This is a genomic window from Janthinobacterium sp. CG_23.3 (assembly GCF_046115965.1).
Lineage (GTDB): Bacteria > Pseudomonadota > Gammaproteobacteria > Burkholderiales > Burkholderiaceae_D > Janthinobacterium.
Genome location: NZ_JBJXIB010000012.1, coordinates 1 through 57,671, shown reverse-complemented (window position 1 = coordinate 57,671; position 57,671 = coordinate 1). Strand labels below are relative to the sequence as shown.

Genomic DNA, 57,671 nt, shown 5'->3' with positions numbered 1-57,671 from the left:
TGGCAAAAGGCCAATTGACCTCTTTCATCGACAGCAATATTTAAGTATCATTGGCGGCGTTGCGCCCGCAACGCCGCCTGACTGGCCGGGAACCGGGCCCACCAAGTTCGCCCCCTAATTGACCAACACCACGCAGCTCCCTCCCCTACCTTTACTTCCCGTCTCGGGACACTCAACACACTATGCACTTATCTGAACTAAAGGCCCTACACGTATCCGCCCTCCTGGAGATGGCGATCGGTCTTGATATCGACAACGCGGCCCGCCTGCGCAAACAGGAACTGATGTTTGCCATTTTGAAGAAGCGCGCGAAATCAGGAGAACAGATTTTCGGCGACGGCGCCCTGGAAGTGCTGCCGGACGGCTTCGGCTTCCTGCGCTCGCCCGACGCCAGCTACATGGCCTCGACCGACGACATCTACATTTCGCCGTCGCAGATCCGCCGCTTCAACCTGCACACCGGCGACTCGATCGAGGGCGAAGTGCGCACCCCGAAAGACGGCGAACGCTATTTCGCGCTGGTCAAGGTCGACAAGGTCAACGGCGAATCGCCGGAAATGTCGAAGCACCGCATCCTGTTTGAAAACTTGACGCCGCTGCACCCGAACGAGCCGCTGCGCCTGGAACGCGAAATGAACGGCCAGGAAAACATCACCGGCCGCATCATCGACTTGATCGCGCCGATCGGCAAGGGCCAGCGCGGCCTGCTGGTGGCCTCGCCGAAGTCCGGCAAGTCGGTGATCCTGCAACACATCGCCCACGCCATCACCGCCAACCACCCCGACATCACGCTGATCGTGCTGCTGATCGACGAGCGCCCGGAGGAAGTGACGGAGATGCAGCGTTCGGTGCGCGGCGAAGTGGTCGCCTCGACCTTCGACGAGCCGGCCACGCGCCACGTGCAGGTGGCCGAGATGGTGCTGGAAAAAGCCAAGCGCCTGGTTGAAATGAAAAAGGACGTGGTCATCCTGCTGGACTCGATCACCCGCCTGGCGCGCGCCTACAACACCGTGATCCCGGCGTCGGGCAAGGTCTTGACCGGCGGCGTCGACGCCAACGCGCTGCAGCGCCCGAAACGCTTCTTCGGCGCCGCCCGCAACATCGAGGAGGGCGGCTCGCTGACCATCATCGCCACCGCGCTGATCGAAACCGGCTCGCGCATGGACGACGTGATTTTCGAGGAATTCAAGGGTACCGGCAACATGGAGGTGCACCTGGAGCGCCGCCTGGCCGAAAAACGCGTCTACCCGGCGATCAACCTGAACAAATCGGGCACCCGCCGCGAAGAGTTGCTGATCAAGCCGGACCAGCTGCAAAAGATCTGGATCCTGCGCAAATTGCTGTACTCGATGGACGAGATCGAAGCGATGGAATTCATCCTCGACAAGATGAAGGCGACCAAGAACAACGCCGAATTCTTCGACATGATGCGCCGCGGCGGCTAAGCAACACCGGCCGGCACACCGGGGACAGACCACGATTTCCCGGCAAGATTGCCGGAAAATCGTGGTCTGTCCCCGTTTTTACATTTGCCAGCACGGCGGCGGCGCTGTATAATCTGCGGTTGCATTATTTAACCCCCGGCAAGTGATCGGCAATCGGGTCAAGAAGTACGGCGACCGACGAAGTGCTGTTTGGCTACCAAACTATTAGAGGTACACATGAAAGTCGATACACATCCAAATTACCGCGAAGTTGTCTTCCACGACCTGTCGTGCGATTTCAAATTCGTCACCCGTTCGACCATCCAGACCCGCGAAATGATCACCCACGAAGGTAAAGAATACCCTCTGGTGAAAATCGAGGTGTCGGCTGAATCGCACCCGTTCTTTACCGGCAAGCACAAGATCGTCGACACCGCTGGCCGCGTCGAGAAGTTCCGTCAGAAATTCGGTACCGTGGGTTCGAAAACCCAAGTCGCAGCAGGCTAAGTCTTTGCCGCTTTGCGCAAAAAAAGGCAGCTGCGGCTGCCTTTTTTCGTTGATACTCCGTCTACCCCTTTTTTTGCGCGCCCCTGAACGATGAAGCCAGTCCGCCTTCCCGCCGCCGCCACCCTCGCGCTGCCACGTTGGGCCTTGTTCGCGCTCGGCTTGCTCTACATCCTGCCCGGCCTGATTGGACGCGAACCGTGGAAAAACGACGACGCCGCCAGCTTCGGCGTCATGTGGACGATGGCCCAGGGCGGCCTGCAGGACTGGTTGTGGCCCAACATCGCCGGCTTGCCGGCGCCCGAGGAAGGCCCGCTGACGTTCTGGCTGGGCGCGCTGTGTATCAAACTGTTCGGCTGGCTGGTCGGCGACGTCTTCGGCGCCCGCCTGGCCACCATCGGCATCTTCGGCGGCGGCGTGCTGTCGCTGTGGTACACCGCCTTCAACCTGGGCCGGCGCCCCGACGCCCAGCCGCTGCGCCTGGCCTTCGGCGGCCAGCCCGAGCCGGACGACTTCGGCCGCACCCTGGCCGACGCCGCCGTGCTGATCTACCTGGGCTGCCTGGGCCTGCTCAACCACAGCCACCAGAACACCGCCGAAACGCTGCAAGTGACGCTGCTGGCCTACCTGCTGTACCGGGCCGTGCGCTACGTCGAACTGCCGTCGCTGCGCAACGCCGCCCTGGTCGGCCTGGCGCTGGGCGGCCTGACGCTGGCGCGCGGCTGGGTCACGCCGCTGGCGCTGACGGCGGCGCTGTTCCTGTGCACCCGCTTCCTGCGCCTGCCGGCCTTGCGCGTGCTGCGCGACCTGGCCGCGGCGCTGGCGGTGGCGCTGCTGGTCACCCTGCTCTGGCTGCTGCCGGCCGAGCTGCTGCAACCGTTCGGCGGCTCGCCGCTGGCGCCGTGGCTGGCCTGGAACCAGGCCCAGCTCGGCGCGCCCGGCCTGGCCGGACTGCAATTTTTCTGCCGCGTCGGCATGTGGTTTTTCTGGCCGGCGTGGCCGTTCGCCGCCTGGGCCGTCTACGCCTGGCGCCGCCAGCACCACGTGCTGCACGTGGTGGTACCGGTCAGCTTCGTCAGCATGCTGGCGCTGTTGGCCTTGTGCCACCCGAACCCGGACCAAAGCCAGTTGCTGCCGCTGCTGCCGCCGCTGGCGGTGATGGCCGCGTTCGGCCTGCTGACCATGAAGCGCGGCGCCATCAACGCCATCGACTGGTTCTCGGTGATGGTGCTGACCACCTGCGCCGCCGTGTTCTGGCTGTTCTGGTTCGCCAAGCTAACCGGCTGGCCGGCGCAACTGTCGAAGAACGTCCTCAAGCTGGTGCCCGGCTTCACGCCGGAACTGGAGTTGGTGGCCTTCTTCGTGGCCGCCAGCGCCACCGCCGGCTGGATCGCGCTGGTGCACTGGCGCATCTCGCGCCAGCCCGCCGTGCTGTGGCGCGCCGTGGTGCTGTCGTCCGGCGGCCTGATCCTGCTGTGGGTGCTGATCATGACGCTGTTCCTGCCCGAGCTGAACTACAGCAAGAGCTACGCCAGCGTCGCCCGCCAGATCGCGCAAAAGCTGCCGCCGGCGCCCAACTGCATCGACACCAACGTCGGCCCGGCGCAGCGCGCCTCGTTCGCCTACTATGCGCACCTGCCGTTCGCCGGCATGCAAGGCGGCCATTGCGACGTGCTGCTGCTACAGGACAGCACCAAGCTGCGCGACGACAAGGAAATCGCGCCCCAGTTCCGCGGCAAGCAATGGGTCAAGGTGTGGGAGGGCCGTCGCCCGTCCGACAACTCCGAGCGCTTCCGGCTATACCACCGGGCCGACTAGCCGCTTCCTCCATATCGCCTCATCCCTATACCGCATATTGTTATTAAATAGAAATATTAGTTGATTTGTGGATATAATACGCGGTCTTGTTTCCGGCGCCCCCACCTTATGCCGCCTGAACCCATCAACGCTAATGTGAGTACGCCCATGTCATCGATTTCCTTCGCAGTACGTCTTATCCCGGCCGCCGCGGCCGCCCTGTTTTGCGCCGGCGCCGCCAGCGCCGCCCCGCTCGGCATCGACCTGGGCCCGGCCAACGGCTATTCGGCCTTCATCTTCGGCCAGGTCGGCAACAGCGCCAACAGCGGTTTCCGCGACGTCGAAGGGCGCCTGGCGGCCGGCGGCGATGTATTCCTCAGCGGCTTCTCGGTCGGCCAGAAAAGCCCGGCCGGCGCGCCCATGCTGGTCGCCGGCGGCAACCTGAAGATTGGCACCGGCAACATCGCCAACGGCGGCGCCGTCTACGGCAACAAACTGACGACGAAGCAATGGTTCGCCCCGGGCACTTTCGTCAAAGGCGCGCCGATCGACTTCGCCACCGCCAAGACCCAGTTGAGCACCCTGTCGAACAGCGTCGCCCGGCTCAAGTCGACCGGCACCGTGGTCATTGAAAACAGCGGCTACACCCTGGTCGGCGACAAGAACGCCGACGTCAACGTGTTCAACATCGACTCCTCGTCGCTGCAAAACCTGACGCTGGACACCTCCTCGCTGAAGAGCACCGCGCACATCATCATCAACGACAGCGCCACCAGCATCAAGCTGTCGGGCGGCTACGCCAGCTTCAGCGCCTTCGGCGAGCGCACCCTGTTCAACTTCTCGGCCGCCACCAGCGCCAGCCTGACCACCTACGCCTGGGGCAGCATTCTGGCGCCGCTGGCGCAGTTCTCCGGCAGCGGCCACCTGGAAGGCAGCCTGGTCGCCGACTCCGTCATGGCCATCGGCCAGGGTCATTCCAGCGTCGAAATCGGCGCACTCGGCTTCAAGGGCGTCAGCGTCTCGGCCGTGCCGGAACCGGCAAGCTATGCGATGCTGCTGGCCGGCCTGGGCCTGATGGGCTTGGTGCTGCGCCGCCGCAAGGCGGCCTGAGCGTGCGCCACGGCCGCCGTGGCGAGATGATCGAGAACGACCCGGCCGCGGCAGCGCCCGGGTCGTTTTAATATGCACAACAGTGGCGCGCCGCACAGCTTGTCGAAGCAACTACACTAGGCAAGCACGGCTGTTGCGCGACCAAATTTTTTATGCGCCAGCTCAACACAAAGCGCCCACATAGCGCTATAGTCGGCATATTACGCATTGCCGTACGGCATTGAAATCTTGGCGAAGTGGTATCGGCGGCTTGCGCTGCCTTGCCCGCGCCTGCGCCCCGCCCCGCGCATCTCGTCCGACTATTGCGTCACACAAGCGTCCGCACCCCGCCGCGCCGTCCGCCAGACCATTGCCACTGTTGAGTATTGCTATGCCCACATTCTATAAACTCCAGCTCGCCTTGAAGAACACCTACGTCCGCCTGATGCTCGGCGTGCTCGCCGCCCTCGGCATCGGCCTGGCCACCTATTTCGGCGGCGACGTCGAGCAGGTGGCCATCCCGCTGGTGCGCTCGCAAAACATTGCCGAAATCACCGCGCTGGCCGGCCAGCGCGCGCGCCTGGAATACCTGCTGGTGGCCAAGCCGTTGTCGGAGGCGCCGCGCTATATCTTCAAGTTCAAGGACGCCGCGCAACTGCACGTGGTGAAGGTGCCGAGCACCTCGCATCTGAGCCTGGAGCGCGAAATCCTGCTGCGCAACGGCATTCCGTACGCCATCGCCAAGGACGATTTCCTGGCCTCGCACAAGGCCGTGCTGCAAGACGATGCCGACGCCGGCCCGGTGGCGGCCTCGGCCGCCTTTCTGAAGCGCCACGCCTTCGACATCACCGTCGTCGCGTTGCTGCTGTTCGCGCTCAAGTTCGGCATCCCCGGCATGGGCATGAGCACCACCGTCATCACGCCCGACCAGCTCAAGGGCAGCATGGACGACTTGATCGGCATGGACGACATCAAGCAGGAGGTGCTGCACCTGGAGGACATGATCCGCCACCGCAGCGTGTACCGCTCGCACAACATCGACAAGCCCTTCAACGTCATGTTGACGGGGCCGGCCGGCACCGGCAAGACCAAGCTGGCCGGCTACCTGGCCAAGAAGCTGAACCTGCCGCTGATCCAGGCGTCCGGCTCGGCGCTGGAATCGGGCTACATCGGTGGCGGCTCGAAGGCCCTCAACGCGCTGTATCGCAAGGCTTGCGCGCGCGGCAACTGCATCATCTTCCTCGACGAGGCGCAAACGCTGTTCATGCCGCGCGGGCGCGGCGAGAAGAAATGGGAGGACGACACCGCCAATACCCTGCTCGGCCTGCTCGACGGCGTCAAGAGCGACCAAGGCAGCGGCGTGATCTGGGTGGTGGCGTCGAACTTCGACGACGCCTCCAGCCAGATGGACGAGGCGATGTTGCGGCGCTTTTCGGTGAAGATCAATTTCCGCCTGCCGAACAAGGCCGAGCGCGCCGAACTGCTGCGCAGCTTCCTCGGGCGCAAGCAGGAAGGCTGCGTGGCCTGGGACCGGCTCGACCTGAACCAGGTGGCCGACATCACCGCCAACCTCAGCCCGGCGCTGCTGGAGTCGGTGGTCGACCGCGCCAGCATGATCGCGATCCAGGACAAGGCCGTGATCGACACCGACTTGATGTTCCGCGCCTTCGAGCGCTCGACCATCGGCCTGACCGACCGCGCCACCACGGCCGAGAAGGCGCTGCAGCGCGAACGCATCGCGCTGCACGAGCTGGGCCACTTCTTCATGCAGATCGACCCCTATTTGCGCCAGGGCTTGAGCTTGGCCGAGGTGAAGGAAAAGTCGCACCTGCTGAAGATCAGCACCGAGTCGGTCTCCAAGCTGAACGCGCTGGGCTACGTGCTGTCGGCCGGCGACGACCTGTCGCTGCGCACGCTCGAGGAGATGGAGCGCGACGTCATCCAGCTGTACGGCGGGGTCGCCGCCGAGGAGCTGTTCTACGGCGCCCGCGGCATCTCGGTGGGCAGCCAGAACGACATCCAGAAGGCCACCGCGATGCTCGACATGATGGTCAACCGGCTGTCGATGTACTCGCGCTCGAAGATCGACTACAGCCAGTTCAAGCAGGACGGCAACGGCGAGCACACGCTGCGCCAGGTCGAGGCCAAGGCGGACGAGCTGTACAGTTACACGCTGGGGGCCATCGGCGACTACAAGGCCGTCATCGCCTCGCTGAAAACCGAGTTGCTGGAGCGCTACGTGCTGTCCAAGGACGCCATCTTCGCGCTGCTGGAGGAACGCATGGAAATCGACATGCCGGGCGGCTTCACCGCGCTGGCGCTGGCCGAGGCGGCGTAAGGCCCTGCCGCCCGGGCGCACCGCGGGCGGATTCATGGCGCTGTCATAATCGCCCCCTACACTCGTGGACAATTCCACCACGAGGCTAGCCATGACATCATCCATCTCACGCCGCCGCTTCCTGTCGCAGGGCGGCATGCTGGCCGGCGCTTCGGCGCTGGGCGGCGCGCTGCTGCTGCCCGGCTGCGGCGGCTCCGGCGCCGCGCCGGCCGTGCTGCCCAGCGAAGCCGAACGGCCCAAGCTGCCCTCCGGCATCCAGTTCGGCGACGTCACCGGCGAGCGCGCCGTGATCTGGAGCCGCAGCGACCGCAACGCCCAAATGATCGTCGAATACGACACCACCGAGCGCTTCGCCAACGCCAGCCGCATCGTCGGCCCGACCGCCAGCGAGGCCAGCGACTTCACCACCCGCGTCGACCTGAGCGGCCTGCCGGCCGGGCAAACCGTCTTCGTGCGGGTGCGCTACGTCGACCCGGACAACGGCCGCATCGAAAGCGAAACCGTGTCCGGCCAGTTCCGCACGCCCCCCGCCGCCGACGGCAAGCGGCCGCTGCGCTTCCACTGGAGCGGCGACACCGCCGGCCAGGGCTGGGGCATCAACAGCGAGTTCGGCGGCGTCAAGATGTACGAGGCGATGCGCCGGCGCGATCCGGATTTTTTCATCCACAACGGCGACACGATCTACGCCGACGGCCCGATCCAGGCCCGCACGCCGGCCGAGGACGGGCGCATCTGGACCAGCCTGGTCACCGAGGAGGTCAGCAAGGTGGCCGAGACGCTGAAGGAATACCGCGGCCGCCACGCCTACAACACGCTGGACCTGAACTTCCGCAAGTTCGCCGCCCAGGTGCCGCAAATCTGGCAGTGGGACGACCATGAAGTGACCAACAACTACAGCGGCTCGAAGGACTTGTCGGCGGACCCGCGCTACACCGAGAAGAACGTCGCGACGCTGGCCGCGCGCGGGCGCCGCGCCTTCCTCGAATACGCGCCGATGCGCTACTACAAACAGGCCGAACCGCAGCGCATCTACCGCAGCCTGTCGTACGGCCCGCTGCTCGACGTGTTCGTGCTCGACATGCGCAGCTACCGCGGCCCGAACAGCGCCAACCTGCAAAGCGTCGACAACGCCGACAGCGCCTTCCTCGGCACGGCGCAGGTGGACTGGCTGATCGCCGAACTGGCGGCGTCGAAGGCGACCTGGAAAGTGGTGGCGGCCGACATGCCGATCGGCCTGCAGGTGGGCGACGGCAAGGACGCCCAGGGCAACGCGCGCTGGGAGGGCAGCGCCAACGGCGACCACGGCGCGCCGTCGGGGCGCGAACTGGAAATGGCCCGTCTGCTCAAGGGCGTCAAGGCGGTCAAGAACGTCGTCTGGATCACCACCGACGTGCACTACTGCGCCGCGCACTACTACGACCCGGCCAAGGCGCAGTTCAGCGACTTCGCGCCGTTCTGGGAATTCGTCGCCGGCCCGATGAACGCCGGCTCCTTCGGTTCGGGCAAGCTCGACAAAACCTTCGGCCCGACCGAGGTGTTCGCCCGTTCCCCGGTGCTACAGAACTCGTCGCCGTTCGCCGGCTTCCAGTTCTTCGGCGAAGTGAGCATCGAGCCGCAGACCAAGGCCATGACGGTGGAACTGCTGGACCTGAACGGCGTGTCGCAATTCGCCCAGACCATCCCCGCCGCTGGCGTGTGAGCCGAATGGCGTGAAGTCAGGCCGCTTCGGCGTTTGCCGGCGGCGTTCAGCCGCCCAGTCCCAGCTCGCCCGCCACCTGCTGGCGCAGGATGAACTTCTGTATCTTGCCCGTCACCGTCATCGGAAACGCCTCGACGAAGCGGACATAGCGCGGCACCTTGTAGTAGGCGATCTGGCCGTCGCAAAAGGCGCGGATCTCCTCGGCGTCGGCCCGCGCGCCGGGGCGCAGGATGATGCAGGCGCACAGCTCCTCGCCGTACTTCGGGTCCGGCACGCCGACGCACTGCACGTCCAGCACCTTCGGATGGCGGTACAAAAACTCCTCGACCTCGCGCGGATAGATGTTTTCGCCGCCGCGTATCACCATGTCCTTGGAACGCCCGACGATGCTGCAAAAGCCGTCGGCGTCGATCACCGCCAGGTCGCCGGTGTGCATCCAGCGCGCCGCGTCGATCGCCTCGCCGGTCTTCTCCGGGTCGCCCCAGTACCCCCGCATCACCGAATAGCCGCGCGTGAGCAACTCGCCCTTTTCGCCGCGCGGCACGATGCGCCCCCCGGCGTCGACGATCTTCACCTCCAGGTGCGGATGGACCCGGCCGATGGTCGACACGCGCAGCGCCAGCGGGTCGTCGACCGAGCTTTGGAAGCTGACCGGCGCGGTCTCCGTCATGCCGTAGGCGATGGTGATGTCGGCCATGTGCATCAGTTTGACCACGCGCGTCATCACCTCGATCGGGCACGGCGAGCCGGCCATGATGCCGGTGCGCAGGCTCGACAGGTCGAACTCGCCGAACGCCGGATGGTCGAGGATGGCGATGAACATCGTCGGCACGCCGTGCAAGGCGGTGCAGCGCTCGGCCTGCACGGTGTCCAGCACCGCCCTGGCGTCGAAACCCTCGCCCGGATACACCATCGCGGCGCCGTGCGTGACGCAGGCCAGGTTGCCCAGCACCATGCCGAAGCAATGGTAGAGCGGCACCGGAATGCACAGCCGGTCGACTTCGGTCAGGCGCATCGCCTCGCCGATGAAAAAACCGTTGTTCAGGATATTGTGGTGGGTCAGCGTGGCGCCCTTGGGCGCGCCGGTGGTGCCGGAGGTGAACTGGATGTTGACGGCGTCGTCGAACTGCAGGGTGGCGGCGACCTCGGCGAGGCGCGCCAGATCGACGGCGCCGGCCGCCTCGGCCACGGCGTCGAAATTATGCATGCCCGGCGTGTGTTGCGCGCCCAGCCGGATCACGTGGCGCAGGTGCGGCAGGCGCGGCGAGCGCAGATCGCCGGCGGCGCAATGGCGCAGTTCCGGCGCCACGTCTTGCAGGATCGCCAGGTAGTCGCTGGTCTTGAAGGCGGGCGCCAGGATCAAGGCGCTGCAATGCACCTTGTCTAGCACGTATTCCAGCTCGGAGCGGCGGTAGGACGGGTTGATATTGACCATGATCAAACCGGCCTTCGCCGTGGCGAACTGGGTCAGTACCCACTCGCTGCAATTTTGCGACCAGATGCCGACGCGCTCGCCCGGCTGCAAGCCCAGCTTCAACAAGCCGGCGGCCAGCCGCTCGACCCGCGCGTGGAAGTCGCGGTAGCTCCAGCGCACGCCCTGGTGCGGCACGACCAGCGCCTCGCGTTCGCCGTGCCGCAGGGCCACGGCGTCGAGGTAGGCGCCGATGGTGGCACCGATCAACGGCGTCTGGTGGGCGCCGTGTACATAACTAAGCTGTTGCATCCGATCTCCTTGTGACGGCGGCGGGCGCGGCCTTTGCGGCCGCGCTGCGCGCTCTGATAGGGAAATCATAAGCTTTTTTGCTGACGCGGGGATTACGCCGCCAAACGCGGCCCTTTTTACACCTTCATCGGCAGTATCACCATCTGCAAACCCTCCAGATGCAGGCGCCGCTGCACCGCCAGCGCGGCCTGGTTGTGCAGCAAGCGCGTGAACCAGTTGTCGGTGGCGAAAATGAGCTTGCTGGTGAAGAAGATCGCGTTCGGGAAGTCCTCGCTGATGTCCTCGCACAGCCGCGTCACCTCGTCGACGGCGTCGGTGCCGAAGCCGATGTAGGAGGCCGACGCCATGCCGTGGCTGTGGCAAAAATCGACGAAGAATTCGAGCGTCTTGGCCGCCTCGCTGCGCATCTGCTCGAGCGCGCCCTCGCCGCCGTAGGCGTGCGAATCGACCGTCCTGGCGTTGACGAAGATGAAGTTCTTGAAATGGCCGGGGAACATGCGCTGCACCCACAACAGCGCGTGCAGACCGCCGCCGCGCGAGGTGCCGACGATGAACACGGCGGTCTGGTGGTCCGGGTCCGGCTCGATCGGCTCGGCGCCCGGCCCGAACGGCTGGGCGGCGAAAACCTCGTCGACCGAATGGATGGCGCGCTTGGTCTGGCCGTAGTGCTTGCGAATGACAATGCACAGCGCGGCGATGGCGGCGATGATGACGGCGGTAGCCCAGCCGCCCTCGGCGAAGCGCTCGAACACCAGGATCACCAGGATGCCGGCGCAGATGACGAAGCCAACCAGCGACAGCAGCAGGCGGCGCAGCCAGTGCGTGCCCTCCTTGCGGTTGCGCATCCAATACAGGCACAGGCCGAACAGCGAGATGGCGAAGGTCAGGAACACCGAAATCGAATACAGCACCACCAGCAGCGTCACGCTGCCGGCGGTCCAGAACAGGATCGCCAGCGCGGCCAGGCCCATCACCAGGATGCCGTTCTGCGTCACCAGCCGGGTCGACAGGTAGCGGAACTTGTGCGGCACCCACGAATCGGCCGCCATGTTCGACAGCACCGACGGGCCGCCCAGGAAGCCGGTGTTGGCGGCCACGAACAGCAGGCCGGCCTCGAACGCCAGCACGATCACCAGCAGCACCTGGTTCACCAGCGGCCCGCCCAGGTCCATGCTGGCGATGATGCTCTTGAAGGTCGAGGCGTTGAGCGTCTCGCCCGGCGTCGGTTTGGCGTCCCACAGCAGGTACAGCAAGATAATGCCGCCGGCCGTGAACGCCAGCGACAGCGCCATGTACAGCATCGTCACCTTGCCGGTGCGCACGCGCGGCTCGGCCAGCAGGTTGACGTTGTTCGACACCGCCTCCAGGCCGGTATAGGTGCCGCCGCCCTGGGAATAGGCCAGCAGCAGCATGCCGGCCACGCCGGTCCAGCCGATGCTGCTGGCCAGCTCGGTGGTTTCAACCAGGGTGTTGGGAATCAGCTCGGGCAGGTGCGAGGCGTGCGCGACGATGCCGTAGACGATCAGGATCAGGTGGGTGGCGACGAAACCGAGGAAAATCGGCAGCAGGATCTGGATCGCCTCTTTCAGGCCGCGCAGGTTCATCACGATCAGCAAGCCGATGAAGAACACTTCGGCCCACAGCTTGTAGGGCTGGAAGCCGAGCGGCAGGAAGGAGGCCAGCGCGTCGACCCCGGAGGCGATCGAGATGGCGATCGTCAGCACGTAGTCGAGCACCAGCGCGCAGCCGGAGATCAGCCCCATGTAGGGGCCGACCAGCTTGGTGGCGACGCGGTAGCCGCCGCCGCCGGTGGGGAACAGCTCGATCACCTGGTTGTAGGCCAGCGCGATGATGAAGACGGTGACGGCGGTGGCGATGGCCATGTACAGGCCGAGGTGGGCGTGACCGCCCAGCGCCTTGAAGGTTTCCTCGGGGCCGTAGGCGGACGAGGACAGGCCGTCGGCGCCCAGGCCGACCCAGGCCAGGAAGGCAACCAGCGCCATCGAGTGGCGGGTTTCCACTTTCATCGGATCGAGCGCCTTGCCGAGAATGATTTCGCGGATTTTCTTGTTTTTCATGCGTCTGGGCGACCGGCAAAACCGGCACAATGCTTAAGGTAGCCGAGATGATACGCCGATTCCCCGCGCATGGAATACTTGTTAAAGTATACAAATTTTGCGAAAACTTGCCGAATTACCGTAAATCAGTGATAATGCGTCTCGCGTTGCCGGGATGGCGGAATAGGTAGACGCACGGGACTCAAAATCCCGCGCTGGAAACAGCGTGCCGGTTCGATTCCGGCTCCCGGCACCACTAGACAAAATCGAGAAATACCGAAAAAGCCATTAAATCCAATGTAATCAAGGGTTTAGCGGCTTTTTTCTCGCCTGTACATTTCATCATCCCCGGTACGCGGGAATCACAGACCATCTTACCCAACGCTTCCACCTCCCCGCCCGTCTGTTTTTGTAGCCGTAGCTCAGCCGGGCGTGGGCGGCGATAGTCGTTGCCTCAGGTCGTCAAGCAACCAGCGTCCCGCCCGCCCGAGTGCACGACTACGCTTGTGGGCCGCATAGATCGCCAGCCCTTCCTTAGGGCTTGAGTCCGCGTCGATCTGAAGCAACGTTAAGTCCCCCTTCGCAATCAAGCCGGCGACAAGATGTTCGGGCATACGGCACCAGCCGAAACCGGCGATGAGAAAGTCCAGGCGCCGGCCAAGGTCGACGAAGCGCCACAGTCTCGAACTCGACAGTCCGTAATTAGCGCCAGCGGGATCAACAGGGTCGGACAGTACCAGCTGAACGTGCCCTTCCAAATCGTCCGGCGCCACCGGACGCTCCAGCAAGGCGAGTGGATGTCCGGGCGCCACGACCGGCAGCATACGCACGCGTAGCAGCGGATAGGCGGTGACGTCGTCGGGAACGGCTGGAAGTAGCAGGCAGATGCCGATTGCCGCCGAATCGCTGCGCAGGCGCCTCAGCGAACCGCCTAGCCCTTCGGTTGAAAAACTGACAGGCAGGCTGGGGAATGTTTCGCTAAGGGCGGACAAACTATCGATCAACGGCGCCGTGGGAACCAAGGGGTCGATTGCAATGACGAGTTCCGGCTCCAAGCCGGAACGGGTACCCGTGGCCACCGCCTCGAAGCGGGCAGCGCTGGCAAGAACCAAGCGCGCTTGCTCAACAAGAACCCGACCAGTCTCTGTCAAAGTCGGCCGATGGCCGCTTCGGTCAAACAGCAGGACACCCTGTGTTGCCTCAAGTATCGCGACCGCCTGGCTAATAGCCGACTGTACCCGATGCAGGCGGCGGCCGGCGGCGGAGAAGCTGCCGACATCGGCGATCGTCACCAGAACACGCAACTGGTCCAGTGTAAGGCTTCCAATCACGGCATGCTCCGCATTCAATGTACATCGATAAAAGTGATGGATCGTATCATATTTTAATCGCTGCCAAACATGGAGCTTCCCCGATATATTGGTCCCGGGTAATCCCATTGTGCCTTTATCTGTAGTGTTCTTTCGGAAGGAAATTTTTCATGACTAAACTTTTAGTAATTGAAACCAGCCCGCGGGGCGACCACTCGATCTCCCGCAATATGACTCGTCGTTTCGTCGCGGATTGGCAGGCCAGCCACGTCGATGGCGAAGTCGTCGAACGCGACTTACTGAACACTGACTTGCCCTTCGTCACCGCAGCTTGGCTCGACGCCTATTTCACACCTGTGGATCGGCATTCGTCCGACATGAAAGACCAGTTGCGGTTGTCGGACCAGCTCGTCGCGGAATTGCTCGCCGCCGACCACCTCGTCATTGCAACACCGGTCTACAACTACAACATTCCCGCCGTGCTCAAGGCGTGGGTGGATCACATTGTTCGAAAGGGATTAACGCTCGGCTTCGATGGACGCGGACTCTTAATCAATAAGAAGGCGACAGTGCTCATGGCATCGGGAGGCGTGTATACCGAAGGCTCGCCAATCCGCGACCGCGACATCGCCAGCCAATATCTACGCCTCATCCTTGGTGTGATCGGCATTGTTGACGTGACGTTCATTGCAGGCGGCGGAGCCAAAACTGTTGATTTAGGCGAGGAAACCATGGCAGGCTTCGTGGCGAAGTTGGCTCCCGCCCTCGAACAAGCGGCGACGAACTGAACGCCAGGCGATAAAAAAGGCGGCGCGTCAGCGCCGGCGCGGCTTGGCCGCGGCGCCCGGCGCCATGCCCATCGGCCGCAGCAGCTTTTCGGCGGTCGCCAGCGTCGGACTGGACTCTTCGCGCTCGATATCCTGCAAGGTCCGCGCCGACACGCCGCACAACTGCGCGTACTCCGCGATGGTGAAGCGCAGGGCCGTGCGGATCTTCCTGATCACCGCCGGAATCGGCAGGCTGGGATCGCTGGCGAGTTCGTCGGCCAATGCGCGGCGCGCCTGCAGCTCCTCGCTCGGCGAAAGCGGCTTGAAGCGTTTGTCCATCTAGATTTTCTCCAACTGCGACAGAACATTTTCAAGCGTCTTGTCCAACGGCCTTAGAAACTGTTCCTCTATCCCCAGCGCGCGCGCATCGGCAAAGAGCGTTGCCAGCGGCGCGGCGATCATCCGCACGCTGGCGGCCACGGCGGCGCGGTCCACCTGTGCCGCCGCGCAGGCCTGGTCGATGGCGCTGGCCCACACGGGCGAGCCGCCATCATCGGCTTGCCATCGAATCCGCCTGGCTATGCCATCGGGGTGCAACCACATCGGGGCAAAATCAAACAGCGGCGTCAGGGACACCGCGCCGTCGTGCCTGCGCCGGATGGCGGTGTTGCGGGCATGGTTGTCCTTGTTGCCCAGCGCGATGTTGGCGATGTCGCGTTTGAGATACTCGATCACCTCGCGCATCGGATCGGTCGCCGCTTCACCGAGTAGCCGGCACACCTCGTTGTGCGAAGGGGCCGCGCCGAATCCGCCGATGCCGCACAGCGAAGCGACGCTTTCCTGGGCGTAACGCATCACGCGCCCGCCCGCCACCTCCCGATCGAAGCGCGGGATGAACAAGGCGCGTTCGCGCAAGGCAAGGTCGGCATAGACATTCAGTCCCAACCCTTTCGCCAGACGCATGTACGGCGCCTCCAGACGCAGGATGTTGGCCAATGACTGGTCCGTACCTCGGCCAAACTTCACGATGAAGTGTTCTTGCGCCTGCTCGTCCGGGAGCGTGTGGTCGAGGTAGAGCAGACCGTCGCGCGCCCGTGTGAGGAGGATTTTTGGCCACTCGCCTTGAACGCCAGATGATCCCGCCAGGAATAAACCTTGTTGCGCCAGGTACTCGTTGAAATCGCCGGCCCTGGATGCCACCTCGCCCACGGTGAATCCACGGGGCGCGTCGCCACTGCGCGCGGCGACCCACTCGTGCGCCTCCTTGACCCTGACGTTGCCGATAGGGTTGCCGGCACCCGCGCACAGCAGCGACCAATCCGCGGCTGGCCCGACAGCCTCGCCTCTCCCCAGTTGCTTTAAGAGTTCAGCTCGCCCATAGCCTTGGGGCAGTAAGTCGATCAGGAAAGGCGGCCAAGTCTCGGCAGGATAGGTGCTCAAATCGACCGGGAGGTTCACCGACAGCGCCGCCGCGTCGGTTCTGCCCCAATACGCCATCGCGTGCTTGGGCAGGTAGATCAGATACGTGGCGGCATCCACCCCGCGCGCAGGGTCGCCGACCATGTCGAGCGCCGCGGCGTCGCGCCAGGCATCGTCGGTGAAGATCTGAAGTGTGCAGGTGGTGGCATCCATATACACAGGATACTAGCATTAATATCGACTCATACCCGAATACTCATGATAGAAGAGTGCTTAAGTGCGGCCAACTGAGGGCGGCAATCATGCGATACATGACAAATTATCTGATTAATAATTCGTGCCCTCCACAGCCTGCATTAAACTCTACGACTATAGCCGACCCAGCATGCGTTTTGGGCGCTCCCCCATAACTTAAAATCAGGCACTCATTACATGCAGCAATCTCCCATTTATCATGTGCGCTCCGGGCGCGTCGGTCCGCTGGCTCCCTTGTACGTCCTCTTCGCCGGCGGAGCGGGCGTTGCCGCGTCGGCCGCGCTGTACGCCGTGGTCATCCATTACAATCCCTTCATCTATTTTTCGTTTCTGGCGACGCTGATCTTCGGCGCGCTGATCGGCATAGCCGCCAGTTCCGCCGCGCAGGCCGGGAAGTCGCGCTCGCTGCCCTTCAACCTGCTCGCAACGCTGGTGCTGGTGGCCTTCGGGCTGTGGGCGTCGTGGCTGCTCTGGATCGCCTTGACGCTGGATCGCGGCGGCGCGACCGCCAGCCAGCTGGCGCTGGCCGATGTCGCGCAATGGCAGGCCTTTTTCGACTGGCTGGCGGAGCACTACCGCACGTCCATCAGCCGTCACATGGGCGCGGGCACGCCGTCCGAGCCGGCGTCGGCGAACCAGATGCTCTGGCAATGGGGCCTGGAAGCCGCGCTGGTCGCGCTGGCGGCGCTGTTTAGCGCCTGGGTCGGCACCGGCACGCGCGTGTATTCGGAACGCTGCGGCGGATGGGCCGAGCAGGCGCTGAAACTCGAAGTGGATGGCCACGACACGGCCCCGGCAGCGTTGCGCGCGGCATTCGAACGCGGCGACTTCACGCAACTGGAGCAGCTCCTTGCCGTCGATGCCGGCGCGCCGCGCGAAACGGAGCGCTGGAAGAGCTTCGAGCTTGAACTGATTGCCGAAACCGCCGACCCGACCCTGCGCGTGCTGAACCTGGACGCCCTCGACAACCATCTCGATGCGAAGGGCAAGCTCAAGCAAAGCCGGCAGACCGTGGTTGAGCGACTGCTGCTGCCACCCGCGGTCTACGACGCGCTGATGCGGCGCCTGCGCCCGTCCACCTGAACGGAACCGACGCGGCTGCCTCAGGAAGCGCTAGCTGGCTCCAGCTCTCGCCCCTGCGCGTCGAGCGTGCGCGCGCGGCCCAGCGCCTTCGCACCGTACAGCGCGACGTCGGCGCGCCGCAGCATCGCCTCCAGCGTATCGCCGGCGCCCACGCGCGTGGCGACGCCGGCGCTGTAACTCAGTTGGTGGCCCAGCTGCTCCTGCGCCGACGCGGCCAGCAGCGCGCGCAGGCGCTGGTCGAAGGACTGCGTGGCGGCGTGGTCGGCGCGGTTCATCAGCACGCAGAATTCCTCGCCGCCGTAGCGGCAGAGCACGTCGCCGGTGCGGCTGACGGTTTGCAGCGCGACGGCGAAAAAGCGCAAGGCGCGGTCGCCGGCCTCGTGGCCGTGGCTGTCGTTGATCTGCTTGAAGTAATCGAGGTCGAGCATCAGCAGCACCAGCGGCTGGTCGTAGCGCACGCTGATGGCCAGGTCGAGCTTGGCCTGCACCAGCCAGGCGCGCCGGTTGAAGACGCCCGTCAGGCCGTCGAGCGTGGCCAGCAGTTGCAGCCCGCGCGCCGCCTCGTCGCGGTGCGCCAGCAGGATGCCCGCCAGCGACAGCATGGAGGTGACGTTGGCCACCAGCCCGAAGGCGATGTTGACCGGGTGCAGGGTCAGGAAGGTCGGAAACTGGTCGGTAAAGAAGGCGCCCAGCACGCCGCGCCAGGCCGTCACGATGGTCTGCGCCAGCAGGGCGACGACCAGCAGCCAGCGCCAGCGGCCCACCGGCACCAGCGGCTTGCGCCACAGCGTCGCCGCCACCATCGCCATTTGCAGCGCCAGCAGGCCGTTGGCCCAGCCGACCCGGAACGCGTAGCTGGAAAAGCCGATGCCGTAGCCGAGCGTGAGCAGCACGGCGATGGCCGCCGGCGCCCGCGACGACGTGGTGCGCCCGCACCACAGGTCGAACGCGACGGCGTTCAGCGCCATGCCGCCGGCGATGCCGGCCATCGCCAGCGTCGACAGCGCGCGGTCGGCCCAGGAGCCGGCGTCGGTCAGCCCGGAACCCAGCAGTAGCGCCCAGCCGACCGCGCCGGCGAAGATGCCGGCCTGGGCCCGGCGCGCCGCCGTGTTGACCTCGCCCATCACCGACGGCAGGGCGACGGACATGACCAGCATGTTGAGCGTCAGGGCGAATAGCAGGGAGGCGATGTCGGTCGGCATGGGGGCGAATGGGGCGGGCTTGGGCGGCCGTCTTGCGGGCGCGTTTCGGACGGGCAGCGGGAGCGTTGTCTGCTACTGGATTGGGCCTCGGCCATGCCAGGTTCGACACCAGAACGGGAGTATAACGCAAGCGTAACGCGGCATTGACGTTTTGCCCGGGAGAATTTTACGTTGGATGTATGCCATGGATGTTGTTGCTGTGCCCATGCTCCCGGCGGCCGGAGCGAGCGCGTGGCAGGTCGGATGAGCGACGGCGTAAGCCTGCTCATCGCCCGCCGCCGGACAGGCAAAAAACGCCGCCGTGCACGGATCGAAACGGATCACACCGGCGACGCGAATCGGCGTACCATACTGTATATTCATACAGTAATTAATTATTCCCATGGAACTGACCGACAAGCTTGAAATTCTCGCCGACGCCGCCAAATACGACGCCTCCTGCGCCAGCAGCGGGGCGCCCAAGCGCGGTTCGGCCGGCCTGGACGGCTTCGGCGCCACCACCGGCATGGGCATTTGCCACAGTTACACGCCGGACGGGCGCTGCGTGTCGCTGCTGAAGATTTTGCTGACCAATTACTGCGCCTACGACTGCCAGTATTGCGTCAACCGGCGCAGTTCAAACGTGCCGCGCGCGCGCTTTTCGGTGCGCGAGGTGGTCAAGCTGACCACGGACTTTTATTTCCGCAACTATATCGACGGCCTGTTCCTCAGTTCCGGCATCATCCGCTCGGCCGACTATACGATGGAGCAACTGGTGCAGGTCGCGCGCACCTTGCGCGAAGTGCACCAGTTCCGCGGCTACATCCACCTGAAAACCATCCCCGACGCCGACCCGGCCCTGATCGCCGCCGCCGGCCGCTACGCCGACCGCCTGAGCGTGAACATCGAACTGCCGACGCAGGCCGGCATCGAGCGCCTGGCGCCGGAGAAAAACCTGCACACCATTAAGCTGGCGATGGGCGCGATCCGCCGCAAGCTCGACGAAAAGGCGCAGGAGCCGGGGGCGCCGGCGTTCGCCCCGGCCGGCCAGAGCACCCAGATGATCGTCGGCGCCGACGCCAGCGACGACCGGCAGGTCCTGGCGACGGCGGAAACCCTGTACGGCAGCTACAAGCTCAAGCGCGTCTATTATTCGGCCTTCAGCCCGATCCCGCACAGCCCCGACAGCGTGCCGCTGCAAGCGCCGCCGCTGCTGCGCGAACACCGCCTGTACCAGGCCGACTTCCTGCTGCGCGCCTACGGTTTCCAGGTGCACGAGCTGTTGCCGGCGGCCGGCAACCTGGCGCTCGACATCGACCCCAAGCTGGCCTGGGCGCTGGCGCACCGCGAGCACTTTCCGCTCGACCTGAACCGGGCCGGCGCGGCGATGATCGCGCGCGTGCCCGGCATCGGCGTGCGCAACGCCAAGCGCCTGGTCGAGCTGCGGCGGCTGCGGCGCATCCGCTACGCCGACGTGAGCCGGCTGCGCTGCAGCATGAAGAAGGCGGCGCCGTTCATCGTCACCGCCGACTATTCGCCGCCGCAGGGGGCCAGCTCGTCCGAGCTGCTGCGGCGCGCGCTGGCGCCGGCGCCCCAACGCGGCCCGCAGCAACAGGCGGCGCAACAGCTGGCGCCGCAACAGTTAGACCTATGGCCGGCGCCGCAAACAAGCTGACGCCGCCGGACGCGGTCGCCGCCGTGAGCGCCGGGCAGCCGGTGCTGGCGCAGTGCTTCGAGCAGTGGCGCGACGCGGCGCGCCAGTTGCTGGCGCACGACATCGCGCCGCACGCGGTGCAATGGATCAGTCGCCCCGGCGACGGCGACCTGCTGGCCGGCATCGACGACGCCGTCGCGCGGCCGCGCGCGCCCTGCCCCGCCGCCGGCGCGGTGCAACTGCCGCGCCGGCTGGTGGACCTGCTGCAAACGGCCGCGCGCTTCCGCGCCGACGCGCGCTGGGCATTGCTGTACCGGGTGGTGTGGCGCTGGCGGCGCGGCGAACGCGACGTCATGTCGGCCGCCGACCCCGACGGCGCGCGGCTGCACGCGATGGTCAAGGCGGTGCAGCGCGAGCAGCACGACATGCACGCCTACGTGCGCTTTCGCGAACGCCCCGAGGCGGCCGAGGCGCCGCGCTTCGTCGCCTGGTACGAACCGGTGCACGACGTGCTGGCGCAGGTGGCGCCGCATTTCGCCGCGCGCATGGGCGGCGCGACGTGGATGATCGCCACGCCCGAGGCGACCGTGATGTGGGACGGCGCCGCGCTGCACAGCCTGCCGCCGCGGATGCGCGGCGCCGCCGACGTCGACGACGCCGGCGAGGCGCTGTGGCTGACCTATTACCGTAGCATCTTCAATCCGGCGCGGCTGAACCGGCGCCTGCTGCACAGCCACATCCCGGCGCGCTTCTGGAAAAACCTGCCCGAGGGCGCGGTGGTGCCGGCGATGCTGGCGCAGGCCGCCGCCGGCGCCCGCCGCACCGGCCAGGCGCCCGGCGTGGCCGAGCGCCCCGGCAGCGTGGTGCGCATCGCCGCCGGCGGCGCCGGGCCGCGCCGCGGCGGCGGCGACGGCGACGGCGCGCTGGCGCAGTGCCGCCGCTGCGAGCTGTGGCGCCACGCCACCCAGGCCGTCGACGGCGCCGGCCCGGCCACGGCGCCCATCATGCTGGTCGGCGAGCAGCCGGGCGACCAGGAGGACCTGGCCGGGCTGCCGTTCGTCGGCCCGGCCGGCGCCGTGCTCGAACGCGCGCTGGCGCTGGCCGGGCTGGCGCGCGACGCCGTCTACATCACCAACGCGGTCAAGCATTTCAAATGGGAGCCGCGCGGCAAGCGGCGCCTGCACAAGACGCCGGCGCAGCAAGAGGTCGACGCCTGCCGCGTCTGGCTGGAGCGGGAGATCGAGCGCGGCCAACCGGCGGTGGTGGTGGCGCTGGGCGCGACGGCGCTCAAGGCGGTGCTGGGCGACGCCGGCGCCACGCTCAAGCAGGCGCTGGGCCGGCCGCTGCGCCACCAGGGCCGCTGGGTGCTGGCGCTGTACCACCCGTCCTACGTGCTGCGCCTGCCCGACGCGGCCGCCAGGCAACAGGCGCTGGACGTAATCGTCGCCGGCTTGGCGCGGGCGCGCCAGTTGCGCGACGGGCGCGACGGGCGCGACGGCTGACGGCCGGCGGCGCCGCCGCTGGTGCGGGAACGCAACAACACGCGTGCAGGACTTGTTTCCCAGGGGAAATGTGTTATGGTGGTTTCTAGACCGAAGCATTTGTTATCCACCCGTCCCGCCGTCGCCCATGTTCCTACCCACGCTGCTGCAATTGTTCTCGCCGCCGGCCGATCCGAGCCTGCTCAACTACGGCCGCTTCGATCCGGCCCTGGTCGCGCTGTCGGTGCTGGTGGCCATCTTTTCCTCCTGGATGGGGCTGCAGATCGCCGGCCGCGGCACGGCCCATCCCAGCCGCGCCCTGCGCAGCATCGCCCTGCTGACCGGCAGCCTGGCGCTGGGCTGCGGCGTCTGGGCCATGCACTTCATCGGCATGCTCGCCTTCAGCCTGTGCACCCGCGTCGACTACGACCCGACGCTGACGATCCTGTCGATCCTGCCCAGCCTGGCCGCCTCCGGCGTCGCGCTGTCGATCCTGAACCGGCGCACGCTCAGCGCCGGCGCGTTGCTGGCCGGTGGCGTGCTGACCGGCGCCGGCATCGGCGCGATGCACTACACCGGCATGGCGGCGATGAACATGAGCCTGGCGTTGCGCTACGACCCGTTCATGTTCGGCCTGTCGATCGTCGTGGCGGTGCTGCTGGCAACGCTGGCGCTGTGGGTGCGCTTCGGCCTGCGCGGCCTGCGCCAATACCTCGGCCGCGACGTGCGCCTGCTGCTGGCCGCCAGCGTGATGGGCTGCGCCATCGCCGGCATGCACTACACCGGCATGGCGGCGGCGCGCTTCGTCGGCACGCCGCCGCCGGGCAACGCCGTCGGCGCCAGCAGCGCCTTCGTGGCGCTGGCGGTGACGCTGATCACCGTCGCCTTCACCATCTTCGCCGCCTCGGCCAACGGCCTGCTGCGCTACCGTGAAATGTTCCGCCAGCTCAGCCAGAACGAAAGCTGGATGCGCGCGCTGCTCACCACCACCATCGACGGCGTCATCACCGTCGACCGCAGCGGCGCCATCCACGAATTCAACGCCTCGGCCGAGCGCATCTTCGGCTGGAAGCGCGCCGAGGTGCTGGGCCGTAACATCAGCGTGCTGATGGCCGACCCCGGCCGCTCCGAGCGCGAGGGCCTGCTCGGCTACCTGCGCAGCGGCGAGGGCGTGCTCGACGCCGAAATCTGCGGCCTGCGCAAGGACGGCTCCAGCGTGCCGCTGCGGCGCGCGCTGGGCCACGCGCGCCTGGCCGACAGCGAGCTGTTCGTGCTGTTCATCAGCGACATCAGCGAACGCCGCGCCATCGAGCTGGCGCTGCGCCACAGCGAGCAGCAATTCCGCTCGCTGATCGGCAACATCCCCGGCATCGCCTTCCGCTGCAGCAGCGCGCCGGGCCACCCGGCGCTGTTCCTCAGCGACGGCATCGAGCGCGTGGCCGGCTATGCGGCCGCCGACTTCCTCGGCCAGCCGCCGCTGCGCACCCTGAACGCGCTGATCCTGCCGGAGGACCGCGGCCGCGTCGCCGCCGCCGTCGCGCACAGCCAGGCCGCGGCGCAGCCCTACCTGGTCGAATACCGCCTGCGCCACGCCGACGGCACGCTGCGCTGGATGTGGGAACACGGCGCCGTCGGCCCCGACGCCAGCGGCCAGGGCCACTGGATCGACGGCGTCATCCTCGACATCAGCGAGCGCCAGCGCATGGAGCAGGACCTGCGCCGCGCCAAGGAAACCGCCGAGCAGGCCGCCGCCGCCCGCGCCAGCTTCGTCGCCAACATGAGCCATGAAATCCGCACGCCGATGAATTCCATCCTCGGCTTCACCGACGTGCTGCTCGACAGCGACCTCGACGCGCAGCAGCGCCACCACCTCGACACCGTGCGCCACGCCGGCCGCTCGCTGCTGCGCCTGCTCAACGAAATCCTCGACACGGCCAAGCTCGACAAGGGCGCGGTCGAACTCGAACTGGGCGACTACAACCTGCTGGCGCTGCTCGACGAACTCTCGTCGACCTACGGCGGCAACGCCCGCGGCAAGGGACTGACGGTCGACATCGCGCTGGCCGGCGACCTGCCGGCCGAGCTGTACGGCGACGAGCTGCGGCTGCGCCAGGTGCTCGGCAACCTGCTCGGCAACGCCGTCAAGTTCACCGCCGCCGGCGGCGTCACCGTGGCCGCGGCGACGCGCGAGGGCCAGTTGCACATCCAGGTCAGCGACACCGGCATCGGCATCCCGGCCGACCGCCTCGACGCCATTTTCGAGCCGTTCACCCAGGCCGACGCCTCGATGACGCGGCGCTACGGCGGCACCGGCCTGGGCACCACCATCAGCCGCCAGCTGGTGACGCTGATGGGCGGGCGCATCTGGGCCGAGAGCGGCCCCGGCCGCGGCGCCACCTTCCACGTGCTGCTGCCGCTGGTGCCGGGGCGGCGCGCGGCGCCGGCCGCCGGCGCGCGCGACGCGTTCGCGCTGCCGCCGCTGCGGGTGCTGGCGGCCGACGACGTGCCGCAAAACCTGGAACTGCTGGCGCTGCTACTGGGCAAGCGCGGCCACAGCGTGCGCAGCGCCGGCGACGGCCTCCAGGCGGCCCGGCTGGCGGCCGGGGAAGTGTTCGACGTGATCCTGATGGACGTGCAAATGCCGCTGATGGACGGCTTGGCGGCGACCCGCGAAATCCGCGCCGCGGCGCTGCGCGACGGCCGCCCGCGGGTACCGGTGGTGGCGATGACGGCCAGCGTGCTCGACGCCCACCGCAAGGCCAGCGCCGCCGCCGGCATGGACGGCTTCGCCTCCAAACCGGTCGACTGGACCACGCTGTCGCATGAAATCGCCCGCGTGCTGGGGCTGGAAAGCGGGCCGGCGGCGGGCGCGGCGGCGCCGGCCGGCCCCGGCCGGCGCGTACTCAACCGCAAGGCCGGCCTGCAGCGCTGGGCCGACAGCCCCGACGCCTACCTGGGCGCGCTGGCGCGCTTCGAGCGCGAGCACGGCGGCGCGGCCAACGCGCTGGCGGCGCACATCGAGGCCGGCCGCTACGCGCCGGCGCAGGCGCAGGCGCACAAGCTGCGCGGCATGGCCGCCAACCTCGGCATGGAGCAATTGGCCGCCACGCTGGGCCAGGTCGAACACCTGTGCCTGGCCGGCGGCGGCGACGATGCCGCCGCCCGCAGCGAAGTGCTGAGCCGCTTGGTGGCGCAGTGGCCGGCGGCGCTGCAGGCGATCCGCGCCGACGCGCCGGCGCCGCGCGCCGCCGCGGCCGCCGCGGCCGGCGCCTTCGACGCCGACGCGGCCCGGGCCGGCGCGGCGATGCTGCTACAATCGCTGCAACGGGGCGAACTCGACGACGCCGCGCTGGCGGCGCTGGCGGCCAGCCTGGGCGGGCGCGCGGCGGGTGAACTGGCGGCGCTGCAACTGGCCCTGGCCGACTTCGACTTCGCGCTGGCGCAAGGCGCCGTGCAAGGCATCCTTGGCATTCTCAATCCGGAACCGACATGAGCCATCCGCACGACAAACTGCCGCTGATCCTGGCCGTCGACGACGAGGCCAGCAACCTGCAACTGCTGCGCCAGATCCTGCAATCGGGCTACCGCCTGCTGTTCGCCAAGGACGGCGAGCGGGCGCTGGAGCTGGCGCGGCGCGAGCGTCCCGAGCTGGTCCTGCTCGACGTCATGATGCCCGGCATGAGCGGCTACGACGTCTGCCGCCAGCTCAAGGCCGACCCGGCCACCTGCGCCATCCCGGTGATTTTCGTCACCGCGCTGGGCGACCCGCGCGACGAGGTGATCGGCTTCGACGCCGGCGCCGTCGACTACATCACCAAGCCGGTCAGCCCGCCCATCGTGCGCGCGCGCGTGCGCACCCACCTGTCGCTGGTGCACGTCGACGAGCTCAAGCAATCGCGCCTGGCCATCGTCCAGCGCCTCGGCCTGGCGGCCGAATACAAGGACAACGAAACCGGCCTGCACGTGATCCGCATGAGCCACTACGCGCGCCTGCTGGGGGTGGCCGCCGGCATGGACCAGGACGAGGCCGACGACCTGTTGCACGCGGCGCCGATGCACGACGTCGGCAAGATCGGCATCCCCGACAGTATCCTGCAAAAGCCGGGCCGGCTCGACGCCGCCGAATGGACGGTGATGCAAACCCACGCCACCATCGGCGGCGACATCATCGGCGAGCACGCCGGCGGCATGCTGGCGCTGGCCCGCGTGATCGCCCTGACGCACCACGAGAAATGGGACGGCAGCGGTTATCCGAAGGGGTTGGCGGGCGAGGCGATTCCGCTGGCCGGGCGCATCGTCGCGATCGCCGACGTGTTCGACGCGCTGACGTCGGCGCGGCCGTACAAAGAAGCCTGGTCGGTCGAGGCGGCGGTGGACTTCCTGCTGGAGCAGCGCGGGCGCCACTTCGACGCCGCGCTGGTGGAGCTGTTTTTGGCGCAGCTGCCGGCCGTCGTCGCCATCAAGGAACGCTGGGCCGAGAAGTAGGCCGCTAACGCGCTTGTCGTGGATCGGCTTAGCCCCGCGCCGTGACACGACGCGGCAAACCCGGCTGGCGCCAACTGAAATGGTGAACTCCCGCACTGACAGCGCTGTTGCGTCGCACGATCAGCCGGAAATAAACAATGGGTTACTTCGTCATCGTTGACCGCTGGGAGGGCCGAGAGTTCCCTTGCATCTTAGGCGCTGGCGCGCGTTCGAACTTGACAATTGTCAACTCAAATGAAAAACCCCACGCCTGCACAACAATCGGCGTGGGGTTTGATGCGCGTCAACCACAAGCTTGACGGCGCCGGCTGCCGCGGCCCGGAAAAGGGCCGCGGCGCCGCTTTATGCCTTGCGCTGGGCCACCGCGTCGACCACGCACAGCGCCGTCATGTTGACGATGCGCCGCACCGTCGCCGACGGCGTCAGGATGTGCACCGCCTTGGCGCAGCCCAGCAGGATCGGGCCGACCGCGATGCCGTTGCCGGCCGCCGTCTTGAGCAGGTTGTAGGCGATGTTGGCGGCGTCGATGTTCGGCATCACCAACAGGTTGGCGTCGTTTTTCAAGTCCGAATGCGGCATGATCTTGTTGCGCAGCTTCGAGTCGAGCGCGGTGTCGCCGTGCATCTCGCCGTCCACTTCCAGTTCCGGCGCCTTCTCCTTGATGATGGCCAGCGCGGCGCGCATTTTCTGCGCCGAGGCGCTATTGCTCGAACCGAAGTTCGAATGCGACAGCAACGCCGCGCGCGGACTCAGGCCGAAGCGGCGCATCTCTTCGGCCGCCATGATGGCGATCTCGGCCAGTTGCTCGGCGTCCGGGTTCTCGTTGACGTGGGTGTCGACGATCACCAACTGGCGTTCCGGCAGGATCAGCACGTTCATCGCCGCGTAGACCTTGCTGCCGGCGCCCATGCCCAGCACCTGGTCGATATATTTCAGGTGCAGGTCGGTGGTGCCGAAGGTGCCGCAGATCATGCCGTCGGCGTCGCCCTTGTGGATCATCATCGCGCCGATCAGGCTGTGGCGGCGGCGCATTTCCAGCTTCGCGTATTCCTCGGTGACGCCCTTGCGGCTGCTCATCGCGTAGTAGGCCTGCCAGTAGTCGCGGTAGCGCTCGTCGTGGTCCGGGTTGATGACGTCGAAATGCTGGCCCTGCTTCAGGCGCAGGCCGAACTTCTCGATGCGCGACTCCAGCACGGCCGGGCGGCCGACCAGGATGGGCCGCGCCAGGCGCTCGTCGACCACCACTTGCACGGCGCGCAGCACGCGCTCCTCTTCGCCCTCGGCGTAGACGATGCGCTTGAGTTCGACCGGGGTGCTTTTCGCCACCTGGAACAGCGGCTTCATGAAGGTGCCGCTGCGGTAGACGAATTGCTGCAGGCTGTCGGCGTAGGCTTGCAGGTCCTTGATCGGGCGCGTCGCCACGCCGGATTCGAAGGCGGCCTTGGCCACCGCCGGCGCGATCTGGATCAGCAGGCGCGGGTCGAACGGCATCGGAATCAGGTATTCCGGGCCGAACGCCAGGTTGCTGATGCCGTAGGTGGTGGCGACGATGTCGGACTGCTCGGCGTGGGCCAGCTCGGCGATCGCGTGCACCACGGCGATTTCCATTTCACGCGTGATGGTGGTGGCGCCGCAGTCGAGCGCGCCGCGGAAGATGTACGGGAAGCACAGCACGTTGTTGACCTGGTTCGGATAGTCCGAACGGCCGGTGGCGATGATGGCGTCGCTGCGCACGGCCTTGACGTCTTCCGGCAGGATTTCCGGATTCGGGTTGGCCAGCGCCAGGATCAGCGGGTTCGGCGCCATCTGGCGCACCATGTCTTGTTTCAGCACGCCGCCGGCCGACAGGCCGAGGAAGATGTCGGCGCCGGCGATGACTTCGCCCAGGCTGCGCAGCGAGGTTTGCTGCGCGAAGCGCGCCTTGTCCGGGTCCATCAGTTCGACGCGGCCCTTGTAGACCACGCCGGCCAGGTCGGTGACGAAGATGTTTTCCAGCGGGAAGCCGAGGTCGACGATCAGGTCCAGGCAGGCCAGCGCGGCCGCGCCGGCGCCCGACACCACCAGCTTGCAGTGCTTGATGTCCTTGCCGACCGCGCGCAGGCCGTTCAGGATGGCGGCGCCGACGATGATGGCGGTGCCGTGCTGGTCGTCGTGGAAGACCGGAATCTTCATGCGCTCGCGCAACTGGCGTTCGATGTAGAAGCACTCCGGCGCCTTGATGTCTTCCAGGTTGATGCCGCCGAAGGTCGGCTCGAGCGAGGCGATGATGTCGACCAGCTTGTCCGGGTCCAGCTCATTGATCTCGATGTCGAACACGTCGATGCCGGCGAATTTCTTGAACAGCACGCCCTTGCCTTCCATCACGGGCTTGGCGGCGAGCGGGCCGATGTTGCCCAGGCCCAGCACGGCGGTGCCGTTGGTGATGACGGCGACCAGGTTGCCGCGCGCCGTGTATTTATAGGCGTTGGCGGGATCGATGACGATCTCTTCGCACGGCGCCGCCACACCCGGCGAGTAGGCCAGCGCCAGGTCGCGCTGGTTGGTCAGTTGTTTGGTGGGCGTGACGCTGATTTTGCCAGGTCTCGGGCACTCGTGGTATTCGAGCGCGGCAAGGCGCAGTTGTTGACGTAATTCCTCTTTTTGATCAGATGACGAATCCATTCTGTGCAGCCTTCCTATTTGTTCGATCGGAAAGCGTACGATTTTATCAGACGGATTCTTTCAATTAGCTAGGTATTTTCCCCAAGCGACAGTCCGTCATCACCAAAACGCATAATTTATTCCAAAAAACCGAAGGAAATTTCTATTAAGCCAATAAATCCGATCAGTTATAGCGATGGATGTGTGATGCGCATCAATGCCAAGCCTCCGTCCCGAGGGCGACGCGGCGTGGCAATCCCACTCGAAACTTGTAAATAAGTATTGCAAATGTTGCAATGTTAGGTGCCGCTTGCTATGCTGCCTGACCATGCCTACACCGACATTCACGCCCCGCCACCGCCCGCTGGCCGGCGCGGCGCTGACCCTCGCCATCCATCTGGCCTTGCTGTATGCGTGGACGCTGAGCCGGCCGACGCCGCCGCCGGCACAGCAGCCGGCCGAGCCCGGCAACCCCATCCAGTGGCTGCGCCTGGCGCCGCCAACGGCGGCGCCGGCATTGCCGGCATTGCCGGCCTTGCCCGCGCGTCGCGTCGCGGGGCGTCCACCGGCCCTGCCGCGCGCCGCCGCCGCGACGCTGCTGCCGGTGCCGCTTGCCGCCACCGCGCCCGCCGCCACGGTGCAAGCGGCCGTCGCCGAACGCGCCGCGCCGGCCCCGAGGATCGACGATATCTTGCAACAAGCCAAACGCGACGTCGGCGCCATCGACAGGCAATTGCGCAAGGCCGGCCCCGGCTTGCGCTTCAGCGCGCCGGCAAATACGCCGCAGACCCGCCTGGCCAAGGGTTTCGCCGACGCCGCCGACGCCGTGCCCAACCGCTGGTTCGAGGCGCCGAAAGTCCAGGAACTCATCGATCCCGCCGGCGAGAGACGGCGCCGCCACAAGGTGGTCGGCGCCGGCGGCACCTACTGCGTCACCTTCGACGGCGTCCAGACGCCGAACGGCAGGGACATCATCAAGAACGGCCTGCCGTCGAAAACCACCAACTGCCCGTCGCACGAGCAGGCGACCACCACCCAACCCTGAGGCGCAGGGCTAGACGCCGTCAACCAAGATCAAGTCGAAATGCGCGCCGCGCTGGCGCAATTGCCGCAGCGGCGCATGGGCCGGGTCGTCGTACCAGGCGCGCGCCTGCGCGGCGCCGGGGAAGGCGATCATCACGACCAAGCCGGGCAACAAGGGCGCGCCCTCCAGCGCCACGGCCGGCGCCCTCGTCAGCACCGTGCCGCCGTGCTTTTGTATCAGCGCCGGCATGTTTTCGCCGTACTCTTTTTGCCAATCCGTGTTGTGGATGGTGATCGAACCGATGGCGTATGCGGTCATGTCCTTGCTCCTGTGGTGGTGGCGGATGAAAGGCTTAGTCGGCCGGCAGCGCGCGCGACTGCACGTTGAAGGGCACGTCGGGCGGCGGCGCCGCGTCCTTGTGGCGCAACAGCAGCGCGAATTTCGATTCGACAAAATAGACGCGCCCGTCCACCACCGCGCCAGAGGACGGCTCGTTGAGGCCGGCGACGATGGTTTGCAGCGTGGCGCCGCGGCCCGCCAGCCGCGCCAGCGTGATCTGGCCGCCATAGGCGCCGTCGCCGCCAAAGGCGTTACTCTCGAAAATGACCAGGCGGTCGGGGCCGGCCAGCCGCAGCGCGTCGGCGTTCTTGAGCGCGCGCGGCAAGGCGATTTTTGCCGCCGGGCCGGCCGAGCCGTCGCCGTTGACGCCGACGCGCAACAGGTAGGGCACGGCCGCCACCGCGCTCAGGTAAATCTGGTCGCGGTCGATGGCGATGCCGTTGAGCGTATAGCCTTGCGCGCCGGCGGCGAAGGCGGCGTCCGCGGCCCAGCTCTGCAAGGCCGCGTCGCCGGAGCGCAGGCGCAGCACGCGCGGCTGCGCGGCGTCGGTCACGTACAGCGTGCCGGCGGCGTCCTGCGCCACGTCGTTGCACTGGCCGGGGCCGCCGCCCTCGCCCGGCGGCAAGGGATAACTGGCGCGCGGCGCGCCGCTGTCGAGGTCGTAGCTTTTGAGCGCGCTCGGCGTCAGCGGCACGCTGGTGAAACCGAACGCCGCCGAACACACCCACAGCAGCCGGCGGGCGGCGTCGACCAGCACGCCCTGGCCGTTCGCCAGGCCGTTGGAGGCCGGCGCCACGACAATGCCGGCGGCGCCGCCGGCGCTGCCCAGCCGCGCCACCGCGCCCTGGCGCCAACTGCTGACATACAGGGCGCCGTCGGCGCCCGCCGCCACGCTTTCCGGATACCAGTCGGGCGGCAACGCCCGCGTCGCCGCGGCCTCGGGCGCGGCCTGCGCCAGCGCGGCTAACGCCGCCAACACCAGCGCCCCGGCGCGCTTGATCGTCACAATTCGCATTCCCGACTCCATTTGACTTTGCAATGGAGCCATTATTGTCGAAATAATCGATGCGATAAATACGCCAATTATTACGCCACTCGTAACTTATAATTATGAATATGAGCGATAAACTCCATAGCATGCGGGTCTTCGTGGCCGCCGCCAGCGCCGACAGCTTCGCCGCGGCGGCGCCCGCGCTGGGTATCTCCGCCGTGATGGTCGGCAAGCACGTGCGCGCGCTCGAACAGCAGCTGGGCGCCCGCCTGATCGAGCGCACCACCCGCCGCCAGGTGCTGACCGAAATCGGCGCGCTGTACCTGGAACGCTGCCGCGAGGTGCTGGCCAGCGTCGAGGCGGCCGACCACGTCGCCGAGACCGTGCGCGCCAGCCCCCAGGGCGTGCTGCGCGTCACCGCGCCGGTCGCCTACGGCAGCCACCGGCTGGTGCCGGTGATCGGCGCCTACGCCGCGCTGCACCCGCAGGTGCACATTGACCTGGCGCTGCACAACCGCGTGGTCGACATGGCCGAGGAGGGTTTCGACGTCGCCGTGCGCGCCGGCGCGCTGCGCGACGACGCCCTGGTCGCCCGGCCGCTGCGGCCCGAGCGCATGCACGCGGTGGCCAGCCCGGCTTATCTGGCGCGCCGCGGCGCGCCGCTGCACCCGTCCGACCTGGCGCAACACAACTGCCTGGCGTTCGCCGCCTGGGGGCCGGACCACGCTTGGCGCTTCGCGCGCGCCGGCGCCAGCGTGCACGCGCCGGTGCGCGGCGGCTTCGCCAGCAACACCGGCCAGGCGCTGGTGGCGGCGGCGCTGGCCGGCATGGGCGTGGCGGTGCAAACCGGGGCGCTGCTGGAACCGTTCATCGCGTCCGGCCAACTGGTCGAATTGCTGCCCGACTGGAACTTGCCGGAGCGCGCCATGCACATCGTGCGGCGCGCCGAAACCCGCCCCAGCGCCAAGGTGCGCAGCTTTGTCGACTTCGCGCTGGAGCGGCTCGGCTGAGCGGGAGCCCGGCAAAGGGGCACGTACGCCGCCATTCGGTACAATGGCGCCATGCTCTCCGAATTCGACCTCATCAAACAATATTTCGCGCGCCCGCGCGCCGGCCGCGCCACGCTCGGCATCGGCGACGACTGCGCGCTGCTGACCCCGGCGCCCGGCATGCAGACGGCGATTTCGTCCGACATGCTGGTCGAGGGCCGGCATTTCTTCGCCGGCGCCGACGCCCGCAAGCTGGGCCACAAGAGCCTGGCGGTGAACCTGTCCGACCTGGCGGCGATGGGCGCGCGCCCGGTCGCCTTCACGCTGGCGCTGGCGCTGCCGGCGGCAGAACGCGACTGGCTGGCCGGCTTTTCGGACGGCCTGTTCGCGCTGGCCGACGCCTTCGACTGCGAGCTGATCGGCGGCGACACCACCAAGGGCCCGCTGAACATCTGCATCACGGTGTTCGGCGAGCTGGCGCCCGGCGCGGCGCTGCGCCGCGCCGCCGCCCGCGCCGGCGACGACGTTTGGATCAGCGGCACGCTGGGCGACGCCCGCCTGGCGCTGGCCGGCTACCGCGCCGAGCTGGCGCTGGACGGCGCCGAGCTGGAGCGGGCGGCGGCGCGCATGCACGCGCCGACGCCGCGGGTGGCGCTGGGGCTGGCGCTGGCGCGCTCGGGCCTGGCGCACGCGGCGATTGATATCTCGGACGGCCTGGTCGGCGACCTCGGCCACATTCTGGCCGCGTCGCGGGTCGGCGCCACGCTCGACGTCGACGCGCTGCCGGCCGGGCCGGTGCTGGCGCGCCAGACGCAGGCGCTGCGGCGCAGCTTCACCGCCGCCGGCGGCGACGACTACGAGTTGTGCTTCACGGCGCCGGCGGCGGCGCGCGACGCGGTGCTGGCGTTGGCCGCCGGCGCCGCCACGCCGGTGGCCCGGGTCGGCGCCATCGACGCCGCGCCCGGCCTGCGCCTGGTCGACGGCGCCGGCCGCCCGCTCGACCTGCGGCTGCAGGGCTTCGACCACTTCAAGGCGTAGGCGGGCCGAAAAAAACCGCCGGCGTAAGCCCGGGCTCGGACCTGAAGGTCCGAGCCCGGCTCTTTGCCGCCGGTTTTTTGCTTGTTCGCGGCGCTCAGATGGCCGGGTCGGCCTGGGCGTCGCCGGGGCGCGCCGGCACCGCCTGGTTCACCAGCCAGTAGTGGTGGAAGGCCAGGCGTATGTTGTCGCGCAACTGGGTGTCGTCCCACGGCTTGGTGTAGAAGCGGTAGATCGCGCCGCGGTTGATCGAGTCCAGCACCGACTCCAGCCCGGTGTAGCCGGACAGGATGATGCGGATGGTCTCCGGGTACATTTCCTTGACCTTGCTGAGGAATTCGGTGCCGCTCATGACCGGCATGCGCTGGTCGCAGACGATCACGTGGACCTGGTGCAACGCCAGCATCTCGAAGCCCTCGGCCGGCGACGCCGCCGTCAGGATGTGGTAGCCGTCCGGCCGGAACAGCCGGTGCAGCGAGGACAGCACGTTGACGTCGTCGTCGACGATGAGCAGGGTCTGCGACGGCTGCGCCGCCTGGTCCGGCTCGCGCGGCAGGCCGGTGCCGGCCGCCACCAGCAGGCCCAGCTCGGCGGCCGGCAGCGGCCGGCTGAAGTAGTAGCCCTGGATTTCGTCGCAGCGGTTGCGCCGCAGGTATTCCAGCTGCGGGCGCGACTCGACGCCCTCGGCGATCACCCCCAGCTTCAGGCTGTGCGCCATGCTGATGATGGCCAGCGCGATGGCGGCGTCGTTCGGGTTGGTGGTGATGTTGCGCACGAAGGCGATGTCGATCTTCAGCTTGTCGATCGGGAAGCGCTGCAGGTAGGACAGGCTGGAATAGCCGGTGCCGAAGTCGTCGATGGCGATCTTCACGCCGATTTTCTTCAGGTTGCCCAGCACCACGATGGTGCGCTCGGCGTTGACCATCAGCGCCGACTCGGTCAGCTCGAGTTCGAGCAGCGCCGGGTTGACCTTGTGTCGCGCCAGCGCGGCGCGCACCCCGCCCTCCAGGTCGCCCTCGGCGAACTGCCGGCTCGACACGTTCACCGCCACGTGCACCGCGCCGACCGGGCCGGCGCACCACGCGGCGATCTGCCGGCAGGCCTCGTCGACGACCCAGGCGCCGGCGCGCACGATCAGGCCGGTGTCCTCCAGCAGCGGCACGAACTCGGCCGGCGCGACCAGGCCGTAGCCGGGCCGGCGCCAGCGCAGCAGCGCCTCGCCCCCGCTCAGGCGGCCGCGGCGCAGGTCGACCTTGGGCTGGTAGTACAGCACGAACTCGCCCTGGTCGAGGGCGCGCCGCAGCGCCAGCTCCAGGTCGAGCCGGGCCAGCACCTGGACGTTCATGCCGGCGGTGAAGAAGCGGTAGCCGTCGCGCCCGGCCTGCTTGGCGCGCGCCATCGCCGTGTTGGCGTACTTGATCAGCGGTTCCGGCTCGACCGCGTCGTCCGGGTACATGGCGATGCCGATGCTGGCCGTCAGCGCCGCCGCGTGGCCGCCCAGGTCGAACGGCGCGCGCAGCGCCTCGCGCACCTGGTTGGCGACGTTGACGGCGTCCTGCTGGTCGCGCGTCATCGTCAGGATCAGCGCGAACTCGTCGTTGCCCATGCGCCCGACCGTGTCGCGCAGGCGCACGCACTGCACCAGGCGGTTGCTGAACTGGCGCAGCAGCTCGTCGCCCAGCGCCGCGCCGAGCGAGTCGTTGACGTTCTTGAAGCGGTCCAGCGCGATGAACAGCACGACGATGCGCCAGGCCTTTTCGCGCGCCAGCCCGATCGCGTGTTCCAGGGTCTGGTAGAACAGCGTGCGGTTGGGCAGCCCGGTCAGGCTGTCGTAATGGGCCAAATGCTTCATGCGCTCCTGCGCGGCGCGGCGCTCGCTGATGTCGCGCGCCACCGCGATCAGCACCCGCCCCGGCTCCACCTGCTGCTGCCACTGCCAGTACAGTTCAACCGGCACCGGCACCGCGTCGTGGCGCTCCAGCTCGCACTCCACCAGCAGCGGCGCGCGCGCCGGGTCGCGCGGCGCGCCCGCCGGCGGCGCCGGCAGCAGCCGCGCCGGCGCCATCGCCAGCAGTTGCGCGCGGCTGTAGCCGAGCATGCGGCAGGCGCCCTCGTTGACGTCGAGCAGGGCGGCGCCGGCCGGGTCGACCAGGAAGATGGCGTCGGCGGTGGCGTCCATGGCGCTGCGAAAGCGCTGCAGCGAGGCGGTGCGTTCGAGCACGGTGCGCTCCAGGCGCGCGCTGTACTGGCGCGCTTCGCGGTGCAGCAGGCGCACCTCGAGCATGTTGTGGATGCGCGTGAGCACCTCGAGCGGGTCGAAGGGTTTGCTGACGAAGTCGCGCGCGCCGGCGTCGAGCGCGGCCAGCTTCTTCTCCGGGTCGGCCGTCACCACCAGCACCGGCAGGTAGGCGCCGGCCTCGATCGGCTTCAACGCCGCCATCACGTCGAAGCCGCTCATGCCCGGCATGTGCAGGTCGAGGATGATCAGGTCGTAGTCGTGCTCGGCGTGCAGCGCCGCCACCCGGCGCGGATCGGTGGTCGAGCTGACCGCCAGGTAGCCGGTGCTCCTCAGCAAATACTCGAGCAGCTCGACGTTGATGGCCTGGTCGTCGACGAGCAGGATTTTTGCGCCGTGGATGTCGGCTTGGGTGATCATGTCGGCCCGCCCTTTTCTGCGACGTGGGCCAGCGCGCTGTTGATGGCCTGGGTGAATTCGTCGATGTTGATGGGTTTCGTCAGGTAGTGGAAAAATCCCAGCGCCATGCCGCGCTCGACGTCGCGCGGCATGGCGTTGGCGGTCAGCGCGATGACCGGGATGTGCGCCGTCAGCGGGTCGCTGCGCAACAGCTTCATGGCGTCGATGCCGCTGACGCAGGGCAGGTTGATGTCCATCAGGATCAACTGCGGCTGGTGGGCGCGCGCCAGCTCGATGCCGAGGTGGCCGTCCGGCGCCGACAGCAGGCGCAGCTCGGGGCGGAAACGCACGATCTCCTCGACCAGGCGCAGGTTGGCCGGGTTGTCCTCGACGTACAGCAGCGTGACGGGCGCGCCCGGCGCCGCCAGCGCCGCCGCCTCCTCGGCCGGCACCGCCGGCGCCGCCAGCGCGGTCGGCTCGGTGGCGCGCAGCTCGACCCAGAACACGCTGCCGACGCCGATCTCGCTGCTGACGCCGATGCGCCCGTCCATCAGCTCGACCAGGCGCTTGGTGACCACCAGGCCGATGCCGGTGCCCTCCTCGGCGCCGGTTTCCTGGCCGAGCCGGTTGAACGGCTGGAACAGCCGCTCGAGCTGCCGCGGCGCCAGCCCGACGCCGCTGTCGCGCACCGACAGGCGCACCGCGCCGGCGCCGTCGGGCGCGCAGTCGACGACCACGCTGCCGGCCGGGCGGTTGTACTTGAGGGCGTTCGAGAGCAGGTTCAGCAGGATCTGCTTGAGGCGGGTGCGGTCGGCCTGCACGTTCAGCGCGCAGCCCTGCGGGAACAGCATGCGCACGCCGCGCTGCTGCGCCAGCGGCGCGACCATGCCGTGGCATTCGTCGAGGATGTCCTGCAGCGCCACCGGTTCGAGCGACAGGTCGAGCGTGCCCGATTCGACCTTGGCCAGGTCGAGGATCTCGTTGATCAGCGTCAGCAGGTGGCGCCCCGACTTCAGGATGTGGCTGGCGAACTCCTTCTTTTGCGCCAGCGTCGACGGCAAGCGCTCCGAGCTCAGGATCTGGGCGAAGCCGAGGATCGCGTTGAGCGGCGTGCGCAGCTCGTGGCTCATGGCCGACAGGAAGGCCGACTTGGCGTGGTTGGCGCTCTTGGCCTGCGCCACCGCCATGGCCAGCTCGCCGTTGCTGACCTCAAGCTGCGTGGTGCGCTCGTGCACGCGCCGCTCCAGGTCCAGGTTCAGGCGCATCACCTCGGCCTGCGCCAGGCTGCGCTGCTCGGCCTCGCGGGCGATCTCGCGGTTCGAGGTTTCCAGCGCGCGCGTGCGGTGCTCGGTCTCGGCGAGCATCTGGTTGAACGAGTCGACCAGCCGGGCCACCTCGTCGTCGCTGAACTTGCGCGCGCGGCGCGAATAATCGCCCGTCTCGACGACCTCGCGGGCGGCGTCGGCGATGTCGAGGATGGGCCGGGTGATGATGTAATCGAGCCGGCGCGTGACCAACCAAGCCAGCAGCAACGCCAGCACGGTGACGCCGGCGGCGATGCCGAGGTAGTCGCCGATGCGCCCGGCCAGCTGGTAGTCGGCGCGCAGATAGACCGTGCCGAGCAGCTCGCCGTTGTCGACGATGCGCTTGAACAGCAACAGGCGCTTGCCGTCGACGCGCACGCCGTCGCCCTCGGCGCGGGCCGGGAAGGCCTCGGCCTGGCCGGGCGCCAGGTAGCTGGCGAATAGCGCGCCGCCGGCGTTGTAGATGGCGCCGGCCTGCACGCCGGGACGGATGCGCAGCAGCGCCAGGTTCTCGCGCGCCAGGCGCCGGTCGTCGAAGGTCAGCGCCGCCGACGTCATGCGCCCCAGCAGCTCGGACTGGCTCGCCATGTCGGCCAGCACGGTGCGGTGGTAGGCGCGCAGGTCGTAGGCGATGATCGAGCCGATCGACACGAGCAACGCCACCAGCGTTGTCGACAGCACCACGGCGAGCAGCTTCAGGCGGATCGAGCGCAGCCGGATCACGGGGCCCCCCGCACGTTGTAGGCGGCCGACAGCGTGCGCGCGCTGATGCGCAGGCGCGCCGAGGCCAGCGGTTTCAGCGCCACCTCGACGCGCAGCTTCTGGTCGGCGACGACGAAGTTGATCATGCCGCCAAGCGCGCTGTCGGACCGGGCGAAGCTGCCCTCGGGCCATTCGACGAAGCCGGCGAATTGATACAGGTAGGCGGCCTTGACCTGGCGCTGCGCCCGCGCGGCGCCGGCGCGCGTCAGCGCCGCCATCGCGGGCGAGCGGACGCGCGCCAGCGGCGCGGCCCGGACAGGCGGTTCAGCAACATGGCGCTCCCCATCGCGGAGCGGTCGGTATCGTGTGTTGGCAAAATCGGTTCCCGAGCCGGCGCTGCCCCGGGTCGCGGGCGAGCCGCTCGCGCAGGCTCGCCAAGCCACGGCGGAGTGTGTTGAATGGACATTTTTAGCGTTCTGATTGGAAACAAGTGTACGCATTTTCAAGGTCGGCGGGTGAAATTTTTTGACATGTTGCAGGGCTGACCATGCCGCCGGCAGGCTAGAATCACGCCATGCCGGCGCCGCCGGCGCCGCCCTGTTCCATCCTCAAGGAGCCACACATGAGCAACGACATTCCCGACCTGGCGGCCCAGGTGGGCCGCGCGCTGCAAGCCCGGGGCCTGCTGCTGAGCACCGCCGAGTCCTGCACCGGCGGCGGCGTGGCGCAGGCGATCACCGAGGTGGCCGGCTCGACCGGCTGGTTCGACTGCGGCTTCGTGGTGTATTCGAACGCCTCGAAAACCGGGCTGCTGGACGTGCCGGCGGCGCTGATCGCGCAACTGGGCGCCGTCAGCGAGGAGGTCGCCGCGGCGATGGCCGGCGGCGCGCTGGCCAACAGCAACGCCCACGTCGCCGTCTCCACCACCGGCATCGCCGGCCCGGCCGGGGCGGTGCCGGGCAAGCCGGTCGGCACGGTCTGCTTCGGCTGGCGCATCGGCGAACGCAGCCACACCGAGCGGCTGGTCTTCGCCGGCGACCGCCAGGCGGTGCGCGAGCAGGCCGTGGCGCACGCGCTCAAGGGCCTGCTGCGCTTCGTCGGCTGAGGCGGCGCGAACTTTTCGGCCGGGGTTGGCATCGAACCTGCCTCGCCCCAGCGGAGACAGGCCCCATGCCCACGCCACAGCACGACAGCGCCGCCGCCCCGCTTGAAATGTGGGGCGGCCTGGAATGCGGCGCCGCGCCACTACCGGCCGTGGGCGCTGGTCAACACCAGCGGCTACGTCAAGGTCGACCAGGCCGAAACCGACGTCGCCCGCTGTTTCCGGGAAAACAGCGCCGGCGCGGCGGTGCTGGCGGCAGAGTGCCAGCGCCGCCAGGTGCGCCTGCTGACCTTTTCGAGCGACCTGGTGTCCGACGGCGGCAAACTGGCGCCCTACGTCGAAGCCGACGCGGTCGCGCCGCTCAACATCTACGGCAAAAGCAAGGCCGAGGCGGAACGGCGCGTGCTCGACGCCGCGCCGGCCGCGCTGGTGGTGCGCAGCAGCGCCTTTTTCGGGCCGTGGGACGACTGCCATTTCCTGGCGCGGGCGCTGGCGGCGCTCGAACGCGGCCAACCGTTCGCCGCCGCCGACGACCTGACGGTGTCGCCGACCTACGTGCCGGACCTGCTGCACGCCTGCCTTGACCTATTGATCGACGAGGAGAGCGGGATCTGGCATGTGACCCACGGCGCCCCCGTCACCTGGGCCGAGCTGCGGGCGGCCTCGCGCGCCGGCGTCGACAGCGCCCTGCTCGCCGCGCAGCGGCCGCGGCGAGCAGGGCGCGGCGCCGCAGCGGCGCTAGCGGCCGGTCGGGCCGGGGCGGTCGGCGCGGCCGCCGCGCCGCGCTCCGCCGGGCCGGCTAGGCCACCTGCACGCGGTCGCGGCCGGCCTGCTTGGCGGCGTACAGCGCGCCGTCGGCGCGCATCAGCAATTCATGCCGGCCGGCGCCGTGGCGCGGGTATTCGGCGATGCCGGCCGAGAAGGTGCAGCCGCGCAGCGCGTGCCCGCCCTGGCGCACCAGTAGTTGCCGGTAGCGCGCCGCGATATCGGCCATCTTGCGCGCGGCGATGGCGCTGTCGGCCTCGCGCATCAGCAGGCAAAACTCCTCGCCGCCGTAGCGGCACAGCAGGTCGCTGGCGCGCAACTGGCCCTCGACCAGGCGGGCGAACTGCACCAGCACCTCGTCGCCGAAGGCGTGGCCGTGGTTGTCGTTGACGCGCTTGAAGAAGTCCAGGTCGACGAGCACGACGCTGACCGGGAAACGGCCGTCCGACTCGTGCAGAATGGCGTTCAGGCAGGTTTCGAAATGGCGCCGGTTGTACAAGCCGGTCAGGTGGTCGCGGATGGCCTGCTCGCGCAGGCTGTCCTGCAGCGAATTGACGTGCATGATCTGCTGCGCCAACTCGCGGTTCAGGTGCTCGAGCTGTTGGTTTTCAAGCTGGCGCGCCGCCTGCAGTTCCAGCGCCTTGTCGCGCTCGCCCTTCAGGGTGCGCATCTCGCCCTCCAGGTGGCGCATCAGCAGGCGCGACTCGCGCGCCGACTTGCTGCTGGCCTCGAACAGCGCTTGGTACTGGCGCAGCAAGCCGAAGGCGGCGCGCCAGTCGCCCAGCCCGGCGTGGAGCGTGGCCAGGCCCTGGTAGATCTGCCGCTCGTAATACGGGTTGCGCGTCAGCTCCAGCATGGCGTAGGCGCGCTGTAGCGCCAGCAGCGCCGCCCCGGGCGCGCCGCGGGCCTGGTCGAGCGTGCCCTGTACCAGCCAGCCGTGCATCTGCTCGTCGAGGTCGCGGCCCTGCAAGGCGCAGGCCTGGCCGCGCCGCAGCAGCTCCTGGGCGGCGTCGAGCCGGCCCACCAGGATCGCCGCGTGGGCGCCGATGCACAGCACGAAGGCGCGCACGCCGACGTCGGCCTCGGCGTCGTCGAAAAACGGCTCGACCAGCGCCAGCGCCTCGCCGGCCTTGCCGCTGGCCAGCAGGCACATCGCCAGGTTGGCCGAGACGATCGCGCGCTGCTGGTGCAACTGCTGGTCGCCGATGATGTCGAGCGCCTCGCCCAGCAGCGGGATGGCGTCCTCGTCGTTGCCCAGGTCGTGCTGCGTCGAGGCCAGGTTCGACAGGCTGTTGACGCGGTGCGCGGCGCTGCCGAAGCGCTCGGCGATGTCGAGCGCCAGCAGGAAACTGCGCGGCCCGCCGCGGCCGTCGCCGCGGCTTTGCGCGTCAATCCCCAGGCGGGTGTGCAGCATGAACTTGTGCAGCGAGTCGGGAATGTGCGAAGCGAGCGCGCGGGCATTGTCGAAATGCCGCGCCGCCAGCGCCAGCTCGCCGCCGCGGCTGGCGTAGGCGCCCAGCACCACCTCCAGCGCCATGCTGCCCTCGAGGTCGCCGCACGCCTCGAAGCGCCGGTGCAGCGCCTGGTACAGCGGCTCGGGCTGGCCGGCCAGGCCGGCGTAATACCTCAGCCACAGCTGGTTGATCTGCGCGCGCGCCGCGCCGCGCTCGTAGCGCAGCGCGGCGGCCGACACCAGCGCCAGCCGGGTCAGGCGCCTGGCCTGCCGCCGGTTGGCGACCAGGCAGGACAGGCCCTGCAGGTTGAGGCGATCGATCTCGGTCTTGTCGTGGCGGGCTTTGGGCACTGCGCGGGTATCCTTCTCGGGCACAAGGGGCGAAAGCGTTCGACCATAAATATTGCATTTCATTAAGTCGACATGATACCCACATTCGACGCCGCGCTGCCGCTTTTTCAGGCAGCGGCGGAAAATATATCCGCCGCCGGCGCGGCCCGTGGCGGCCGGCCCCGGCGCGGCGGTTGCCATCTCGCCGCAAAAGACTTACCCTCGACGCTGGATTGACGCGTCCCGGCGCCGGCGCGGCCGGGCGCGCCGCGGATTGATTGGTAGTTGTTGAATGCTGTTCGACTCATTTTGGAGTATTGCAATGCAAAACACGGTTCATTTCATCCTGCAGGGCAAAGGCGGCATCGGCAAGACGCTGGTGTCGACCATCCTGGCGCAATGGATAGCGGGCAAGGACGAGCGGCCGCTGCGCTGCTACGACACCGACCAGGAGAACGCCACCTTCTCGCGCTACAAGGCGATGGACGTCAAGCACGTGCCGGTGATGACCGATGCCCGCAACATCGACCCGAAGCGCTTCGACGCCTTGATGATCGACATCCTCGAGGAGGACGGCAACTGCGTCATCGACAACGGCGCCAACACCTTCTCGCCGCTGATGGGCTACCTGATCGAAAACGACTGCTTCTCGCTGCTGCAGGAATCCGGCCGCCAGGTCTACATCCACACCATCGTCGGCGGCGGCGACACGCTGCACGACACCGCCACCGGCTTCGTGGCGACGGCCAAGGCCACCACGGTGCCGCTGGTGCTGTGGCAGAACGAGCATTTCGGCCTGCTGCAATCGGCCTCCGGCAAGCTGTTCGTCGAATCGCAGTCCTACAGCGAGCACGCGGGCCGGCTCAAGGGCAGCGTCACGCTCAGCCAGCGCAACGCCGACACCTTCGGCGCCGACATCAAAAAGATGAACACGGCGCGCCTGACGATGCAGGAGGTGCTGCAAAACGACAAATTCAACATCATGGAGAAGCAGCGCATCAAGGTCGTCTACCGCGACATTTTCGAGCAGCTCGATAAAGTGCAGTGGTAGAGGGCGCGATGGACCGGCAAAAACTGCGCGCGCTGGTGTTCGAGAAGACCGGCATCAAGGTCGACTGCGACGACCCGATCTTCGCGCTGGTGGCGCTGAACGAGGCGGTGCTGGCCGACACGGTCGAGCGCCAGGTGGCGCTGCTCGACGCCGCGGCGCAGGAGCTGGCGCGGCAGGCGCGCGGCGCCGCCGGCGCGCCCGCCGCGCCGCTGGCGCCGGCTGGCGATGCGCCGCCCCTGGCGGTGGCAAGCCCGGCGGCGGCCAGCCAGGCCGCCGCGCCGTTCGCGCCGCGCGACTGGCGCCTGCTGGGCGGCGCCGCCGCCGTCGCCGCGTTCAGCGCCCTGCTGGTGCTGGCCGGCCAAGCCTGGCTGGCCAAGCCGCCGGTGATACCGGCGCCGGCGGTCACGGCGCTGGCGTTGACGCCGCAGCAAAGCGCCGCCATCGAGCAGGGCGACAAATTGGCGCGCGCGGTGCAAAAGCTCGACCCGAAAAGCCGCGCCCTGGTCCAGGCCGAAATGCAAAAACCGTAGCACGCGACTGTTTATGTATTGGCGGTGTATTGGCGGCGATCCCCGGACAGCGCCACGCTCGCGCCGCCCCCCCGCCTTCGCCCGATTATTTGCTAGCATTGCCATTCCCGCCGCCCTTCCCTACTCGCCGGGCGACACCGCATATTCAACCTTTGATAACGGATCGCACGCATGAAGCCTTGCACATTGTTGGCCGTACCCGCCCTGCTCCTTTCCCTCTACGGCGGCGTGGCGCCGGTTCCGGCCTTCGCCGCCGACGCCGCCGCAATGACGCCGGTGCCGCGCATCGCCTTTGAAAAATACACGCTGCCGAACGGCCTGGAAGTGATCCTGGTCGAGGACCATAAACTGCCCGTCACCGCCGTCAACCTGTGGTACCACGTCGGCCCGGCCAACGAGGAGCCGGGCCTGACCGGCTTCGCCCACTTGTTCGAGCACATGATGTTCGCCGGCACCAAGCACATGCCGCGCGGCCTGGCCGACCAGTTGCTCGAGGGCGCAGGCGCCACCGACTCGAACGGCAGCACCGATTTCGACCGCACCAACTACTACGACACGGCGCCGTCGAACCAACTCGAACTGGCGCTGTGGACGCATTCGGACCGCATGGGCTACCTGCTCGACGTGCTCGACCAGACCGCGCTGAGCAACCAGCAGGACGTGGTGCGCAACGAGCGCCGCCAGAGCGTGGAAAACCGCCCCTACGGTATTGTCGAGGAAGGCTTGTACCACCTGCTGTTTCCCAAGGGGCACCCGTACTACGCGTCGGTGATCGGCTCGCACGCCGACATCCAGGCCGCCAAACTGGCCGACATCCGGCAATTTTTCACGCGCTACTACGGTCCCAACAACGCCAGCCTGGTGATCGCCGGCGACATCGACAAGGCCAAGACCAAGGCCATGGTGGCCAAGTACTTCGGCAGCTTCAAGCGCGGCCCGGCGCTGCCGAAGCTGGACGTGGCGACGCCGCCGATCCGCGCCGAGCGGCGCGCCGTCGTCGCCGACCGGGTCGAACTGCCGCGCGTGATGATGGGCTGGCTGACGCCGCCGGCCTACCAAGCCGGCGACGCCGAACTGAGCCTGGCGGCGCACATTCTCGGCGGCGGCAAGGCGAGCCGGCTGTATAAGACGCTGGTGTACGACAAGCAGATCGCCCAGGACGTCGGCGCGGCGCAAAGTTCGAACGCGCTGACGTCGATGTTTATCGTCGACGTCACCGCCCGCCCCGGCCACGACGCCGCCGAAATCGAGGCCGCCATCGACGCCGAGCTGCAGGCGTTGCGCGCCGACGGCCCGACCCAGAAGGAGCTGGAGCGGGCCCGCAACACGCTCGAGACGGCCATGTTGAGCCAGATCGAAAAGGTCGGCGGCGCCGGCCTGGCCAACCAGCTCAACCACTATAACCAGTACCTCGGCGACCCCGGCTACCTGGGCCGGGACATCGAGCGGCTGCGCCGCGTCGGCGTGGCCGACATCCGGCGCGTGCTGGCGGCCCAACTGCAAAATACCGCGCGCGCCGTGGTGCACGGCGTGCCCGGCACGCCGGACCTGGGGCCGGAGGTGGCGACGCCGGCGCCGGCGACGGCCAAGGCCAAGGCGGGCCAGACCGGCCCGGTCAACCGCGACGAGCCGTGGCGCATGCGCGCGCCGAAAGCCGGCCCGCAGCCGAGCATCGCGCTGCCGCAGGGCGCCGCGTTCACGCTGCCGAACGGCCTGACGGTGCTGCACAACTTCAACCCGGCGCTGCCGATGGTGTCGGCGCAACTGGTGCTGAAGACCGGTTCGGAAGCCAATCCGCTGGCGCGCCCGGGCCTGTCGAGCTTTACCGCGCAACTGCTGGAGGAAGGCACGACGACGCGCAGCGCGCCGCAGATCGCCGACGACATCGCCCAGCTCGGCGCCTTCCTCGACACCAGCTCGACGGCCGACGCCTCGGTGGCGCAGGTGTTCGCGCTGAAGGCCCATTTCGCCCCGGCGCTGGACCTGCTGGCCGACATCGTGCAGCGCCCGGCCTTCCCGGACCCCGAAGTCGAGCGCCAGCGCGCCAGCCGCCTCGGCGCCCTGGCGCAGGAACGCGAAAACGCCGCCGCGGTGGCGGCCCGCGTCGAGGCCGCCGCGCTGTACGGCGCCGGCCACCCGTACGGCTACGGCCAGCTCGGCACCGAGGCCGCGCTGAAGGCCACCAGCCGCGCCGAACTGCAGCAATTCTGGCGCCAGCACTACCTGCCCAACAACGCCGCGCTGGTGGTCTCGGGCGACATCACGCGCGCCGAGCTGGAGGCGCTGGCGCAGGCCAAGTTCGGCGCCTGGCGGCGCGGCGACGTGGCGCCGGCCACGGCCGGCACGGTCGACACCAGCAAGGCGCGGGTGATCCTGGTCGACAAGGCCGGCGCGCCGCAAACGGCACTGCGCCTGAGCTTGATCGGCGCGGACCGCAAGACGCCCGACTTCGCGCCGCTGCAAGTGCTCAACGCGGCCCTGGGCGGGCTGTTCACCAGCCGCCTGAACACCAAGCTGCGCGAGGAAAAGGGCTACACCTACGGCGTGCGTTCGCAGTTCCAGTACCGCCGCGCGCCGGGTCCGTTCTCGATCGCCGCCAGCGTGCGCACCGACGCCACCGGCCCGGCCGTGGCGGAGATGTTCAAGGAGGTGCGCGACATGATCGCCCGGCCGATGAAGCCGAAGGAGCTGGGCAACGCGCGCAATTCGCAGGTGCTGTCGCTGCCCGGCCAGTTCGAGACCAACCAGGGCATCGCCGCCAGCATGGCCAACACCTACGTCTACGACCTCGGCCTGGACTACTACGCCAAACTGCCGCGGCGCTTCGCCGGCGTCACCGGCGCCCAGGTGCAGGCGGCGGCGCGCAAATACCTGCGGCCGGAGAAGCTGATCGTCATCGGCGTCGGCGACAAGGCCACGGTCGAGCCGCAGCTGGACAAGCTGAAGCTGGCGCCGGTCGAGTACCGCGACGCCGACGGCAACGTGCGCTGAAAGTCCACCCGGCGCCTTTACATCCTGGCGGCGGCCTTGTTGCGCCCGCGCAGCCATTCCAGCGCCAGCAGCAGGCAGGTCGAGAAGATGATCAAAATCGTCGCCAGCGCGGCGATGGTCGGGCTGATGTTTTCGCGGATGCCGGTAAACATCTGCCGCGGCAGCGTCGCCTGGCCCGGGCCGGCGAGGAACAGCGTGATCACCACTTCGTCGAACGAGGTGGCGAAGGCGAACAGCGCGCCCGAGATCAGCCCCGGCGCGATCACCGGCAGCGTGACGCGGAAAAACGTCATCAACGGCGAGGCGCCCATGCTCAGGCTGGCGCGCACCAGGTTGTGGTTGAAGCCCTGCAGCGTCGCCGAGACGGTGGTGACGACGAACGGCGCGCCCAGCGCCGCGTGCGCCAGCACCAGCCCGGTGTAGCTGTCGGACAGGCCGATCTTGGCGAACAGCAGGTACACGCCGACACCCACCACCACCACCGGCACCACCATCGGCGAGATCAGCACCGCCATCAGCAAGCCCTTGCCGGGGAAGTCGGCCTTGTTCAGGCCGACCGCCGCCAGCGTCCCCAGCACGGTGGCGATCAGGGTCGCCAGCGGCGCGACGATGAAGCTGTTGCGGGCCGCGCGCATCCACTCCTCCGACCGCAGCAGGTTGTCGTACCAGCGCAGCGACAGGCCGGGGATCGGGTACGACAGGAAGCTGCTGTCGGAGAACGACAGCGGGATGATCACCAGGATCGGCAGCATCAGGAACAGCAGCACCAGCGCGTTGAAGCCGCGCAGCGCGAAGAACCAGGCCCGCTCGGGCAGCGAGGTATAGGGCGGAAACAGCGGCAAAGATATCTTCATGGCGTCCTCACATACTCACATCGATTTTGGCGAAGCGCCGGTACACGCCGTACAGCACCAGCGTGGCGGCGAACAGCAGCGCGCCCAGCGCGCAGGCCATGCCCCAGTTGATCGTCACGTTGGTGAAATAGGCGACGTAGTAGCTGACCATCTGCTCGTTCGGCCCGCCCAGCAGCGCCGGCGTGATGTAGTAGCCCAGCGCCAGGATGAACACCAGCAGCGCGCCGGCGCCGACGCCCGGGTAGGTTTGCGGCACGTAGACGCGCCAAAACGCGGCGAACGGGTGGCTGCCCAGCGAGACGGCGGCCCGCACGTAGGTCGGCGGGATCGACTTCATCACGCTGTACAGCGGCAGGATCATGAACGGCAGCAGGATGTGCGTCATCGAGACGTACACGCCGAAGCGGTTGAACAGCAGCTCCAGCGGCGCCTGCGTCAGGCCCAGCGCCAGCAGCGCCTTGTTGACCAGGCCCTCCGATTGCAGCAGCACGATCCAGGCCGCCACGCGCACCAGGATCGAGGTCCAGAACGGGATCAGCACCAGGATCATGAACAGGTTGGCGCGCCGCTCCGGCATGCCCGAGAGCCAGTACGCCAACGGATAGCCGAGCGCCAGCGCGCACAGCGTCACCACCAGGCTGATCCAAAAGGTGCGGCCGAAGATCTGCTGGTACACCGACTGCTCCGGGTCGGCCCGGTAGACGTGGCCGAAGGCGTCCTGCTTCAGGTCGACCGCCGCCAGCAGGTAGTAGGGCGAATAGTAGGAACTGTTCTTGGCGATGGTTTGCCAGTACTCCGGCTTGCCCCACTGCTCGTCGATGTCGAGCAGCGCCGGCTTGATCCGCGGCGGCGCCAGCGGCTGGCCGGCGGCGTCCAGCAAGGGCAGCGCGCGCATGGTTTTCATGACCACCGAGCGCGCGCCCGGCAAGTCGGAGTTGATGCGCCGCGCCAGCGCGCCGGTGCTGTTGTTGGCCTTCGCGGCGGCCAGGTCGTCGACCAGCGCGGCGTAGGCGGCGTCGCCCGGCAGGCCGGTGCGGTCCCAGCCCGACAGCGCCTGCACGGTTTTCGGCAGGGTCGCGGCGACCTCGGGGTTTTCCACCGCGCGCATCAACAGCGCGGCGATCGGCACGACGAAGGTGAGCATCAGGAAGATCGCCAGCGGCGCGATCAGCGCCAGCGCGGCGATGCGCTTGCGGGTTTGCGCCTTGCGCAGGTCGCGCTTCAATTGCGCCGGCGAGGTCTCGGCCGGCGCTGGGTGGATCGGGGCGGCGGTGGCCATGGAAGTCATAGTGGTGGGCGCTATCGGTCAGATGAAACGGCGGGCGGCGCGGGAGCGGATGATCACTGCGCCCGCGCCGCCGAGGGTAGAGCTTACTTCGAGGCCCAGGCGGTGAAGCGCTGCTCCAGGTCTTCGCCGTGGTCGGTCCAGAACTTCAGGTTGTTCTGCACCGCGTCCTTGGCGTTGTTGGCCGAGGTCGGCAGGCTGGCCAGGGTTTTCGCGTCCAGCAGCTTGAGCGCGGTGACGTTGGCCGGGCCGTAGGCGATCTTGGTCGAGTAGGTTTTCTGCGCCTCGGCCGAGCTGGCGAAGGCGATGAACTTCTCGGCCGCCTCCTTGTTCGGCGTGCCCTTCGGGATGGTCCAGTAGTCGAGGTCGTAGATGCTGCCGGCCCAGCTCACTTGCAGGTTCTTGCCCTCGCGCTGGGCCGAGTCGATGCGCCCGCTAAAGGCGGTCGACATGACGACGTCGCCGGCCACCAGGAACTGCGGCGGCTGCGCGCCGGCTTCCCACCACTGGATGTTCGGGCGCAGCTCTTCGAGTTTTTTGAAGGCGCGCTCGACGCCGGCCTTGGTGGCCAGCACCTTGTAGACTTCCTTGGTCGGCACGCCGTCGGCCATCAGCGCGAATTCCAGGTTGTAGCGGGCGCCCTTGCGCATGCCGCGCTTGCCCGGGTACTTGGCGGTGTTCCAGAAGTCGGACCAGTTTTTCGGCGCCGCCTTCAGCTTGTCGGCGTTGTAGGCCAGCACGGTCGACCAGACGAACACGCCGACGCCGCACTCGTGGATCGCCGCGGGCATGAAGTCGGCCTTCTTGCCGATCTTGGCGAAGTCGATTTTTTCCACCAGCCCCTCCTCGCAGACGCGGCCGATGTCGCCGGACTCCACCTCGAGCACGTCCCAGCTGGTTTTCTTGCTTTCGACCATGGCCTTGAGCTTGGCCATTTCGCCGTTGTATTCCACCATCACCACCTTGTTCGCGCCGCTTTTCTGGAACGGCTCGATGAACGCCGCCTTCTGCGCCGCGCCGTTGGCGCCGCCGAAATTGACGACCGTGATCTCGGCCGCGTGGGACAGGCCGGCGGCCAGGGCCGCGCTCAGCAAAACAGGGGTAAACAATAATTTCATTTCAATTCCTCTTGTCTTAACGGTGGAAACTACGGTCAGATAAACACGCGCAAATGGGCCGGATCGATGTCCAGCCGCACTGGCGATCCTGCGGACAGGCCCGGCAGGGCCGGGTCTTTCAAGTTCAGCTTGATGAAGCAGTCGTCTTGCCGCGGCAGCGCGCAGCGCACCCGCACATGGTCGCCGAAATAAATCAGGCTGCTGACCGTCACCGGCAGCGCGTTGGCCGACTCGGCGCCGGGCGCAAGCAGGCGGATGCGCTCGGGCCGGATGCAGGCCACGGCGGCGTCGCCGACCTTCAGCGCGTTGGCGTTGACGCCGCGCAGCAGCGTGCCGTCGCCCAGGCGCAATTGGCAGGCGTCGCCGTCGCGCGCCTCGACGCTGCCGGTGAAGCGGTTGTTGTCGCCGATGAAGCCGGCCACGAACTGGTTTTCCGGCCGCTCGTACAAGGTCTCGACGGCCGCCAGTTGTTGGATCACGCCGTGCTCGAACACGGCGACCCGGTCCGACATCGTCAGCGCCTCGCTCTGGTCGTGGGTGACGTAGACGAAGGTCACGCCCAGGCGCTGGTGCAGGTCCTTCAACTCGATTTGCATACGCTCGCGCAACTGCTTGTCGAGCGCGCCCAGCGGCTCGTCCATCAGCACCAGCTTGGGGTCGAACACCAGCGCCCGCGCCAGCGCGATGCGCTGCTGCTGGCCGCCGGAAAGCTGGGCCGGATAGCGGTCGGCGAATTTTCCCATCTGCACCATGTCGAGGGCGCGCTTGACCTTCTCGGCGCGCGCGCCGGCGTCGACCTTGCGCACCTGCAACGGATAGGCGATGTTCTGGCCCACCGTCATGTGCGGGAACAGCGCGTAGTTCTGGAACACCATGCCGATGTCGCGCTTGTGTGGCGGCACCTTGTTGAGCAGTTTGCCGTCCAGGCGGATGTCGCCGCCGGTCGGGAACTCGAAGCCGGCCAGCATCATCAGGCAGGTGGTCTTGCCCGAGCCGGACGGCCCCAGCAGGGTGAGGAATTCGCCGCGCTCGATGTTCAGGTCGAGGTGTTTGACGACCAGGTTTTCGCCGTCGTAGGTTTTTTTCACGCCGCGGAACTCGACCAGGTGGTCGCGCGCGCCGTTGCCGCCGCTGGTGCTGCTACTGGTACTTAAAGGTTCCAACTCATGTCTCCCGCGTCCGTCGTTGTTGTAATTGCGTCTGCTCGATCGCACCGCCAGTCACTGCGCGCGCTGTAAATCTTTGTTTGTGCGACATGACAAGCCATACTAAGGCGGCAATGGCACTACAATACAGAGCCACTTTAATTTTTCTTATGGAGCCACTTTGCGGATCGCCTCGCTATCGGATTTTCTGTTGCAGCGCATCGACCGCACGCTCGACGCCGGCGGCCAGCGCCAGCCGGTAAACCGGCAGATTTACCAGGTGCTGCGCGAGGCGGTCTGGTCGCACGCGCTGCCGGTCGGCCTGCAACTGCCGTCGTCGCGCTACCTGGCGCTGGAGCTGGGCGTGTCGCGCAATACCGTCACCTACGCCTATGAACAACTGATCTCCGAAGGCTACCTGGAGACCCGCGCCGGCTCCGGCACCTTCGTCGCCGACACCGTGCCGGACCGCATCGCCGGGGCCGCCAACGCCGCGCCCGCGGTGCCGCCCAGCCGCGACGAGGTCGGGCTGTCGCAGCGCGGCGCCCGTCTGGTGGGCCAGGCCGGCGTCAACAACGTGCAGTGGGGCGCGTTCATGCCGGGCATACCGGATGTGACGTTATTTCCCAACAAAATCTGGAGCCGCCTGCAAAACAAGCACTGGCGCCGCTCGCGCGCCGAGCTGCTGACCTACGCCGACGCCGGCGGCTACCTGCCGCTGCGCGAGGCCATCGCCAACTACCTGCGGGTGGCGCGCTCGGTCAACTGCAGCGCCGGCCAAGTGCTCATCACCACCGGCATCCACCAGTCGATGGACCTGGCGGCGCGCCTGCTGGGCGACCACGGCGAACGCGCCTGGGTCGAAGACCCGTGCTACTGGGGCACGCGCAGCGTGCTGCAATCGATCGGCATCGAGACGGTGCCGATCCCGGTCGACGGCGAGGGCATGCAAATGCGTCCCGCCGACCTGCTGCAGCCGCCGCGCTTCATCATCGTCACGCCGTCGCACCAGTACCCGCTGGGCACGGTGATGAGCCTGTCGCGCCGGCGCACCCTGCTCGACTACGCGGCGACGCAACGGGCCTGGATTATCGAGGACGACTACGACAGCGAATTCCGCTACGCCAGCCGGCCGCTGCCGTCCTTGCAGGGCATGGACGCGCAGGAGCGGGTGTTATATATGGGGACGTTCAGCAAGACCATGTTTCCGGGGCTGCGCGTCGGCTACCTGGTGGTGCCGAAGGCGCTGGCGCCGGTGTTCGGCACCGGGCTGTCGGAGCTGTACCGCGGCGGCCAGACGTTCAACCAGGCGATCCTGGCCGACTTCATGGTGGAGGGGCATTTCGCCTCGCACATCCGGCGCATGCGCATGCTGTACGCCGAGCGCCTGCACCTGCTGCGCGACGCCATCGCGCAGCACTTCGGCGGCAGCGTCGCCACCACCGGCGGCGAGGCCGGCCTGCACCTGGCGCTGTGCCTGCCGCAAGACTGCGACGACCTGGCGATTTGCCAGGAGGCGGCGCGCCAGGGGCTGACGGTGCGGCCGCTGTCGCGCTACTACATGGACGCGCGCAGCGCGCGGCGCGGCCTGATGCTCGGCTACGCGGCCGTGCCCAGCGAGCAGATCGGGCCGGCCTTCGCCAGGCTCGCCGCCATCATCCGCGCCTACTGGCCGGCCGGCGCCGCGCCGTTGCCAACATCCTAGCGTCGGTCGGGTCATCCGACCTACGGACTGGGCTTAACTTTCAGCGCCGCCGGCTCGCAACCGCCTGCGCGGCGGGCGCCGCCGCCCCAGCGCTGATGCAAAATCACATACGCCAGCGCGCCGATGACCAGGCTCCAAAACGCCGCGCCCAGCCCCAGCAAACTCATCCCCGACGCCGCCACCAGAAAGGTGATGACGCTGGCGTCGCGGTGCCCTTCGTTGCTGACCAGTCCCACCAGGCCGGTGGTGATCGAGCCGACCAGCGCCAGCCCGGCCAGCGTCACCACCAGCTCCTTCGGCAGCGCCGCCATCAGCTGCCCCAGCGTGCCGCCGAACACGGCGATCAGCAAATAGAACACGCCGGCGGCGATGCCGGCGACGTAGCGCTTGGCCGGGTCTGGGTTCGCTTCGACGCCGGTACAAATCGAGGCGGCGATCACCGACGGGTTGATGGCGTGCGCGCCGAACGGCGCCAACAGCAGCGAGACGAAGGCGGTCAGCGCGACGATCGGCTTGGCCGGCGGCTGGTAGCCGGACGCCTGCAACACCGCCAGGCCGGGCACGTGCTGCCCGCTCAAGGTGACCAGCGTCAGCGGCAGGGCGACGCTGAACACCGCGTGCCACGACCACGCGGGCGCGATCAGCACCGGCGTCGCGTAGGTCAGCGCGACGCCGCCCAGATGGGTGTCGCCGCCCGCCAGCACGAAGCAGGTGCCGACCAGCATCGCGGCGGCGGTGGCGTAGCGCGGCGCCAGGCGCCTGCCCAGCAAGAAGGCCAGCAGCACGCACAGCACCAGCGCCGGACGGCCCGGTATCGCGACGAAGGCTTGCGCGCCGAAATTGAACAGCACCCCCGCCAGCATCGCCGCGATGATGCCTTTCGGTACATGCTCAAGCAAGACCTTGAACGCGCCCGACAGGCCCAGCGCCAGTACCAGCAAGGCCGACACGATGTAGGCGCCGACGGCCTGGTGGATGCCGACCACCGGCAGCGACACCACCAGCAGCGCCGCGCCCGGCGTCGACCAGGCCGCCAGCACCGGCATCTTCAGCCGGTAGCTGAGCAGCAGGCCGGCGACGCCGCTGCCCAGCGAGATGGCCCAGATCCAGGACGAGGTCATGGCCTCCGACAAGCCCGCCAGCCTGGCGGCCTGGAACACGATGGCCACCGGCCCGGCGAAGCTGATGAACACGGCAAGCAAACCGGCGACGACGGCGGACAGGGAAAAGTCTTTGATATGCATTGTGAAGGCTTCCGCAACTGGAGAGGCGCGGCGGGCGCGGAATGCGCTGGCCGTGCGAATCCCAGCATACCGGCGCCGCGCCAGCCATGACAGATGCAGCAATTCGACATTGTGACCGCCACAGTTGCCGGTAGGCGCAACTGTTATGGTCGAAAAAGACGCCTGCTGTTCCGCCGCGGCAGCATGTCGAGCAGCGCGCCGGCACCCGCGCCGACGGCGTAGGCGATCAAGTCGGTCCAGCCGAAATGCGAACCGAGCACCAGGTGCCCCAACGTATGCGAGCGCAACTCGACGATCCACGGCGCCTGGTACAACTGGCTGAACTCGACGGCGTAGCACAGCAGCAGCGCGGCCGCGCCCAGGGTGGCGCTGGCGGCGCGCGGCCACAGCAGGCCCAGGCCGACGAAGATCATCAACGCCCACAGCGCGTCGCCCGGATATTTTCCCAGCGCGGCCGGGAAGAGTGGGTAGGCGCGCGACGCCAGGCCGACGCCGACCACCGCGACTAGGCCGGCGAACTGCAACCAACGCCGGCGCGGCGCGCGGTACTGGGCGTCCAAATAGTGCAGAGAGTACGACATGTTTTCCTTTTTACGGTGGCGGGTGTCATGAAGTTATGCGGCTTCGGCGTTGCATTCATTCAAACCAAGGCCTGGCCGCGCCTGTTTGCCTTGGGTTTATTTTCAGCATTGCCGGCCCGCCAACTTAACGGCAAGGGGGACGGAACGGATTTTGCGCTTGCCCTTTCCAATAAACAAGCCTAACATGTGAACATCTCTTCACATGTTATTCCATGACCACCTTCAACGAATCCGATACCGCGGTCGCGCAACTGGCCGACCTGTTCCACTTGCTGGGCGACCCGACCCGCTTGCGCATCGTGCTGTGCTGCCTGGAGACGCCGACCGCCGTCAGCGACATCGCCGCCGCGCTACAACTGAGCAGCTCGCTGGTCAGCCACCACCTGCGCCTGCTGCGCGCGGCGCGCATCGTCAAATCCGAGCGCCAGGGCAAGCAAGTATTTTATTCCGCCGCCGATGCCCACATCAGCGGCGTACTCACCGATATGCTCGAACATATCGCCGAACCGGCAACAGGGAGCGACGCATGAGCGAACAGCACGAACATGGCCAATGCGGCCACGACCACGGCCACGCCGGCAAACACGGGCACGACCACGCCGCGCCGCCCGAACACAAGCACGGCCACGGCCACGCGCACGGCCACGGCCACGGCCACCACCACCATGGCGATCCAACGAGCCACGGCCGCGCCTTCGCCATCGCCATCGCCCTGAATTCGATATTCGTGGTGGTCGAGTTCGTCTACGGCTTCATCGCCAACTCGACCGCGCTGATGGCCGACGCCGGCCACAACCTGTCCGACGTGCTCGGCTTGGCGTTGGCGTGGGGCGCGGCGATCCTGTCGCAGCGCAAGCCGAGCAGCCGTTACACCTACGGCCTGCGCAGCTCGTCGATGCTGGCGGCGCTGTTCAACGCCATGTTGCTGATGCTGGCCTGCGGCGCGATCGCCTGGGAGGCGGTGCAACAATTGCTGAACCCGAGTCCGGTGCACGGCGCCACCGTGTCGGTGGTGGCGGCGATCGGCATCGCCGTCAACGGCGTCTCGGCCTGGTTGTTCATGGCCGGCAGCAAGGACGACATGAACATCCGCGGCGCCTACCTGCACTTGGCGGCCGACGCGGCCATCTCGCTGGGCGTACTGCTAGCGGGCGTGGCCGTGATCTTCACCGGCTGGACCTGGCTCGACCCGGCCGCCAGCATCGTCATCGTGGTGCTGATCATGCTGGGTACCTGGTCGCTGCTGCGCGACGCGCTGCGCCTGATGATGGCGGCGGTGCCCGACAACGTCGACGCCCCCAAGGTCGAGCTGTTCCTGCGCGCCAGCGCCGGCGTCAGCGAGGTGCACGACTTGCATATCTGGGCCGTGAGCACCACCGAGACGGCGCTGACCGCGCACCTGGTGATGCCGGCCGGCTACCCCGGCGACGGCGCCATCGACGCCATCGCCGAGCAGCTCAAGAGCCGCTTCGCGATCGGCCACAGCACGCTGCAGGTCGAACTGGGCACCACCGCGCACGCCTGCAGCCTGCACGGCAAGCCGGCCTGACGCTGAGGTGTCGCACGCGGCATTCCATTTATGCCCGGCCGCGCATGTCGATGGCCACAAAGGTACGACGCTGAAGCGGGTTGCCGAACCAACCGAGACGGTCGATCACCCCTTGCCGCCACATTGCATGCGCTGCCACAGCGCACTGCCGATGGATCAGGCACAAGTGGCCGAGCGGCGCCAAATTATTGACGTGCCGAACAGCGTATTTGACGTCATCGAATACCGCACGCCGGCCGTGACGTGCCGCTGCGGCCAGGCCCATGTAAGCAGCTTCCGCTCCGACGTGACCGACATGGTGCAGTACGGGCCGAACGTGCGTGCCCTCGCCATGCACCTGATTCACGGCCAAATGCTGCCATACGCGCGCGCTGCCGAGTTGATCGCCGATGTGTACGGCCTCGCGGTCTCGCCGGCCACTTTGTTGGCGTGGGTGGCCGAAGCGAGCGCGGCCCTGCAAACGACGGCGGACTGCATTGCCGATCAGTTGCGCGCCGCGCCGGTGCTCAATGCCGACGAGTCCGGTCTGCGTGTGGCCGGCAAACTGCACTGCTTACACATCGCCGCCAGTGTCACGCTGACCTGGTATGGCGTGCATGCCAAGCGGGGCTTGGAAGCGATCGAGGCGCATGGCATCTTACCCAAGCGCCTCGGCGTGCTGGTGCATGATTGCTGGGCACCGTATTGGCGGCTCGACGGTTCCATTCACGCCCTGTGCAATGCCCACTTGTTGCGCGAACGGGTCTACGTGAAAGAAATCACCGGACAGCAATGGCCCGATTCGATGACGCAATTGCTACTCGGCGCCAACCGGGTTTGCACAGCGGCCCGGCGACAACAACGCACGCTCAACTCTGACGATGTCGCCGCCTTCCGCACTGTCTATGACGCCTTGGGATGTACCTTAACGGCACGGGCGCACGGCCTGCCGGAACAGCTATGAGCAATGCGACGTGCCGGCGGATGGTGGGAGTCGAACAGGACAGTGCCGGGCCAGCTATGTCTACCGCAGGGCTTGAGGTATATACAGTGTTAATGTCTTGCCATTAATACTGTATGCATGTACAGTTAATAGGCGTCAATCGCACACAACAATCTACCTCAGGAGTAACTCACCATGCTTGACCACATGACTTTCCGCGTGACCGATATTAGTCGTGCTAAAGCGTTTTACAGCGCGGCACTTGCGCCATTGGGCTACAGCGTATGCTTCGAAGGCAACTACGGCGTGAACATGTTGGGGTTTGCTTACCCTGACTCCTCTGAGCCTGACGGCAAAAAAGCCGACGTATGGTTCATCGATGGCCCATCACCATACGGGGGCCCATCAGCGACTACCGGCTGCCACCTAGCATGGCGGGCAGAAGCTCGTGCGCAAGTGGATGCTTTTTACCTCGCAGCGATCACCGCCGGAGGAAAAGACAATGGTGCCCCTGGCCTCCGCCCAGACTATCACCCTAACTACTATGGAGCCTTTGTCATTGATTTAGAAGGCAACAACATTGAAGCAGTGTGCCACCAACCAGGATGAGTAGCGCTCAGTGATTACGCGTGAACGGCTGGGTATTTAGACTGCCGAAAACGTCGAGGGAAGTGCAGACATGGACCTTCATTTGCAAATAGCGCGAGCACGTTGTCATTGAATGCAAGCAAGCGCCGTCGATTGCAAGCTCATTTGCAGATAGCGTGAGCATGGAGGTCCCGTCATTTTCAGTTAATTCGAGCCGAAAACCGCATCTAATGCGAGCACGTTTGTTTTCAAACGCACCAAGCCAGGCTGCTGTACCACGGCTTGCGACGCGCCGAGCTGTACGCGCTGCATCTAGTCGACCTGCAGGAGCGGCGCGGCATTCGCCATTTGCGTGTGCTGGGCATGGGGAGCAAAGTCCGCTACGTGCCACTGCACCCAGCCGCCGCCGGCGCGATCGCCGAGCCGCTGCCGACGCCAGTCGGGTTACGCCCGTTGGGCTAACCCGACCTTCTATGATGAATTCCAAGTCAACTGGTTTTTCGCAAATTTATCCTATCCCTTGTTTCGGTATC

General features: G+C 67.4%; 45 protein-coding genes, 1 tRNA gene and 1 pseudogene (1 of these 47 running past the window's edge). 28 read left to right on the top strand and 19 right to left on the bottom strand.

The features are described from left to right. From trxA to ACFDR9_RS05520, 7 genes are all read left to right on the top strand, one after another. On the top strand, positions 1-44 hold the 3' portion of the coding sequence (gene trxA, locus ACFDR9_RS05550; protein ID WP_017877508.1) for a thioredoxin TrxA. It extends 283 nt beyond the left edge of the window; only the last 44 of its 327 coding nucleotides appear in the window; the start codon falls outside the window, past its left edge; its stop codon occupies positions 42-44. Between the two features lie 138 nt (positions 45-182). Beyond that, positions 183-1,445, top strand: coding sequence for a transcription termination factor Rho (gene rho / locus ACFDR9_RS05545; RefSeq protein ID WP_035787757.1), 1,263 nt, complete (start codon positions 183-185; stop codon positions 1,443-1,445). 216 nt (positions 1,446-1,661) lie between these two features. Continuing rightward, positions 1,662-1,931, top strand: coding sequence for a type B 50S ribosomal protein L31 (locus ACFDR9_RS05540; protein ID WP_017877510.1), 270 nt, complete (start codon positions 1,662-1,664; stop codon positions 1,929-1,931). A 90-nt stretch (positions 1,932-2,021) separates the two neighbouring features. Next, positions 2,022-3,746, top strand: coding sequence for an ArnT family glycosyltransferase (locus ACFDR9_RS05535; protein WP_409030338.1), 1,725 nt, complete (start codon positions 2,022-2,024; stop codon positions 3,744-3,746). A gap of 147 nt (positions 3,747-3,893) precedes the next feature. Beyond that, complete coding sequence (locus ACFDR9_RS05530) at positions 3,894-4,835, top strand: choice-of-anchor A family protein (protein WP_409030337.1); 942 nt, start codon at positions 3,894-3,896, stop codon at positions 4,833-4,835. A gap of 370 nt (positions 4,836-5,205) precedes the next feature. After that, positions 5,206-7,152: an AAA family ATPase gene (locus ACFDR9_RS05525; RefSeq protein WP_409030336.1), complete on the top strand. Its 1,947-nt coding sequence runs from the start codon at positions 5,206-5,208 to the stop codon at positions 7,150-7,152. Positions 7,153-7,243: 91 nt separating this feature from the next. After that, positions 7,244-8,851 (top strand): alkaline phosphatase D family protein, encoded by a 1,608-nt coding sequence (locus ACFDR9_RS05520; protein ID WP_409030335.1) that lies wholly within the window; start codon positions 7,244-7,246, stop codon positions 8,849-8,851. Positions 8,852-8,897: 46 nt separating this feature from the next. On the opposite strand, the gene ACFDR9_RS05515 is transcribed toward ACFDR9_RS05520, so the two are convergent. Next, positions 8,898-10,574, bottom strand: a complete 1,677-nt coding sequence (locus tag ACFDR9_RS05515; RefSeq protein WP_409030334.1) for an AMP-binding protein — start codon at positions 10,572-10,574, stop codon at positions 8,898-8,900. A 116-nt stretch (positions 10,575-10,690) separates the two neighbouring features. Continuing rightward, the gene (locus ACFDR9_RS05510; protein ID WP_409030333.1) at positions 10,691-12,652 is read right to left on the bottom strand and encodes an APC family permease; all 1,962 of its coding nucleotides are present in this window, start codon (positions 12,650-12,652) and stop codon (positions 10,691-10,693) included. Between the two features lie 148 nt (positions 12,653-12,800). Between ACFDR9_RS05510 and ACFDR9_RS05505 the strand changes: the two genes are divergently transcribed. After that, positions 12,801-12,887: transfer RNA gene (locus ACFDR9_RS05505), tRNA-Leu, on the top strand. Positions 12,888-13,053: 166 nt separating this feature from the next. On the opposite strand, the gene ACFDR9_RS05500 is transcribed toward ACFDR9_RS05505, so the two are convergent. After that, positions 13,054-13,962, bottom strand: a complete 909-nt coding sequence (locus ACFDR9_RS05500; protein ID WP_409030332.1) for a LysR family transcriptional regulator — start codon at positions 13,960-13,962, stop codon at positions 13,054-13,056. Between the two features lie 149 nt (positions 13,963-14,111). Here ACFDR9_RS05500 and ACFDR9_RS05495 point away from each other — a divergent pair, with 149 nt between their 5' ends. After that, positions 14,112-14,729 (top strand): FMN-dependent NADH-azoreductase, encoded by a 618-nt coding sequence (locus tag ACFDR9_RS05495; protein ID WP_409030331.1) that lies wholly within the window; start codon positions 14,112-14,114, stop codon positions 14,727-14,729. A gap of 27 nt (positions 14,730-14,756) precedes the next feature. Here the strand turns inward: ACFDR9_RS05495 and ACFDR9_RS05490 are convergent, their stop codons facing one another. Next, positions 14,757-15,047 (bottom strand): helix-turn-helix domain-containing protein, encoded by a 291-nt coding sequence (locus tag ACFDR9_RS05490; protein WP_017877520.1) that lies wholly within the window; start codon positions 15,045-15,047, stop codon positions 14,757-14,759. Continuing rightward, complete coding sequence (locus ACFDR9_RS05485; RefSeq protein ID WP_409030330.1) at positions 15,048-16,340, bottom strand: type II toxin-antitoxin system HipA family toxin; 1,293 nt, start codon at positions 16,338-16,340, stop codon at positions 15,048-15,050. Between the two features lie 219 nt (positions 16,341-16,559). On the opposite strand from ACFDR9_RS05485, the gene ACFDR9_RS05480 reads away from it, so the two are divergent. Then, on the top strand, positions 16,560-17,465 hold the full coding sequence (locus tag ACFDR9_RS05480; RefSeq protein WP_157406679.1) for a hypothetical protein: 906 nt from the start codon (positions 16,560-16,562) through the stop codon (positions 17,463-17,465). Between the two features lie 20 nt (positions 17,466-17,485). On the opposite strand, the gene ACFDR9_RS05475 is transcribed toward ACFDR9_RS05480, so the two are convergent. Then, on the bottom strand, positions 17,486-18,667 hold the full coding sequence (locus ACFDR9_RS05475; RefSeq protein ID WP_409030329.1) for a GGDEF domain-containing protein: 1,182 nt from the start codon (positions 18,665-18,667) through the stop codon (positions 17,486-17,488). A gap of 382 nt (positions 18,668-19,049) precedes the next feature. Between ACFDR9_RS05475 and ACFDR9_RS05470 the strand changes: the two genes are divergently transcribed. From ACFDR9_RS05470 to ACFDR9_RS05455, 4 genes are all read left to right on the top strand, one after another. After that, positions 19,050-20,321 carry a putative DNA modification/repair radical SAM protein gene (locus ACFDR9_RS05470; protein WP_409030328.1) on the top strand — a complete coding sequence of 424 codons (1,272 nt, stop codon included), beginning with the start codon at positions 19,050-19,052 and terminating at the stop codon, positions 20,319-20,321. After that, positions 20,297-21,802, top strand: coding sequence for a UdgX family uracil-DNA binding protein (locus ACFDR9_RS05465; RefSeq protein ID WP_409030327.1), 1,506 nt, complete (start codon positions 20,297-20,299; stop codon positions 21,800-21,802). Before ACFDR9_RS05470 ends, ACFDR9_RS05465 begins: the two co-directional genes overlap by 25 nt. Positions 21,803-21,929: 127 nt before the next feature. Continuing rightward, positions 21,930-25,274 carry an MHYT domain-containing protein gene (locus ACFDR9_RS05460; RefSeq protein WP_409030326.1) on the top strand — a complete coding sequence of 1,115 codons (3,345 nt, stop codon included), beginning with the start codon at positions 21,930-21,932 and terminating at the stop codon, positions 25,272-25,274. Continuing rightward, the gene (locus ACFDR9_RS05455; protein WP_409030325.1) at positions 25,271-26,266 is read left to right on the top strand and encodes a two-component system response regulator; all 996 of its coding nucleotides are present in this window, start codon (positions 25,271-25,273) and stop codon (positions 26,264-26,266) included. The genes ACFDR9_RS05460 and ACFDR9_RS05455 overlap by 4 nt, the downstream gene beginning before the upstream one ends. Before the next feature lie 342 nt (positions 26,267-26,608). On the opposite strand, the gene ACFDR9_RS05450 is transcribed toward ACFDR9_RS05455, so the two are convergent. Further along, positions 26,609-28,927: an NADP-dependent malic enzyme gene (locus tag ACFDR9_RS05450; protein ID WP_409030324.1), complete on the bottom strand. Its 2,319-nt coding sequence runs from the start codon at positions 28,925-28,927 to the stop codon at positions 26,609-26,611. A 307-nt stretch (positions 28,928-29,234) separates the two neighbouring features. Between ACFDR9_RS05450 and ACFDR9_RS05445 the strand changes: the two genes are divergently transcribed. After that, positions 29,235-29,951: a hypothetical protein gene (locus tag ACFDR9_RS05445; RefSeq protein WP_409030323.1), complete on the top strand. Its 717-nt coding sequence runs from the start codon at positions 29,235-29,237 to the stop codon at positions 29,949-29,951. A 9-nt stretch (positions 29,952-29,960) separates the two neighbouring features. On the opposite strand, the gene ACFDR9_RS05440 is transcribed toward ACFDR9_RS05445, so the two are convergent. Together ACFDR9_RS05440 and ACFDR9_RS05435 are read right to left on the bottom strand one after the other, a co-directional pair. Further along, the gene (locus tag ACFDR9_RS05440; RefSeq protein WP_409030322.1) at positions 29,961-30,248 is read right to left on the bottom strand and encodes a DUF1330 domain-containing protein; all 288 of its coding nucleotides are present in this window, start codon (positions 30,246-30,248) and stop codon (positions 29,961-29,963) included. A 34-nt stretch (positions 30,249-30,282) separates the two neighbouring features. Next, a complete protein-coding gene (locus tag ACFDR9_RS05435) occupies positions 30,283-31,284 on the bottom strand; it encodes a hypothetical protein (protein WP_409030321.1) in 1,002 nt (333 codons plus the stop codon). 101 nt (positions 31,285-31,385) lie between these two features. Between ACFDR9_RS05435 and ACFDR9_RS05430 the strand changes: the two genes are divergently transcribed. Both ACFDR9_RS05430 and thiL read left to right on the top strand, forming a co-directional pair. Next, complete coding sequence (locus ACFDR9_RS05430; RefSeq protein WP_409030320.1) at positions 31,386-32,270, top strand: LysR substrate-binding domain-containing protein; 885 nt, start codon at positions 31,386-31,388, stop codon at positions 32,268-32,270. 51 nt (positions 32,271-32,321) lie between these two features. Beyond that, positions 32,322-33,287 (top strand): thiamine-phosphate kinase, encoded by a 966-nt coding sequence (gene thiL, locus ACFDR9_RS05425; RefSeq protein ID WP_409030319.1) that lies wholly within the window; start codon positions 32,322-32,324, stop codon positions 33,285-33,287. Positions 33,288-33,381: 94 nt separating this feature from the next. Here the strand turns inward: thiL and ACFDR9_RS05420 are convergent, their stop codons facing one another. Genes ACFDR9_RS05420 through ACFDR9_RS05410 form a run of 3 tightly spaced genes read right to left on the bottom strand, consistent with a single transcriptional unit; the run spans position 33,382 to position 38,203 of the window. Beyond that, the gene (locus ACFDR9_RS05420) at positions 33,382-35,940 is read right to left on the bottom strand and encodes an EAL domain-containing protein (protein ID WP_409030318.1); all 2,559 of its coding nucleotides are present in this window, start codon (positions 35,938-35,940) and stop codon (positions 33,382-33,384) included. Beyond that, positions 35,937-37,946, bottom strand: a complete 2,010-nt coding sequence (locus tag ACFDR9_RS05415) for an ATP-binding protein (protein ID WP_409030317.1) — start codon at positions 37,944-37,946, stop codon at positions 35,937-35,939. The genes ACFDR9_RS05420 and ACFDR9_RS05415 overlap by 4 nt, the downstream gene beginning before the upstream one ends. After that, complete coding sequence (locus ACFDR9_RS05410; RefSeq protein ID WP_409030316.1) at positions 37,943-38,203, bottom strand: hypothetical protein; 261 nt, start codon at positions 38,201-38,203, stop codon at positions 37,943-37,945. The genes ACFDR9_RS05415 and ACFDR9_RS05410 overlap by 4 nt, the downstream gene beginning before the upstream one ends. 344 nt (positions 38,204-38,547) lie before the next feature. On the opposite strand from ACFDR9_RS05410, the gene ACFDR9_RS05405 reads away from it, so the two are divergent. Further along, on the top strand, positions 38,548-39,030 hold the full coding sequence (locus ACFDR9_RS05405; protein ID WP_026133063.1) for a CinA family protein: 483 nt from the start codon (positions 38,548-38,550) through the stop codon (positions 39,028-39,030). A 102-nt stretch (positions 39,031-39,132) separates the two neighbouring features. Continuing rightward, positions 39,133-39,762: pseudogene (locus tag ACFDR9_RS05400) on the top strand (SDR family oxidoreductase); the annotation flags it as partial. A 64-nt stretch (positions 39,763-39,826) separates the two neighbouring features. Here the strand turns inward: ACFDR9_RS05400 and ACFDR9_RS05395 are convergent. Then, a complete protein-coding gene (locus tag ACFDR9_RS05395; RefSeq protein ID WP_409030315.1) occupies positions 39,827-41,596 on the bottom strand; it encodes a diguanylate cyclase in 1,770 nt (589 codons plus the stop codon). A gap of 301 nt (positions 41,597-41,897) precedes the next feature. Here ACFDR9_RS05395 and ACFDR9_RS05390 point away from each other — a divergent pair, with 301 nt between their 5' ends. The 3 genes from ACFDR9_RS05390 (at position 41,898) to ACFDR9_RS05380 (ending at position 46,147) form a co-directional block, all read left to right on the top strand. Further along, on the top strand, positions 41,898-42,626 hold the full coding sequence (locus ACFDR9_RS05390) for a hypothetical protein (protein WP_017877539.1): 729 nt from the start codon (positions 41,898-41,900) through the stop codon (positions 42,624-42,626). Between the two features lie 8 nt (positions 42,627-42,634). Beyond that, positions 42,635-43,156 (top strand): hypothetical protein, encoded by a 522-nt coding sequence (locus ACFDR9_RS05385; RefSeq protein ID WP_409030314.1) that lies wholly within the window; start codon positions 42,635-42,637, stop codon positions 43,154-43,156. A 171-nt stretch (positions 43,157-43,327) separates the two neighbouring features. Continuing rightward, positions 43,328-46,147: a M16 family metallopeptidase gene (locus ACFDR9_RS05380; RefSeq protein ID WP_409030313.1), complete on the top strand. Its 2,820-nt coding sequence runs from the start codon at positions 43,328-43,330 to the stop codon at positions 46,145-46,147. Between the two features lie 17 nt (positions 46,148-46,164). Here ACFDR9_RS05380 and ACFDR9_RS05375 read toward each other — a convergent pair whose 3' ends face one another. The 4 genes from ACFDR9_RS05375 to ACFDR9_RS05360 form a co-directional block, all read right to left on the bottom strand. Further along, positions 46,165-47,001, bottom strand: coding sequence for an ABC transporter permease (locus tag ACFDR9_RS05375; protein ID WP_017877542.1), 837 nt, complete (start codon positions 46,999-47,001; stop codon positions 46,165-46,167). Positions 47,002-47,008: 7 nt separating this feature from the next. Continuing rightward, entirely contained in the window at positions 47,009-48,289 is a 1,281-nt protein-coding gene (locus ACFDR9_RS05370) for an ABC transporter permease (RefSeq protein WP_409030312.1), read from the bottom strand. An 83-nt stretch (positions 48,290-48,372) separates the two neighbouring features. Continuing rightward, positions 48,373-49,404, bottom strand: coding sequence for an ABC transporter substrate-binding protein (locus ACFDR9_RS05365; protein WP_409030311.1), 1,032 nt, complete (start codon positions 49,402-49,404; stop codon positions 48,373-48,375). Between the two features lie 35 nt (positions 49,405-49,439). Beyond that, the gene (locus ACFDR9_RS05360; RefSeq protein ID WP_409030310.1) at positions 49,440-50,567 is read right to left on the bottom strand and encodes an ABC transporter ATP-binding protein; all 1,128 of its coding nucleotides are present in this window, start codon (positions 50,565-50,567) and stop codon (positions 49,440-49,442) included. 163 nt (positions 50,568-50,730) lie between these two features. On the opposite strand from ACFDR9_RS05360, the gene ACFDR9_RS05355 reads away from it, so the two are divergent. Beyond that, a complete protein-coding gene (locus tag ACFDR9_RS05355; protein ID WP_409030309.1) occupies positions 50,731-52,254 on the top strand; it encodes a PLP-dependent aminotransferase family protein in 1,524 nt (507 codons plus the stop codon). A 20-nt stretch (positions 52,255-52,274) separates the two neighbouring features. On the opposite strand, the gene ACFDR9_RS05350 is transcribed toward ACFDR9_RS05355, so the two are convergent. After that, on the bottom strand, positions 52,275-53,498 hold the full coding sequence (locus ACFDR9_RS05350; protein ID WP_409030308.1) for a benzoate/H(+) symporter BenE family transporter: 1,224 nt from the start codon (positions 53,496-53,498) through the stop codon (positions 52,275-52,277). A gap of 143 nt (positions 53,499-53,641) precedes the next feature. Beyond that, complete coding sequence (locus ACFDR9_RS05345) at positions 53,642-54,079, bottom strand: DUF2809 domain-containing protein (protein ID WP_157406685.1); 438 nt, start codon at positions 54,077-54,079, stop codon at positions 53,642-53,644. 27 nt (positions 54,080-54,106) lie between these two features. Between ACFDR9_RS05345 and ACFDR9_RS05340 the strand changes: the two genes are divergently transcribed. The 5 genes from ACFDR9_RS05340 (at position 54,107) to ACFDR9_RS05320 (ending at position 57,159) form a co-directional block, all read left to right on the top strand. Further along, complete coding sequence (locus ACFDR9_RS05340) at positions 54,107-54,262, top strand: hypothetical protein (protein WP_409030307.1); 156 nt, start codon at positions 54,107-54,109, stop codon at positions 54,260-54,262. Between the two features lie 29 nt (positions 54,263-54,291). Further along, the gene (locus tag ACFDR9_RS05335; RefSeq protein ID WP_409030306.1) at positions 54,292-54,609 is read left to right on the top strand and encodes an ArsR/SmtB family transcription factor; all 318 of its coding nucleotides are present in this window, start codon (positions 54,292-54,294) and stop codon (positions 54,607-54,609) included. Continuing rightward, positions 54,606-55,628 (top strand): cation diffusion facilitator family transporter, encoded by a 1,023-nt coding sequence (locus ACFDR9_RS05330; RefSeq protein ID WP_409030305.1) that lies wholly within the window; start codon positions 54,606-54,608, stop codon positions 55,626-55,628. The genes ACFDR9_RS05335 and ACFDR9_RS05330 overlap by 4 nt, the downstream gene beginning before the upstream one ends. 7 nt (positions 55,629-55,635) lie before the next feature. Next, positions 55,636-56,571: an IS66 family transposase gene (gene tnpC / locus ACFDR9_RS05325; protein ID WP_409030304.1), complete on the top strand. Its 936-nt coding sequence runs from the start codon at positions 55,636-55,638 to the stop codon at positions 56,569-56,571. Between the two features lie 174 nt (positions 56,572-56,745). Further along, on the top strand, positions 56,746-57,159 hold the full coding sequence (locus tag ACFDR9_RS05320) for a VOC family protein (protein ID WP_409030303.1): 414 nt from the start codon (positions 56,746-56,748) through the stop codon (positions 57,157-57,159). Positions 57,160-57,671 lie beyond the last annotated feature (512 nt).

What these genes read in the sequence shown, in the direction of transcription:
- ACFDR9_RS05525 (WP_409030336.1), top strand. Translation starts at nt 5,206, where the DNA reads ATGCCCACATTCTATAAACTCCAGCTCGCCTTGAAGAACACCTACGTC.
- ACFDR9_RS05390 (WP_017877539.1), top strand. Translation starts at nt 41,898, where the DNA reads ATGCAAAACACGGTTCATTTCATCCTGCAGGGCAAAGGCGGCATCGGC.
- ACFDR9_RS05535 (WP_409030338.1), top strand. Translation starts at nt 2,022, where the DNA reads ATGAAGCCAGTCCGCCTTCCCGCCGCCGCCACCCTCGCGCTGCCACGT.
- ACFDR9_RS05445 (WP_409030323.1), top strand. Translation starts at nt 29,235, where the DNA reads ATGCCTACACCGACATTCACGCCCCGCCACCGCCCGCTGGCCGGCGCG.
- rho (WP_035787757.1), top strand. Translation starts at nt 183, where the DNA reads ATGCACTTATCTGAACTAAAGGCCCTACACGTATCCGCCCTCCTGGAG.
- ACFDR9_RS05350 (WP_409030308.1), bottom strand. Translation starts at nt 53,498, where the DNA reads ATGCATATCAAAGACTTTTCCCTGTCCGCCGTCGTCGCCGGTTTGCTT.
- ACFDR9_RS05495 (WP_409030331.1), top strand. Translation starts at nt 14,112, where the DNA reads ATGACTAAACTTTTAGTAATTGAAACCAGCCCGCGGGGCGACCACTCG.
- ACFDR9_RS05345 (WP_157406685.1), bottom strand. Translation starts at nt 54,079, where the DNA reads ATGTCGTACTCTCTGCACTATTTGGACGCCCAGTACCGCGCGCCGCGC.
- ACFDR9_RS05490 (WP_017877520.1), bottom strand. Translation starts at nt 15,047, where the DNA reads ATGGACAAACGCTTCAAGCCGCTTTCGCCGAGCGAGGAGCTGCAGGCG.
- ACFDR9_RS05460 (WP_409030326.1), top strand. Translation starts at nt 21,930, where the DNA reads ATGTTCCTACCCACGCTGCTGCAATTGTTCTCGCCGCCGGCCGATCCG.
- ACFDR9_RS05475 (WP_409030329.1), bottom strand. Translation starts at nt 18,667, where the DNA reads ATGCCGACCGACATCGCCTCCCTGCTATTCGCCCTGACGCTCAACATG.
- ACFDR9_RS05430 (WP_409030320.1), top strand. Translation starts at nt 31,386, where the DNA reads ATGAGCGATAAACTCCATAGCATGCGGGTCTTCGTGGCCGCCGCCAGC.
- ACFDR9_RS05440 (WP_409030322.1), bottom strand. Translation starts at nt 30,248, where the DNA reads ATGACCGCATACGCCATCGGTTCGATCACCATCCACAACACGGATTGG.
- ACFDR9_RS05485 (WP_409030330.1), bottom strand. Translation starts at nt 16,340, where the DNA reads ATGGATGCCACCACCTGCACACTTCAGATCTTCACCGACGATGCCTGG.
- ACFDR9_RS05470 (WP_409030328.1), top strand. Translation starts at nt 19,050, where the DNA reads ATGGAACTGACCGACAAGCTTGAAATTCTCGCCGACGCCGCCAAATAC.
- ACFDR9_RS05450 (WP_409030324.1), bottom strand. Translation starts at nt 28,927, where the DNA reads ATGGATTCGTCATCTGATCAAAAAGAGGAATTACGTCAACAACTGCGC.
- ACFDR9_RS05465 (WP_409030327.1), top strand. Translation starts at nt 20,297, where the DNA reads ATGGCCGGCGCCGCAAACAAGCTGACGCCGCCGGACGCGGTCGCCGCC.
- ACFDR9_RS05435 (WP_409030321.1), bottom strand. Translation starts at nt 31,284, where the DNA reads ATGCGAATTGTGACGATCAAGCGCGCCGGGGCGCTGGTGTTGGCGGCG.
- thiL (WP_409030319.1), top strand. Translation starts at nt 32,322, where the DNA reads ATGCTCTCCGAATTCGACCTCATCAAACAATATTTCGCGCGCCCGCGC.
- ACFDR9_RS05330 (WP_409030305.1), top strand. Translation starts at nt 54,606, where the DNA reads ATGAGCGAACAGCACGAACATGGCCAATGCGGCCACGACCACGGCCAC.
- ACFDR9_RS05385 (WP_409030314.1), top strand. Translation starts at nt 42,635, where the DNA reads ATGGACCGGCAAAAACTGCGCGCGCTGGTGTTCGAGAAGACCGGCATC.
- ACFDR9_RS05375 (WP_017877542.1), bottom strand. Translation starts at nt 47,001, where the DNA reads ATGAAGATATCTTTGCCGCTGTTTCCGCCCTATACCTCGCTGCCCGAG.
- ACFDR9_RS05515 (WP_409030334.1), bottom strand. Translation starts at nt 10,574, where the DNA reads ATGCAACAGCTTAGTTATGTACACGGCGCCCACCAGACGCCGTTGATC.
- ACFDR9_RS05340 (WP_409030307.1), top strand. Translation starts at nt 54,107, where the DNA reads ATGAAGTTATGCGGCTTCGGCGTTGCATTCATTCAAACCAAGGCCTGG.
- ACFDR9_RS05455 (WP_409030325.1), top strand. Translation starts at nt 25,271, where the DNA reads ATGAGCCATCCGCACGACAAACTGCCGCTGATCCTGGCCGTCGACGAC.
- ACFDR9_RS05320 (WP_409030303.1), top strand. Translation starts at nt 56,746, where the DNA reads ATGCTTGACCACATGACTTTCCGCGTGACCGATATTAGTCGTGCTAAA.
- ACFDR9_RS05420 (WP_409030318.1), bottom strand. Translation starts at nt 35,940, where the DNA reads ATGATCACCCAAGCCGACATCCACGGCGCAAAAATCCTGCTCGTCGAC.
- ACFDR9_RS05510 (WP_409030333.1), bottom strand. Translation starts at nt 12,652, where the DNA reads ATGAAAAACAAGAAAATCCGCGAAATCATTCTCGGCAAGGCGCTCGAT.
- ACFDR9_RS05365 (WP_409030311.1), bottom strand. Translation starts at nt 49,404, where the DNA reads ATGAAATTATTGTTTACCCCTGTTTTGCTGAGCGCGGCCCTGGCCGCC.
- ACFDR9_RS05480 (WP_157406679.1), top strand. Translation starts at nt 16,560, where the DNA reads ATGCAGCAATCTCCCATTTATCATGTGCGCTCCGGGCGCGTCGGTCCG.
- ACFDR9_RS05540 (WP_017877510.1), top strand. Translation starts at nt 1,662, where the DNA reads ATGAAAGTCGATACACATCCAAATTACCGCGAAGTTGTCTTCCACGAC.
- ACFDR9_RS05370 (WP_409030312.1), bottom strand. Translation starts at nt 48,289, where the DNA reads ATGACTTCCATGGCCACCGCCGCCCCGATCCACCCAGCGCCGGCCGAG.
- ACFDR9_RS05335 (WP_409030306.1), top strand. Translation starts at nt 54,292, where the DNA reads ATGACCACCTTCAACGAATCCGATACCGCGGTCGCGCAACTGGCCGAC.
- ACFDR9_RS05380 (WP_409030313.1), top strand. Translation starts at nt 43,328, where the DNA reads ATGAAGCCTTGCACATTGTTGGCCGTACCCGCCCTGCTCCTTTCCCTC.
- ACFDR9_RS05410 (WP_409030316.1), bottom strand. Translation starts at nt 38,203, where the DNA reads ATGGCGGCGCTGACGCGCGCCGGCGCCGCGCGGGCGCAGCGCCAGGTC.
- ACFDR9_RS05530 (WP_409030337.1), top strand. Translation starts at nt 3,894, where the DNA reads ATGTCATCGATTTCCTTCGCAGTACGTCTTATCCCGGCCGCCGCGGCC.
- ACFDR9_RS05405 (WP_026133063.1), top strand. Translation starts at nt 38,548, where the DNA reads ATGAGCAACGACATTCCCGACCTGGCGGCCCAGGTGGGCCGCGCGCTG.
- ACFDR9_RS05520 (WP_409030335.1), top strand. Translation starts at nt 7,244, where the DNA reads ATGACATCATCCATCTCACGCCGCCGCTTCCTGTCGCAGGGCGGCATG.